The following is a 57,671-nucleotide window of genomic DNA, read 5'->3' on the forward strand; positions in this document are numbered from 1 at the left end:
TCTGGATATCTAGACATTAATGCCATATTATTTTCTCTTGTGACTGTAATCATAGTATGTATTAATTTTTAGTTGCAAATCTTGCAATTGTTAAATCAGAAATATTTTTGCTAATGTCCTTACCTAAATTGTTTACAATAATATTATCAAAATCTTGATAATCAATTTCTCTAATATCATTTTCAATACAATTGTATAAGTATTCAGAAAATGTACTAGCTCTAATTATAACAATTGGACTTGTTTTTATGTCTTGTAATACTGCAGGAACATATCTTGGAGTTATGACGATTGTATATATACCGCCAATTTTTTCGCGATGTCCATCTAAACGTCCTGAATTTATTCCTGACAGTTTGTTTTTAGTTGATTTTGCATCTACCGCAAATTTCTTTTTCTGTGTTAAATATAAACATTCAACATCGGTGTTTCCTGCACCTCCAATTTTTTCAGCTTCAATATTATAAAACATATTAAAACCAGCAACTAAAGCATCTTCAAATAAGTATGCTTCCGAACCATCATTATTATTAGAACATTGTTCTATTAATTTTGGTAGGTTTAGTAATTCTAATTTTTTGTCATTTATTATTTCGCCAATATCTTCTAAAAGGAAACGAGGATAAAAACTATAAATTTCTTTTGTTATATCAATTTTTAACCTTTCAGGATCATTTAAAATCAAAGGTTTTTCTAAAATTGTGTTTTCTTTTTCAAGTTTAATAACTAGATCTAAAACATTTTTTGAAATGCTAACTTCATTTCTGGTAACTTTTCTAAAAGTTTTACCTTTTCCGTGCTGTAATTTACAAATAATATTCCCAATTTTTTTGTCTAAAACACCTGCTCCATTAAATAATGTACTAACATAATAATCCCATTCATAGGCTGAATTTACATAAGCGTGTCTATCGCTTTTGAATTTAGTCTCTAGCTCTTTATCTGATAATTTTCTGTTTTTCAATAATTCAATTACCAAGTTTTCGTAGATTTTTGGAGAAACTTTATTTATAAAAACAATAGTGTATGCAACTTCATATGCATAAAGTTTATAAGAAAGTCTTTTATCTAACAAAAGTCTAAATATTAGCCTAAATGGGAAAAGCTGAAATTCACTATTTGTGCCACTATGAGGATGTTGAAATTGAACAGCCCAGAGCATCGTCATAAATATTTTTGCAGAATTTACCTTGCTATCAATGTGTTTCAAAAATAGATTTCCTAATGGACTAAATAAAAACCTATCTTCTCCATCAACTTTTGCTTGATAACCAAACATATAGTATGATAACTGATTGATTTTATGATTAATCGCATCTAATGGAAATTCAGAATTTCGTTCTTTATAAAGCCCAACTTCTTTAAGCTTAAGATTTAACTTTGTTTTCTCTTCTTTTGTAATTGTTGTCTTTGAAAAAGATTTTAAAAATTCTGCAACTGAACACAATAATTTAAAATCATTAATATGACGATACAATATCCATTTTTTGTTTTCTATTCTTAATGTCATATTAATTGTCTATTTGTTCAACAATTTTTTTAATTAATAAGGGAGGAATACATTCCCCAATACATTTTCTAATTAATAATTCAGAAGTGTCATTTGGAATATTCCAATCTTTAGGGAGTGAGGATAACAACATTAATTCCAATGGTGTTAAAACTCTTGCGTCAGAATAAGTTCCATCTTTTTTGAGTCTTCCAGGATGTACATTTAATTGTGAACTTATAGCATCATTTCGCATTGTTATTGTTGGAGCTGGTTCATCCCATTTAATTCTTCTATAAGTTGTGTCGTAACTTTTTATCTTTTCCCCATTTGGTTTTTGCGGATAAAAAATTTCGTTTTCAAAAGCTGTTTTGCCTGTAGGTGTATTTTTCATCCACTCTATATGATTTTTAGAATGTTTACGTGCAAAGTGCCATTTTATTTTAGATTTTTCTCCAGCCTCAATACTTGGCAAATTACCAATAGCTTGCTCAACGGATATATTTTCTGAATGAATAGGAGAACCCCATTTTAGACCTTTCTTGTATAATTTAATTATTGCCCTAGTTCTTTTTTGTGCAACACCAAAATTCGAAGCATCATATACTTCTGCTTCTATATTGTATTCATCTTTAAACAAAATTGATAAAATATCTATTATTTTTAACTGTTGATTTTGAAAAGGAAGCTCTATTTTAAAAAAAGTAGGTACATTTTCTATTAAAACAAACTTTGGAGATTTTATTTTGATAAAATCTATAATTCTAAAAACCAAATAATTACGTTCATCATTTAGCATTTGTTGAACATTCCTGTTTTTTCCAGCAACACTCATACCCTGACAAGGTGGAGAAGCTAATAAAAAATCGAGATTATCTGAACTATTATCCAATATGGATTTAAAAATTGTATCATCTAAAATATTTCCTGCAATCATATTTGATTTTGGGTAAATAGCTTGATATAGATTAGCTCTTTCAAATAACAATTCATTTGCTACAGTAATATTCAACCCAATATCTTCTAGATAAGTTTCTGATATACCGGCACTTGAGAATAAAGAAGTTCCAGTCATCTTTTAAAATTTAATAGTTCCTTGAGTTGTTTTTCGGGCTCTAAAATATTTGGCTTTCTCTTCTGCTAAGAGGAATAAACTTTTAGTGTCTTCTTCTTTATATATTAATTCAGCAATTTTTTCACTAAAATATTCTTTTTCAAGAAATTTTATATCAAGGTTAAATACACAAGAAATTTTTGGCAATAGTTCCTCGTTAACATTTCTTTTACCATTTTCAATTTTAGATAATGTTGATTGGTCAATATCTAATGAAGCAGCAAGTTTTGTTAAGGTAAGATTATTTTCCAACCTCAATTTATGAATATATTCTCCAATAGTTTCTTTCATCTTCTTGACGTTTTTGTCTTGACATTTTTGTCAAAAATAAAATAAAAAATGCCAATTAACAAAGAATTTGCTAATCATTTTTAGGTGGTTTTATGATTTGTCTTGTATACAACTTCTAAATTGCTCTAAGAAAATTATCAAAATCCGATAATGTTTGTTGTACTTTGTTCAACAAACATTGAGTTTAAACAAACAACGCCTTCAATTCCGTAGCATCGTGAGGATTCATTTTTCCGGCCAAGACCAAGCTCAATTGTTTTCTTCTCAAGGCGGCGTCATAACGCTGTATTTCGAGTTCGGTTTCGGGAATAATGTGCGGTACTTCAACAGGTTTTCCCATTTCGTCGACGGCCACAAAAGTGTAAATGGCCTCGTTGGCTTTAGTCCTAATTCCGGATTTTCGGTCTTCGACCCAAACGTCGATGTATATTTCCATCGAGGTTTTGAAGGCTCTGGACACTTTCGCCTCCACGATGACCACACTTCCCAGCGGAATTGCTTTGTTGAAAGCCACGTGATTTACCGATGCCGTTACAGCAATTCTGCGAGAATGTCTTCCGGCTGCAATGCTGGCGGCACGATCCATTCGAGCCAATAATTCGCCACCAAAAAGGTTGTTCAACGGATTTGTTTCGCTTGGCAAAACCAAATCAGTCAATACGGTCAAAGATTCAGAAGGATGTTTTGAAGTCATTTTTTATGTTGTTTTTCAATTTGAAAAATTTTACCGCAAAGGCAGCAAAGTTTTCTCATTTAGTTTTTAAATATTTAAGAATGCTAAGATGAAAATTTTCGATTTTAAAGGAGGTATTTACTTTTAAAAGTTTCTGTTTCTGTTATAGAAAATCGAAGATTTTCACCTTTGCGAACTTTTAAAAACCATCAAAAAATATTACTTTGCGTCTTTTACTTCGTCAGTTCGCTATCGCTCGTGTGTGGTAAACCTTTTTAAAACTAAATTAGTTATTAACTCAATAATAAAACAGTCATCACAGCTGGAATAAAGTAAATGACAATGGTTCTTGCACCGTCATAATCTTTGGCCAATCGTTGTCCAAAAAGCAACATTAACAAAGTGATACTCGAAAAAACGGCACCATACAAACCAAAGGTTCTTCCATTGCTAACGAATAATTCAATGCCGCCAACCACGCACAAAACACCTGAAATTAATTCTAAAACCAAGATATTCAGCAAGGCTAAATGAACCAGATTTTTCAATTGGGTTTTGGCAAAATGTTCTTTTAACCAATCGAGGTTGTCTTTCCAATAAAATAGTTTGTCATAACCAGATTGTATAAAAGTGATGGCCAAAAAAGCCAAAAGCAAAATGGAGGCAGCGTTGTTCATAAGCTTATTTTTTATGTATTAAACGAGTGAGTTTTATGGATAAATCGGTCAGGATAATTTTAGCATTTCCGTTGCGCTCGATGTGGTAAATCGCATCGGACAATTCCTGAAATATTTCGTGAATGTTGTTGCCGTTTACAAAAGGCGCAAATTTTGCAATTGTAAAATTTTCGACAGCGGGTTCAAAATAAACTAAACTTGGCGTTTCATAATTATGCAGCAACGCCTGACGAAAAATATCAATGCAATATTGCAGAAACTTCTTTTGGGTTTCTCTTCCCAAAGCTGCAATTTGTTCGCTCCAATGAATTAAATCCGCAATAATGGCAGGATTTCCTTTGGCTTTAAAAGCCGCACGAACCCAAACAACAAACCACTGTTCGAATGGAAATTCTTCGCTGTTATCTTTTAATAAATGTAAGGCTTTGTTGTAATTTCCTTGTGCCTGATGCGCGATTTTTGTGGCTAGTTTTGGTTCTATTTGTTCACGAGAAACCAGCGCTTCAGAAATTACGTGTTCGCTCAATCCATTAAAATGCAAAACTTGGCAACGAGAACGAATCGTTTGAATAATATCTTCCTCGTTTTCGGAAATCAGAATAAAAACTGTTTTTTCTGGTGGTTCTTCGAGTAATTTTAGCAATTTATTGGAAGCAGCAATATTCATTTTATCGGCCATCCAAACGATCATAATTTTATATCCGCCTTCGTAGGATTTTAAAGCCAATGATTTTAAAATTTCCTGTGCATCATCAACCCGAATTTCTCCTTGTTTGTTTTGAACACCCAAAATTGAATACCAATCGAACAAACCTCCGTAGGGATTTTGGCTAATAAATTGTCTCCAATCTGCAATGAAATCTATGCTTTTCGGTTTTGTTTTTACATCTTCGGTGCTTACCGTTGGATAAACAAAATGTAAATCTGGATGTGAAATTTTTTGGAATTTAAGATTGCAACTTTCATTGGCACCAAAATTTTCTCCGTTTTGATTGCCGCATAAAATGTATTGCGCATAAGCAATCGCCATTGGTAAAGTACCACTTCCCTCGGGTCCGACAAATAATTGTGCGTGAGGAATTCTGCCCAAATCGGCACTTCGTGTCAAGTGATTTTTGATGTGATCCTGCCCTAAAATATCTGAAAACTGCATAGGGCAAATATAGCAGAAAATGCACTATTTTCGCAATTTCAGTTATAAAGTTTGAGAAATATAGATTCTAAAATTATTCATAAAACTAATTTTTAGTAGATGTAAAAAACCAAAATACGCATTTAATTATTAAATTACATCGTTTTCGTTACCAGATTGCTATAATTTTCAAGCTATTCTTATTTTTAAATTCCTTAAAAGTTCTATATTTGTTTTTCTTTCAAAAAAACTAAAAAACATATCCAATGAAAACCATAAACGATTTCGATTTCAAAAATAAAAAAGCCTTAATCCGAGTTGATTTTAACGTGCCTTTAGACGAAAATTTTAATGTAACCGATGCCACTCGAATCGAAGCGGCAAAACCAACAATCGACAAAATTCTTGCCGATGGAGGAAGTGTGATTTTGATGTCACATCTTGGAAGACCAAAAGGTATTGATAGAAAATATTCATTAGGACATATTGTAAAAAAAGCTTCGGAAATTCTTGGGCAAACCGTTTATTTTTCGCCAGATTGCATTGGAGCTGAAGCCGAGAAAGCCGTAAACAATATACAACCAGGTCAAATTTTATTATTGGAAAATTTACGTTTTTATGCTGAAGAAGAAGCTGGAGATGTTGATTTTGCAAAAAAACTGGCTTCTCTTGGAGATATTTATGTAAACGATGCTTTTGGAACTGCACACAGAGCACACGCATCAACTACAATAATTGCACAGTTTTTTCCAAAAGACAAATGTTTTGGATTATTATTGGCAAAAGAAATCGAAAGTTTAAACAAAGTTTTGAAAGATTCTCAAAAACCAGTAACAGCTGTTCTTGGAGGTTCAAAAGTGTCTTCTAAAATTACGGTTATCGAAAATATTCTGGACAAAGTTGACCATATGATTATAGGTGGTGGAATGACTTTTACTTTCGTGAAAGCTTTGGGTGGGAAAATAGGAGATTCTATTTGTGAAGATGACAAACAAGAATTGGCATTGGAAATTCTGCGTTTAGCTAGAGAAAAAGGAGTACAAATTCACATTCCTGTTGATGTTATTGCTGCGAACGCTTTTTCAAAAGACGCCGATACTCAGGTTGTTGATGTTCGAAAAATTCCTGATGGTTGGCAAGGACTTGATGCCGGACCAAAATCTTTGGAGAACTTCAAAAAAGTAATTTTAGAATCAAAAACCATACTTTGGAACGGACCTTTAGGTGTTTTCGAAATGGATAAATTCGCTAACGGAACCATTGAATTAGGGAACTTTATTGCAGAAGCAACCGAAAACGGAGCATTCTCACTTGTAGGTGGAGGAGATTCTGTTGCAGCAGTAAAACAATTTGGTTTTGAAGACAAAGTGAGTTATGTTTCAACCGGTGGAGGAGCAATGCTAGAAATGCTAGAAGGTAAGATTTTACCCGGAATCGCGGCTATTTTGGACTAAAAAACGCATTTTTAACAATATTTACTGAAATTTTTAGTTTCAACGTATTATGTTTGCAAAAGACGATTAGGTTTTAATCGTTTGAAATATAGTCTGTTGATTAAAAAATTATGAATATAAAAAACACAGCCCTATCGTTTTTTCTATTATTGTCAATTTCTATGTTTTCGCAAAAAATTGTTGAAAACAAAGGATTTGCAAAAACTGAAATAAAAAATTCCTATTTAGATTCTATCAAAAAAACTTTCGTAAAAGACAAAATGGCTTCTTGCGTGGACAGTTTGTGGCTTAAGGAATTAGCTAATTTAGATATATATAATGATATTTCTGATGATATAAAAAACATCAATATTGACGAAAAAGTTGATTTTGAATTGCCAACAGAGTTGTTGAAGGAAAGACTGGCGGCAATGGATGCAAAATCTCCGTTCAATATTGAATACAACCAAGGTCTGGAAAACATCATCAAGTCATTTCTTAAGAACAGGAAAAAATCTTTTGGAAGATTAATGGCTATTTCGGAATATTATTTTCCATTGTTTGAAGAGGCTTTGGCCAAACAAAATGTGCCTTTGGAGATAAAATACTTGGCGGTTGTAGAATCAGCTTTGAACCCCAAAGCAGTTTCAAAAATGGGCGCTACCGGACTTTGGCAGTTTATGTATCAAACGGGAAAACTCTATAATCTAAAGATCGATTCCTATGTTGATGAACGAAGCGATCCCTTGAAATCAAGCGAAGCCGCTGCACAATATATGACTAATATGTATGCAATTTTTGGCGATTGGGATTTGGTTTTGGCATCCTATAATTCGGGTCCTGGAAATGTTACTAAAGCGATTCGACGTTCTGGCGGACAGCAAAATTATTGGAACATCAGAAAAAATTTGCCAAAAGAAACTCAAGGATATGTTCCCGCTTTTCTGGCCACGATGTATATTTACGAATACCACAAAGAACACGGAATTATAGCGGACAGAGCCTTGGTAAAACAATTTGCCACTGACACCATAATGATTAAAAAACAAATGTCGTTCAAGCAAATTTCAGACTTGCTCGATGTTCCTGTGACGCAATTGCAACTTTTGAACCCGTCATATAAACTGAATGTGATTCCGTTTTATCAAGATCAAGCCCATTTTTTAAGATTGCCAAAGGAAAAAATATCCGTTTTTGCATCAAACGAAGACAAAATTTATGCTTATGTTCAACGTGAATTAGACTTTCGTGAAAGACCATTTCAGGTTACAAAAGAAATTGTGCTGAACGATACAATGAATTACTCAATTCAACGAATTACACTTCCCAAAACAAAATATTACATCGTAAGACGTGGAGATAATCTGGGTGAAATAGCTGATAAATATAATATTAGCATTTCTGATTTGAAAAAGTGGAACAGAATAAAAGGCAATACAGTAGCTCGGGGCAAAAGCCTGAAAATCATTACCAATGAAAGTGTTGTTAAAACCGTTAGAAATGAACCAAAAACGGATAGAATTCCTTCAGAAATTAAAGCGGACAATCAACAGTTAGCCGTTTCAGAAACCAAAGCAAATAAAGAAGACAAAACGAAAAAACCCATAAGAACTGATACTTTATCATCTAATGTTGCTGCTAATTATGTAGTTCAAAAAGGAGATAATCTTGGGAATATTGCCAAAAAATATAATGTTACCGTTGAAGAAATTAAAGAATGGAATCATCTTTCGAGCATTAATATTCAGCTTGGTGAATCGTTGCAAGTTGCAAAAACCGATGTGAATTCTAATGAAAATATGGCTGCAACCACTAAAACTGAAAATGTTGAATATGTTGTTAAAAAAGGAGACAATCTTGGAAATATTGCCAAAAAATTTGGTAGTTCTGTTGACGATTTGAAACAATGGAATAATCTTCAAGAAAATAAAATTGCTTTGGGAAGTAGTTTAATTGTTGCCAAAAGTGAAGTGGCAATTGAAAGTAAATCTGTCGCAGCAACATTCAGAAAAAGAGATAATTTAGCTTCAGCTTCAAAAAGCAACACCATCAATTATTATGTTAAAAAAGGCGATTCCTTATACAGTATTGCCAAAAAATATCCAGGGGTAACCATTTCAGATATTAAAAAATGGAATGACATAAGCGGTGAAGACCTTAAACCGGGAATGAAGCTAAAAATTAACGGATAAGACAATAATCTTCTATAAATTTGGGTTTTATTTCATAATTAATTTCATAATGAATAAAACCCATTTTTTATTTCTTCTATTTGCCTTCCTCTTTTTTTCTTGTAATAAGAAAAGTGATAATTTGCCCCGAAAAGCAACAGGAAAAATCAATACTATTTCGGTAATTATTGACGACCAATTATGGAACGGAGAAATTGGCGACAGCATTCGAAACAAGTTTGCATCACCAGTGATTGGATTGCCACAAGAGGAACCTTTGTTTACCATAAATCAATATCCAGTCAAACTTATGGAAGGATTTATGACTGACAGCAGAACGATTATCGTTGTAAAAAAGGACGACAAAAATAAATTCGAAATCAAGAAAAACCAATATGCATCACCCCAAAACGTATTTCATATTTCAGGAAAAACAAACGCCGATATTTTGGAAATCATTGAAAAACACACACCCAAAATAATCCAAATCATAAAGGATACTGAAATCGCCGAAAACCAAAGGATTAGTAGTCAATCGCTAATAAATACTCAAAGAATTACTAATGCATTCAATATTTCTCTGGATGTTCCTTCCGGTTATTTGTACGTGCTCCAAAAAAATAAATTTATTTGGCTCAAAAAAGAAATTGTTAGTGGCAATACCAGTATTTTAATTTATCAAGTTCCAATAAGTTCCATTAAAAAAGACTCGAATAGCATTGCTAGTATCATTAAAATGCGTGATTCCATTGGGGATTTGTATATTCGCGGAACAGAATCCGAGACGAAAATGATTACCGAAGAAGGCTATGCGCCCTATCTTTTCAAAATTAAATTAGATGGTAAAGAAACCTATGAAACTAAGGGAACTTGGGAGCTAAAAAATGAATTTATGTCAGGCCCGTTCATCAATTATGCAATTGTGGATGAACAACACGACAGAATTTTGGTTCTAGAAGGATTCTGTTATTCTCCATCTAAAGAAGAGCGTGATCTGATGCACGAATTAGAATCAATTATTAAATCAATCAGTATTTTAAAATAAAATTATGCAGATGGCACTACAATGGGAAATCAAGACTTTTGAAAATCTTTCGGTAAATGAACTATATGATATTATGAGGTTAAGAAGCGAAATATTTGTTGTCGAACAAAACTGCGTTTATCTTGATCTTGACGGAAAAGATAAAGTGGCATTACACCTTTTTGGCGAATTCGAAGGCAAAATTGTGGCATATTCCAGACTTTTTAAAGCAGGTATTTCATTTGATAACGCTTCTATTGGGAGAGTTACTGTTGATGCTAAATTTCGCGACAGAAAATGGGGTCACGACTTAATTCGAGAAGCTATTATAGGAATTAAGACTCATTTTGGCGAATGCAAGATCACTATTGGAGCACAATTATATCTGCAAAAATTCTATGAAAGTCACGGATTTGTTAAAACCAGCGAAATGTATCTCGAGGATGATATTCCGCATATTGAGATGAAAAAGGAGTAATTATAATTTGGTTATAAAAAGTTCCACCCGCCGATCTTGAGCATCCTCTTTGCCAAGCGGAAAACGGTTTCCATATCCTTTATACGACATTCGATACGGGCTTATTCCTTTCGAATGAAGATACACAAACACATTTTTGGCCCTGTTTGTGGAAAGATTTCTGTCTTGGGTTTCCTTGTCAATAGCATCAGTATATTTGCTTGAAGTGCAACACACATGACCTTTAATTTCAAATCGAAGCGTCTTGTGTTTTTCCAATAAAACAACAATTCTGTCCAATTCTTTTTTTGCTTTTAAAGAAAGGACGCTCGAACCCATTTCAAATGAAACTCGTTCTAAAATAATGAGATCTCCCGCTTTTGGATTTTCCGGAAAGGAAGTATACACTGTTTTTTTGATAAAAATTAAATCTACACGTCTGTTTTGATCGCGTGTTTTTTGTAAATTTTTTATAGAATCCTTAACCAAAACTACACGTCCCCTGCCTTCGCAAATAAAAATTTTATTTTGCAGAACACCGTTAGAAAGCAGTGTTTTCTGGACGGTTGCCACTCTTTTATTAGACAATTTATCGTTATAATCCTCACTTCCTCTGTCATCACAATAACCATAAAGCTGAATGGCTTCAAATTGTGAAAAATCAGGCGAGTTTATAAGACCAATAATTGTATTTATTTGGGTTTTATTCAAAGAGAATTTATCAAAGTCAAAATATACGGATTGAACTGAGTCTTCTTGTGCAGAGAGATAGCCATAAAATAAAAGAAATAGTATTTTTAAGCCTCTATTCATCACATTTTCAGGATGCTTTTATACTCATCACTATTGCTCAGAACGCTTGTTGCTTTCTTGATTTCGGAGTTGTTTTTGAGATAATATTGATATAAGCCTTCTTGATATTGATAACGTTTAATGATTTCGTCAAGGATTAAATTTTTGATTTCCTTTTGGTTTTTATCTAATGAAGTTTCTTCACTTTTTTGAAGGGCAGTCAGTAATTGCTGATATTCAGAGCTAATGCTTTCGTCCACTTTTTCTTTTTTGGCTACAGCGAAAGTGTTTTTCAAAGCGAGTTCCGTTTCAGTGTCGAAAGAAAATTTCTGGATTTTTAAATACTGTTTAAAATCTTGGAAATCAGCATCAGAAAATGTTGGAATTTGATAGCCTAAATTTGGATTTTTGTAATAATAGGCAGTTGCATAATTGAAAATTCCGTCGTTTTTAAGCAAGGCTTCCGTAATTGGACTTGTTTTCGTTTCTTCGAGTTCAATGTCAGGTTGAATGCCGCCTCCATCATAAACCGTTCTTCCTTTTCGGGTTTTGAAAGCGTTATAATTCTTGGCTTCGGTTTTTGTGGCGACACCGTTTTTGTCTTTATGTGTATAATCCAAAGCCTGAATGCATCTTCCTGAAGGTGTGTAATAGCGAGAAATCGTAACTTTTAATTGCGTTCCATAAGTCAGATCTACCGGTCTTTGAACCAATCCTTTTCCGAAACTTCGGCTACCAATGACCACGGCACGATCCAAATCCTGCAAAGCTCCCGAAACAATTTCTGATGCCGAAGCACTTTTTCCATTCACCAAAATAACTAATGGAATTTCAGTATCTATAGGCTCTCGTGAGGTTTTATAAGTATTGTTGTGCTTCTCAATTTTTGATTTTGTGGTTACGATTGTTTCATTTTTTGGAACAAATAAATTACAAATATTCACAGCTTCATTCAAAAGCCCACCAGGATTTCCTCTTAAATCCAGAATAATTTTATCAGCGCCTTCTCTTTTTAATTGTTCTAAAGCTTCCTTAGTTTCCAATGAAGCTTTTTGGTTAAAATGGGATAAAACGATATATCCGGTTTTGTCGTCAATTTTTCCAAAAAACGGCACCGATTTTATGGCAACTTCATCAAGTACAATTTGGGCCGAGTTTGTTTTGCCTTGGCGGATGTATTTGACATCGATTTTAGTGTTTTTTGCGCCTCTAAAAAGCTGTGAAGCGTCGCCTTTGAAATCGGACAAAACAATATCGCCAATTTGAATAATTTCGTCACCAGCTTTAAGCCCGGCTTTATCCGCAGGGAAGTTTTTATAGGGTTCGCGAATGATTAATTTGTCTTCTTTTCGAGTAACCGAAGCGCCAATTCCGGTATATTCGCCAGTATTGTTTATCTTGAATTTCACAACATCCTGCTCATTAAAATATACGGTATATGGATCAAGACTGGCCAACATTCCTTTGATGGCTTTGTCCATTAAATCGCCAGGATTTGTTTCGTCGACATAGTTTTTATTTAACTCTTTAAAAAGCGTTGTAAATATTTCTACCTGTTTGGCAATTTCAAAAAAATCGTCTTTGAAACTAACGCCAACAAACAAAAATGCTGAAGCTATGGCCGGAAGAATGAACTTTTTTTTGAATGGAGAAGTCATAATCAGTATTGGCTAAATTTTAGACCACTAAAATAAGAATAAAACACCAATAATAACAAAGCAGCTATATACAAAGTCGCTATTCTTCGTTTTTTAATTGGTGAACAAACTTTTCAAACAATTGAATGGTTTTAATGTTGATTTCTTCGTAAGATAATCGGTCTTTGGTTTGATAAAAAAACATAAAAGCATATTTTTTGTCCAAATTATCAATCAGAATGTTTTTGTTTAAACGATAGGTTTCGCGAAGAATGCGCTTGAAATAATTACGATCCACGGCGTGTTTGAAGTATTTCTTGGAAACCGAAACCCCCATTTTTAGTTTTTGTTCCGAAGTTTCGGGAATGCCATAATCACTTTCCACATAAACCAGTCTCAAAGGATATTTTGACACAGATTTGCCTTTGGAAAAAAGTAAATCTATCGTGATTTTACTTTTTAGCTTTTCGTTTTTTGGATAAGTGAAGTTCATTTTTTATATAAAAACAGTAAATATTTTCGAATGCAAAGGTACAATTAAACCCTAAACGGTTTTATTTTTTTAGAATGTAGTTTTTTTTTGTTTGATTGAATTTGTGGGGACGCAATGCAATTTTGTGCTAGCCGTTCAGGAGAAAATTTAGTTCATTTCTGAGCAATCGGGTTTTGCAATGGTGTTATTACTTAATTGAACGTTCACTTTTTTTGTTTTAAACTGCATTAGCAGATTTGTTATTATTGCTAATATTATTGAAACTATAATTAAGATTAGCCACCAATAAGGAATTACCCAAAAGGTAAAATATTTTGTTGATTGAATATAATCATAATGCTTTATTCCTAAATTTTGGATCCCTTCAGCAATACAGGCAAAGTATAAAATTAACATCAATACTATCAGGTAAACTAGTAAGTATTTAATTATGTTTTTCACCTTATTTTGGGCTTGTATTTCCGAAATCTTTGTTTTACTCCCGTTCACACTGATATACAAATTATCCTTGTTACGGATGACGTAGAATTGCATTCTGAGCACAATCCTACAAGCAACTAAAACAAATTTAATCAAATAATTCGTAATTAATAACCAAAACAACATTATTGTTTGGTATTAAAAACCCACTAAAAATATATTTCTTATTTTTGCAAACTAAAACCACTAAATGCAAAAAATTATATCTTATCCAATATCCTTTATTGCAATTCTGTTATTCCTTTTAATATTAATTATTTTTCATCCCATCCAGTGGATTTGTTTTAATGTTTTTGGTTACCAAGCTCATAAAAAAAGTGTAGATTACCTGAACTTTTTCTTATTAAGAATCGGTCACGTTTTAGGCACAACCTATAAAATTGAAGGCAGGGAAACCATTCCGACTGGAGTTCCCATTATTTTTGTGGCAAACCATCAGGGGATGTATGATATCATTGGAATGATTTGGTTTTTGAGAAAATTTCATCCAAAATTTGTAAGCAAAGTTGAATTAGGAAAAGGAATTCCTAGTGTTTCTTATAATTTACGACACGGAGGCTCGGTTCTTATTGACAGAAAAGATCCAAAACAAGCTATTCCGATGATTAAAGGATTGTCAGAATATATAGAAAAGTATAAAAGATCAGCGGTAATTTTTCCAGAAGGGACAAGAAGTAAAACAGGAAATCCGAAGGAATTTGCACAAAGCGGCTTGAAAATATTGTGTAAATATGCGCCGTCTGCTTATGTTGTGCCTATAAGTATCAATAATTCCTGGAAGTTTTTTAAATTTGGACTTTTTCCGTATGGTTTAGGAAATCACATTACCTTTACCATTCATAAGGCTTTAGCAGTAGAAAACTTTACCTTTGAAGAAATAATAAAAAAAACAGAAAGCACTATTGTTGAAGGAATAAAAATTTAAAATAGTAATAAATTGTGTATGTTTGGGATAAATACAAAATCCCGATATTCAAAATAAAACAAATATGTCATTAAAAAATATTCGATTAGAAGTAATGCAACTATTAGAAAAAAACGTTAGCAGTTATGTTGACCAATATCTAATTCCGGTGGAGAAAATCTGGCAACCATCCGACTTTTTACCTAATTCAGAAAGCGATAATTTCCTAGAAGAAGTAAAAGAATTGAGAGAAATTTCAAAAGATTTGCCTTATGATTTTTGGGTTGCAATGGTAGGCGATATGATTACCGAAGAAGCTTTGCCAACTTACGAAAACTGGTTAATGGAAGTTGAAGGCGTAGATAATCTGGAAAGAAATGGTTGGGCAAAATGGGTTCGTCAATGGACCGGTGAAGAAAACCGTCACGGCGATTTGCTTAATAAATATCTTTATTTGTCCGGTCGAGTGAATATGCGCGAAATCGAAATGACCACGCAACACCTTATCAATGACGGTTTCGACATTGGAACCGGAAGAGATCCCTATAAAAACTTTGTATATACTAGTTTTCAGGAATTAGCAACTTATGTTTCTCACAATAGAGTTTCGCAATTAGCAAAGAGTTATGGCGACACTAAATTAGCCAAAATGTGTAAAATGGTTGCCGGTGACGAAATGCGCCATCATCTTGCTTATAGCGAATTTGTCAATCAGATTTTCAAAATTGATCCAAGCGAAATGATGCTTGCTTTTCAATATATGATGAAGGCCAAAATTGTGATGCCAGCGCATTTCTTGAGAGAATCAGGACAAAAAATAAGCTCTGCTTTCGAACATTTTTCAGATTCAGCACAACGGATTGGAGTTTATACAGCTAGCGATTATGTTGATATTATGCAAAAATTAATCGAAAAATGGCAAATCGACAAGATTTCAGGTTTGACCGATGAAGCCGAAAAAGCAAGGGATTATTTGATGAAATTACCAGCTAGAATGGCACGGATTTCAGAGAGATTAGTGATACCTCAAGAGTCGTTTCAATTTAAATGGGTTGAACCTGCTAGATTGTAAATTTTTGAATGCAGATTGGTTGGATTGGAGAGATGATTTAGATTGACTTTTTTGAAATTGTCTTTGAAATTGTCTTTGAAATTGATATGAAATATTGAATTGCTGATTTTTGAATTTAACCTTTAAAAATCAGCTTTTTTTAATTCTTAATTGCTATGAGTAACGAAAATATAATCAATAAAACAATTCTTTTTGTAAAGCAAAAATTGGAAAATGCCGAAGGTGGACACGACTGGTTTCATATAGAAAGAGTGTTTAAAAATTCAGTATCAATCTCTTACAACGAAGTTTGTGACATTACTGTTGTAAAACTTGGAGCATTGCTTCATGATATTGCCGACAGTAAATTTTACAATGGTGACGAAACGGTTGGACCAAAAATAGCGCGCGAATTTCTTGAAAGCGAAAATCTTGATGAAGCCACAATCCAGCACGTTGTTGATATAATCGAAAACATCTCTTTTAAGGGTGGAAATACTAAAAAGCTATTCTCTTCCATCGAGTTGGATATCGTTCAAGACGCAGATCGATTGGACGCCATTGGAGCCATTGGCATTGCTAGAACGTTCAATTATGGTGGATTCAAAAACAGGCCTTTATATAATCCAAAAATTGCTCCAAATCTTAGAATGAGCAAAGAAGAATACAAAAATAGTGAAGCACCAACCTTGAATCATTTTTACGAAAAACTATTGCTTTTAAAGGACAAAATGAATACCGAAACTGGTAAAAAAATCGCCCAAGAAAGACACCGGTTTATGATGACATTTCTATCGCAATTTTATGCAGAATGGGATGGGGAAAAGTAGTTTTCAGTTTGCAGTATTCAGTCGTAGTTTATAGTCTAGTAACTGATTACTTTTATTTATTTCAACTGAGTACTGAAAACTGCAAACTTTTTTAAATTCCCTTTTCCTTCATTTCTAAAATCACATCCGAAGCATTTTTAAAAGTAGGAGCTTGCTCAATAATGCTTCCCACACGCTTTTTATTGAGTTTAAATGTTATATCGTTCTCTGTTGTAAACAACAAAGCAGTTAAAAAAGGATTGTTCATATATGGCGCCAAAACAAAAAAAGCTTCTTCCAATGAATGAAAACTTTCAACTTCTTCAGTTTTGTAACGAGCCGTAATCGAAAGGCTGAAAACGCCATCATTCAAAACGGGACGCACATAAATATTTTTCAATTCGGTGTCGCCAATGGTTTTGGCCAACGTTAATTTAGCATACGTTTTATTATCGATACTTTCTTTTACTTTTTCCCAGAATTGGGCAAATACAGGTTGGAAGGACATAGTTTTATTTTTTATAAGTTGTAAATAATTGGTTTTCAGAACAAACCTTTGAGGTTTTGATTTATATCAAATAATTCCAAAAATTTTCCTTGTGAATGACTTGAGTTGTTTTTGGATGATACTTTTCTGTAAACGATTTGGTAAATTTCACTTTTACATTTGGACTGTATTTGATTTCAAAAGCTTCAATTTCGTTATTTTTTATTTCTAAATAATCAATTTCGGCTTGTTGTGTATTTCTCCAAAAATAAGTGTCTTTAAACTGATTTTCATAAGACAATTTTTTCTTGCGCTCGCTGATAACAAAGTTTTCCCACAACGCACCAATATCGTCGCGAAGCTCTATTGGATTAAAATTTTTGATGATTCGATTGCGCAAACCATTGTCCCAAAAATAAACTTTTCTGCCTTTTTTGAGTTCGTTATCCTGATTTTTGCTAAAAGCATTCAAGCTAAAAACAATAAAGTTTTTTTCAAGAATATCAATGTATTTCTCAACGGTTAATCGACTTATTCCTAAATCATTCGCTAGAGAATTATAACTAATTTCGCTGCCAATTCGATACGCTAACATTTGAACCAATCGCTGTAAAGTCGCTGATTTTTTGATGCCTTCGAGATTCAAAATGTCTTTATACAGAAAACCTTCGACCAAATCATTCAGGATTTTTTCTTCTTTGCCAACATTGGTAACCACTTCTGGATAATATCCAAAAACCAAACGATGAGGAACCAAACGAGTTTCTTCAATAAAATTGCTGTGTTTGACCATTTCGCCGTAACTCAACGGAAAAAGTTGTAATTCTTCTTTTCTGCCAACCATTGATTCCTTGGTTTTGTCAGCCAATTCAAATGCACTACTTCCCGAAGCAATCACTTGAATTTCAGGATAATTATCGACCATTCGTTTGATCAATAAACCAATATTGTGAATCATTTGCGCTTCGTCAATGACCAATATTTTGTTGTCTCCGATTAAGGCTTTTAGCCTATCGGTGGTGATGTTTTCTAACAAAAGTTGGGTGTCTGGTTCATCTCCATTGAGCCATAAAAAAGATTGATTGCTAACAGTATTTTTTATCAAAGAGGTTTTGCCTACTTGTCTTGCGCCAAATACTAATATGGCTTTACCTTTGAAAAGATAACTGTCAATTTCGGGTTGTGAGGTTCTATTAATCATTTTTGCATACAATTACAATGCAAATATATAATAAAATGATATTACAATATCAAAAAAGTATGATAATTTGATATTAGAATATCAAAAAAGTATAATAATTTGATATTTAAAATTAGAAATCCAGTTCAACAAGGCACTGGTTACTAAATTTCTGACCACCGATTATTTAAACTCCGCTTTTCTTTTCTCTAAAAACGCCGTTGTTCCTTCTTTAAAATCATCAGTTGCAAAACAATCGCCAAAATTTTTGATTTCGACATCAAATCCATTTACACCTGAAATATAGTTGGCGTTTACGGCTTCAATGGCTTTGGCAATTGCAACGGGAGAATTTTTTATAATTCTGGTGGCAATCGTCGTATAAGTCGAAAACAAATCGGTTTGTGGCACCACATGATTGACTAATCCGTAAATTTTTGCAGTTTCAGCATCAATCATTCCCGCGGTCATAATCATTTCCATAGCACGACCTTTTCCAATAATCTGAGGCAAACGTTGCGTTCCTCCATAACCGGGAATGACACCAAGAGAAGTTTCAGGCAAACCCATTTTCGCATTCTCCGAAGCGATTCTAAAATGGCAAGCCATAGCTAATTCAAGTCCGCCTCCAAGGGCAAAACCATTGATAGCTGCAATTACAGGAGTTTTCATGTTTTCTATAAAATCGAATAATAATTGCTGTCCTTGTGCGGCCAATTGTGAACCTTCAACGGATGTGAAATGGGCAAATTCAGAAATATCGGCGCCAGCCACAAAAGCTTTTTCTCCGCTTCCGGTAATGATAATTACTCGAACTTCGGGATTTTCATCGACTAATTTTAAAGTTTCGTGCAACTCTTGAATTGTTGCTCTGTTTAAGGCATTTAACTTTTCCGGACGATTGATAAAAATAGTTGCAATGCCTTTTTCGTGTTCCAAGATGATGTTTTCGAGTGCCATAATTCAGTTTTTATGTATTGATTATTGGAAGAGAAACAATAAATGTTGTTCCTTTTCCTTTTTGTGATTCGAATGTAATTGTTCCTTTATAATTTTCGATAATGTTTTTGATGATGCCAAGACCCAACCCCATTCCGCTGGATTTTGTGGTGAATTTTGGTTCAAAAATCCGATGGAAATCTTCGGCTGCTATTCCTATTCCGTTGTCGGCAACAGTGATTAGCACATTATCATTTTCTTTTTTTATGGTAACCAATATCGATTTGTTTTCTTGATTTTCCGGAATGGATTGAATGGCATTTTTGACCAAATTGGTAATGATTCGGATGAGTTGCGTTCGGTCAATTTTCGAAATAATCTCTTCTTCTTCCGCTTTAAAAACAATGTATTCTTCATTGAAAATATCCATTGTTAATTCTACAACATCAACCACGTTAAGCGTTTCATTTTGTTGCGCCGGCATTGATGCAAAGTTAGAAAATGCCGAAGCTACTGAACTCATCGTGTCGATTTGTTGTATCAAAGTTTCTGAATAATCATTAATTTTCTGTTTCAGATTGGGGTCGTTTGGCTCAAATTTTCTTTGAAAACTTTGCACCGTCAATCGCATTGGCGTAAGCGGATTTTTGATCTCGTGCGCCACTTGTTTTGCCATTTCCTGCCAGGCTTCTTCCCGCTCACTTTGGGCTAATTTCAAGGCACTTTTTTCGAGTTCGTCCACCATTGCATTATAAGCATTAATCAAAAGGTTTATTTCTTTGCTGCTGGCTTCTAAAACAATTTTCTCATTTTTCTGGTTCAAACTCGTTTCGCTTAATTTATCCGAAATGGTCTTCAACGATTTTGTAATATAAGACGAAAGAAAATAAGCGACGGCAAATGCGACCAAAAGCATAAAAGAATAAACTTGCGCCAATCGAATCAAGAAATTCTGTAATTCAGTTTGATAATAACTGTCATCTTCGACATAAGGTAAATTCAAAATTCCCAACGGCTTAAATTTGTCGTCTTTTATCAAACTATACGAAGAACGTTTCTTTTGTCCGTCAATGTTTTTAATGTCAACATATCTTTTTTCGATAGAAGACTGAACGAGTTTTATAATGTATTTTGGAATTGGCGGAGCAACAGGATCAATTGAAAAATTTGATTTTGAAGATTTTAAAAGCTTACCGTCTAAACTGTAAATATTGATTTCAAGATTATGAATGTCAGATAATTCGTGAATTTTATCCTTAAAAATTAGCGATAAATTATTTGGCGTAAGCGGATAAGTAGTATTCGAAAGCACATAATTGATATTCTCTTTTATGGCGTCTTCCTTGCGATCCAGCCTTTCCTGATGGTACTGTTTTGCTTCGTTTTTGAATTGAAAAATAGAAATTGTGGCTAGCAATATCGAAGCAACAATAATCAATACAATCATCGAAAGGAAAATCCTGATTTGTAAGGAAAGCATCGATATCTTGTAGCCTTTAAACATATTTAGGAGTTGTTTTTTTCTCGAATTCTTTTGTAAAACTTAAAACCAAGCATAATAAAAACCGAAAAAAGCATAATTGCGACAACTCCATAAATCCAGTTCACGGCGTTTTTCAGAATGACCAAAAACACTACGGCAAATAAGATAATTGTAGCCCCTTCGTTCCACAAACGCATATAATTTGTCGAGTATTTTACTTCGTCGTTTTGCAATTCTTTGAATATTCTATGGCATTTATAATGGTATAAATACAGCGCAAAAACGAAGCCAAGTTTCACGTGCATCCAAGGCATTTGCAACCAAGCGTTACCAATATCGGTAAACAGCAACATCCAAAACGCAAAAATACTGGCCAAAACTGCGCTTGGCCAAGTGATGATATACCATAATCGATAGGTCATTATTTTATATTGTTTTTGCAAAATTTCCTTTTCTGGTGAAGGTTTGTCGTTGGCTTCTATTTGGTAAACAAACAAGCGAACAATATAAAAAAGTCCGGAAAACCAAGTGATTACAAAGATGAGGTGAAGAGATTTCAGGTAATTATAATATTCCATCGTTGGTATTTATTAAATGCGAATTCATTTCTTTTTTTAGAAAAAAACCTGTTAATATGGTTGACAAAACATCAGCAATTGGGAAAGAAATCCACACGCCGAAGATGCCCATAAAATTAGGTAAAATAAGGACTAAAGGGATTAAGAAAAATCCTTGTTTGCTTAAAGTTAGTAACAATGCTTTTTTTGCTTTTCCCGCAGCCTGAAAATAGGCAGCGCCAATTAATTGTATGGCAATAATCGGCGAGGCGGCAAAAACCCAACGCAACGCTTCGGGTGTATCTGCAATAACTTTCGGGTTTGTTGTGAAAATGGTAACTATTGGTTTTGCAAAAACAAAAATTACAATAAAAGTTAGTGTTGCCAGAATAGCTGCATATTTAATAGAAATTGTTACACTTTTATTTACACGTTCGTAATTTCCTGCACCATAATTAAAACCGGCAATCGGCAAAAATCCCTGTGTAATTCCCAGAATTGGGAATAAAGCAAACATTAACATTCTGCTGATAATTCCGTACACAACAATAGCGTTTTCACCTCCATGAGCATATAAATTGTGATTTATAATTATCGCTAAGATGCTCACAACACCTTGTCTGGAGAAAGTTACAATGCTCAGTTTAGTGATTTCTTTTATAATAGGGAAATTAAATTCGAAATGATGTATTTTGAGGTTTAATTCACTTCTAAAAATAAAAAACCAAAGGACAAACAAAAAGCACATAAAGTAGGAAATGGCTGTCGCCAATGCTGCGCCAAAGATTCCTAAATTCATATATTTAATAAAAATAATATCAAAGATTATATTAAAAAATGCAGGAACAATCATTGCTATCATTGCAAATTTAGCCTTTCCTTCTGCTCTAATGATGTTATTGCCCATCATGCAAAGAGCTAAAAATGGTACACTGATAATAATTGGAATAAAAAATTCTTTTGCAGGCACCATAATAGCTCCTTTTGCGCCAAAAAGCAGCAGCATTTTATCACTAAAGAAAAGACCAACTAAAACAAAAAACACAGCTAAGAGCAACGTCATCATAATTTGATTGCCAAAGGTTGACAATGCTTTTTCTCTATTATTAGCCCCCAAAGCTCTTGAAAGAACAGAACCTCCTCCTACACCAATTGCCATTCCCAAAGAAGAAATCAGAAAGGTAATTGGTAAAACTACAGTTAATGCGGCTATGGCTATTGAACCAATCCATTGACCTACAAAAATGGTGTCTATTAAAACATTTACCGACATAAATAAAATCCCAATAGAAGCAGGAACTGCCTGATTTATCAAGAGTTTTTTTATATCAAGCGTTCCTAATTCTTCAGCAGTAACCGCCATTAAAGTAAAAATTATTTATTTTTAGCTTCTTATTATGATTTGGGGTTTGACCATTCTTCAATCCAATTTGCTACCGTTTTACACCATTCGTCATCATCATTTAAACAAGGAATTGCCATAAAATTTTCTCCTCCGTGTTCCTTGAATTGGTGATTGGCTTCCATTGCAATTTCTTCCAATGTTTCTAAACAATCCGAAACAAAAGCTGGTGTAACAACCGCTAGGTTTTTGATTCCTTTCTCCGGCATTTTGTTTATTTCAACATCCGTGTAAGGCGTAAGCCATTTGTCTCCTGCCAAGCGAGATTGGAAAGTTTGGCTGTATTTCCCCTCTGGGATTCCCAAAAGTTTCACTACTTGTTTTGTAGTTTCATAACATTGGTGACGGTAACAAAATTCGTGTGCTGGTGAAGGCGTGTTGCAACAAGAACCATCAATTTTGCAATGTGAATTAGTGATATCAGTTTTGCGAATATGACGCTCCGGGATTCCGTGATACGAGAATAATAAATGATCATATTCAAAGCCTTCAAGATGGGATTTAATGGAATCGGCAAGATTTTTTAAATAATCGGGCTTGTTATAAAAAGCAGGAACTATTGTAAATTTCATTTCCGGAAAATGTTTTTTACGCAAGTCTTCCGCTAATTCTAAAATGGTCGTAGTTGAAGCCATCGCGTGTTGCGGATACAATGGAAAAAGCAATACTTCGTCTATTCCTTTGTCATGTAATTCCTGTAATCCAGATAAAAGGGATGGTTTTCCATAACGCATAGCCAATGAAACGGGAATCTTAGCCAATTTTTTGACTTTTTCATGCATTCTTTTAGAAATCACCACTAAAGGAGAACCTTCATCCCACCATATTTTAGCATAAGCAGCAGCTGATTTTTTAGGTCTTGTTTGAAGAATTATTCCACGAACTAATAACGCTCGCAACAAATACGGAACGTCAATCACGTATTTGTCCATTAAAAATTCGTCTAAATATGGTTTTACATCTTTTGCTGTTGGGCTTTCCGGCGAACCTAAATTTACTAATAATACTCCTTTCATTATTTCTTTCTTATTTATATAACAATTTATTTTTTATTACTGAATTGACTTCGTCAGAATCTAGTTCTACGTGATATCCATGATATTGATTTTCATGTTCAACATTTTCATACTTAAACACTATGAACATTTTTTTATTAGAGTCATAACCAAAAAGCTCTTTTTTAGTTAGCCCAATTGCTGTTTTTAAAATATCTTGAGGGTTGATACTACTTCTATATAACGGATAACGCCATTCACCATTTCTAAAAAGAGGTTTTCTTATGTCGTGCTTTTGAATGGCTTGAAATTTTCTTTGTGGAATTCTGTTTTCGGTAAACCAATTTATTAATTGTGATTCATCGGAGAGTATTTCAAAAGTGTTGCTGTGTTCTTGATTTATTGTAATTTCAATGTGATTATTATTTATAAAAATGTGATTTAATAAAGCAAAATTTTCATCTGAAACATTATGTTTTCTTTGTGAAATTTCACAGAGAGTATGGTTTTCTATATTTTGATTAAAAATCTGATAAATATTTTCACTAATTTGTTTTTTATTTCCTCTCCAATCAGAGAAATCCTGATAAAGAGAAATCAGCTTTCTTTTTAATTTATTCGGGTAAAAATAATCATCTAAAATTTCAAAATGATTTACTAATTCTAAAAAAGAATTTTCATCATAGTATCCATTATAGTTTTCAAGATTTATAGATTTTTTATAAAGTTCTAAATTCTTCAAATATGTAATTGCATTTGTCTCATCTATTAATATGTCTAGATTACAAATCCAATTAAATTTCGGATTAGATTCAGGAATTAGAATAAATAAATTTACTTTATTATTCATATTTAATTCCCATTAAAGAGTTCATATCTTTATCTAATTGATCAAAAAAACCTTTTGGAGGTCGTTGTATTTTACCTCCATTTAAAACTGGTAAATAATTAACTAATGTTTTATGTTCTTTTTCATCTCTATCTAAATAATACATTTTTAGATTATTCTTGTTTATTCCTTTTGTCTCTTTTGAAGTTTCAAATTTTTTACATTGAACTAAAGCTCCATTGATTATGTGGTCAGAATGTGTTTCCACAATAATTTGTATTCCTGCTTGTGAGGCTAAACAAATCAATTCGGTTAATTTAGATATTCCGTATGGATGGATATGCGCTTCTGGATTTTCAACTATAATTAAAGAATCTATAGAAGCAGATAAAACAGCAACAATTATAGGTAAAGCATATGACAATCCAAATCCAACATTATCTTTTGAAAACTCATCGGTTTCACCATATTCACTTTTGGTATTAAAACTATATTTAATGTCATAAATACCTCCATTTTCTTTAACATTTATATTAACACCGGTGCTTATTTCTCTTTCCCAAGCTGAGACTTGTGCTAATAAAAAAGGATCTTCTTCATCTTCATGCATCAATTCGGGTAAAACTTTTAATCTTTTTCCATATTCAAATAAAAATTGAGCAACTAATTCTCCTTTTCCTAATTCATATGAAATTTGATTTAATTCTTTTACCTCATAATCTCTATTTCGATAATCTGTATTTCTTAATGCACTTATGTATTGAAAAGAATTTTGAAATAAATTTAAATTTTCATAACCATCAGAATCTGATATATCACCAGTTCTAGCTAAATAGTCATTTTGTTCCTTTGCATCGAAACTGAAAGGATATTCTTGTTTTTCATTTTTAAGAACAAAGTGAATTTCATTTTCATATTCTTCATTAGGTAATAAATAAATTGCATCTTTAGTTTTTCCAATTTTACATAAAGGTTCGTTTAAATCTAAAATTTTATCTAATCTGTTTTTTTGATTAGTTTGTCTTAACAACAATAATGATTGCAGTACAGAAGATTTACCAACTCCATTTTGACCAGAAAGGATAGTTAAGTTGCCTAAACCTAAATCTGTGTCTTTGTGCGATTTGAAATTTATAATTCTAATTTGATTAATCATCTTTCTAATGTTTCTTTAATTATTCTTTCAATTTCTGTAAATCTTCTAAAAACATTTTCTTTTTGAGCTGTACCTGTAGATATTGACCTCAAAAAGTTAATGTTTTTGTGTAATTCGATAAATTTTCTTTTAAAAACATCTTTCTTATTTTTAAGTTCAAGTATTTGATTATTATTCAGTTTTGCAAAAGAAACCGTTAAAACTTCAAAAAGTGCTTTATTTATGGGCTTTCTACTGTCATTTTTATTAAATCTTTTTCTGAAGGCATCATTTTTAAAAATATCAAATGACAAGTTCAAGCCTTTAATATAATCCTCTTTTAATTTTATAATTTCTGATTCTGATTTTTCTTTAATTTTAGACATTCCAGTATTTAAAAAGGTGTCTAAATCAGGTTTGTAATTTTCATAAGAATTAAGATAAAAAGCAACAAATCTATTTGCAAAATCCCTATCTTCCATTCTTTTACTTTCAGACATTTTACCATCTGTCGCTCGATGAAAACTTTTTCCTTCAATAGAATTTTTATATACTAATTCAGCAATTAATTTTGATGGTCTTCCTTGATTTATCGCGTGTCTAATCTCTTGAGGAGTTAAAGATAGACCTCCAGTATTTACTCTCTTAAAAATATTATATTTAACTTCATCAGGAGTTCCTTTTTCGATAACATAAGTTGTAATCTGAAAAGTTTTAATTCTTCTTTGGTAAATTGAAGGTAATTCGTTAAAAGTTAGTCCTTCTAATTCATGAAGAAACTCTAAATTAACCAGTTTAAATTTATTTTTTAAAACAATGAATTCCTTAATTGTACTTATTCTTTGCAGACCATCAACAACTTCGAGGTCGTTTTCTTCCATTTCATTGAAATAAAATGCTGGAATTGGTAGCTTTAAAATTAGTGACTCTATAAGCCTACTCTTTTTCCCAATATCCCATAAACCTGCCAATCTTTGAAACTCAGTATTCATATTAATAACTCCAGCTTCCAAATCTTCAATTATTTGCCCTATTGATGAACTATCTGTTCGTACTTTTATTTTATTTGGATCAAAGGGTATTTTAATTTCTTTTGTTGTTTCTTCAAATTCATTTCCTAATTCTTCCTCGATTTCTATAATGTCTTCAGATACTGGAATTAATCTCTCATATTCAGAATCAATTATTAAGTTTTCATCCAATTCTTCATATATATTCACTTCAACTCCATTTAAGAACAAACAGAAAAAATAATTAATGTTTTCCGTTATAGTATTTTTAAGTTTATATATATTTAAATGAGTGATAATAGGTAAAGGTAGTTTTCTTAATAATAAATAATTATTCTCTACTAAATTACTATTAGTTGAATTAATGTATAATCTTGGGCCATCAATTTGATTTTGATCTTTAGCGATAAAATGAATAAATACCTCTTTAGAAATAACTTCAGCTTTCCTTTCTTCCCATTTTAAAGGTAATTTTTCTTTTAATCTATAAGCTTGGTTTGGCTCTAAATATTCACTGTAAACACTGTTTAAGTATCTTAATAAGTTTGTTTTAGATAGGAAGCAATTTATTTCAAAGCCTCTTTCTCCAAAAAAAGATTTCAACTTATCTCCAACTTGACCAACATATAGTTTTGCTTCACCACTACCACTTCCTATTTTATTTGAAGGTAAAACAAAGGAATCGGCTATAGATATTTTTTCTAAAACATCTAAAATTTCGTAATCATTACCATTAATATTTACCTTATTCATTTCTCTGCGAATTTTGTTATATCCATTTGTTTTAATAAAGCAATTAGTACATCAACAACAATACTATTTCCTGCTTGTCGATACATTTGAGTGTCGCTCACAACCTGTTTGAAATCATCTCTAAAACCCATTAAACGCAGACATTCTTTAGGGGTTAATTTTCTTATTCTGCCAGTATGAGTCACATAATTATCTACCCCAGAACGATGCATTTTGTGCATACTTTGTAATAATGGTCTAGCTATTTCAAGGTCAGTTTTTACAGAAGTTTTAAATGTTTTGGTTCCTGAACTCAAAACATAGTCTTTTGTTTTTTCTGAAAGATAATATTTTTCCTCCACTTCATTAACATCAAATATAAATTCATTGAAAGCACTTTCATTTTGCTCCTCAAAAACAAAATCACCATGCCAATTAAACTGTTGGTTTGCTTTTTGACAAAGAGCGATATTTCCATTTATTTGAGTGTAACGTTTACTTCTGTTTTTTGAACTTGTAACAAATTTTACCCCTTTTTCCTTTAAATAATACTTGCTCTCGGAATAATCTTCTAAAAAATCTTGCATTTTATGTTCCAAAGGGATGGTTTCAGGAAATTTAAACTGAACGGAATTCCCTTTAAATCCAATAATAAATACTCTTTCACGATGTTGAGGGATTCCATAATTTTTAGCATTTAATATTTGGACATAATACTTATATCCTAATTCCTCGAAGGTTGCCTTGATTGTTTCAAAAGTATTTCCTTTGTCGTGGTTGAGTAAACCTTTTACGTTTTCAAAAATAAAAACTTTAGGTTGACTTTCTTTTACAACTCTTGCAAATTCGTAAAAAAGTGTTCCTCTCGTGTCTTCAAACCCTTTCCTTTTTCCGACCATTGAAAAGGATTGGCATGGGCTTCCGCCTACCAATAAATCTATTTTGTTTCTATATTTTGTTCCGTCTATATCTTTGACATCATTATACCATTTGTCTTCAGTAATATTATAATTGGCAAAATAACTTTGCTTAGCAAAATTATCAATATCGCTTGCAAATAAAATATCCGTTTTTAAATTTAATCTTTTAAATGCATATTCGATTCCTCCAATTCCTGAAAACATTGTTCCAATTTTAACTACCGCATTCGGATTTGAAAATTGTTTCTGTCTCCAATCTTTTTCTTCTTGGTCTGAGAATTGATGTGAAAGATAAGATTTGATTTGAGTTTTAACAATTTTTAAAACTTCTTCGTAATTTGCATATCCTTTTAAATCATCAACAATTTTGTTAGAATAGTGATAATTTAGAAGAGTTGTTTTGTCAGTTTGTAAGATTGAAGATAAATTATCTATTTGATCTATATTAAAGGGTCTTTCGTCTTTTTCAATTTTACTAAGAACGGATTGATCAATATCAATATGAGAAGCGACTTTTCTTAAAGGATATCCTAACTCACTTCTTCTTTGTCTAATGTATTCACCAAAAGTAAATTCCATATATTTAACTTTTATATTTTGGACTATTTTTGCCCAAAAATACGGAATTATTTAATAAAGTTGAATTTTAAAAAGTGTTATTTTTTACGTATTCGGATTAATGGCCATCAAGTATTTTTTCGGTGTGGTTCCAAATTTCTTCTTGAAAGCAGCAATAAAGTGACTTCCGGTGCTGTAGCCAATTTTTAAACCTACTTCGTTTACATTATAAGATCCACTGTTCAATAATTTTCGGGCAGAATCCATTTTGTAATCAAATAGGAATCCATAAACGGTATCACCGTAAATTTGTTTAAAGCCCATTTTTAGTTTTTTCAAAGTCAGACCTATTTCATCTGCTAACTCTTGTAATCCTGGAGGTTCAGCCATATTGGCAAGAATAATTTCCTTGGCTTTTTTAATTTTCAATACATTTTCTTCATCAATCAAAAACGGACATTGTTCCGCATTTGAATCTTCGGTTCGATTGAAATAAAGACTCAATAATTCATAACCTTTTCCTTTGTAATACAGGTTTTTTATTGATGGGTGCAAATTATAATTAAACAATTGACTTAAAACAATTGCCATTGAAGGACTGATATCCCCTTCTTTATAATATTTTTTGTCTTTGTTGTCCTCGCTCAAAAAAGTAATGTAATTGGCTTCGGTAGAAAATAAATTATGAAATTTTTGGATGGAAATAATAACGGAAATCACCCAAGAATTTGGCTCTATTTCCAAGTTTAACGGTAGTTCTTTTTGCGGATTGTATAATAACAAAGATTTCTCTTCTCTTAAGTCCAATGCATAATTTCCCTGGTTGAAAATAAATTTGGCTTTTCCCTTCAACCCAAAATGAAATTGGATTAATCCACTTTTAACTTCACGCTGGGTATAAAAAACTTCATCACTGTCGTTTTCGAAACGAAGTAGGGTAAAGTCATCTTCAATTGTTATAATATCTCGAGAACTCATTGCGACATTTTTTATTAGTAAATATGATAATTATCAGGTTTTTGTTTATAATAAACTAGTACATTTGTTTTATAAAAGCCTAATTTCATTACAAAAATAGTGTTTTTTACGAGAGAAATTATATTTATCAACAAAAAATCATTCAGCGATACAAATAGTACTTTCAGCGTTACTTTAATAGAAACCTTAGTTCTAAATTTGTCAAGCATATCAGAAAAAGATTATTTATGGAAAATCTAAATTTATCAAAACATAAAACTTTCTACTCCATTGGGTTGAGTTACAAGAAAGCTGATGCGGAAGTTAGAGGGAAATTCAGTTTGGATGCCAATGCAAAAACCAACGCATTACTTCAAGCCAAAGCAAGTGGAATAGAGAGTTTAGTCATAATATCTACCTGCAACCGCACCGAAATATATGGATATGCAGAACATCCTTTCCAGTTAATAAAATTGATTTTAGAAAACAGCAACGGTACCGTTGAAGAATTTCAAAGAGTAGGATTTGTTTATAAAAACCAAGAAGCCATCAATCATTTGTTTCGTGTTGGAACAGGTTTAGACAGTCAGATTCTTGGAGATTTCGAAATTATTGGCCAAATAAAATCAAATTTTGAAGAGTCTAGATCTTTGGGTTTAGTCAATGCTTTTTTAGATAGATTAGTCAATACGGTTATTCAAACCAGCAAAAGAATCAAAAACGAAACTGAAATTAGCTCAGGAGCAACTTCAGTTTCTTTCGCAGCCGTTCAATATATAATGAAAAACGTTGAGGATATTGGAAATAAAAACATTCTGCTTTTTGGAACAGGAGAAATAGGCAGAAACACTTGCGAAAACTTGGTAAAACACACCAAAAACGAAAAAATAACTTTAATAAACAGAACTAAAAGTACCGCCGAAATATTGGCTGGAAAACTTAATTTAGTTGTAAAAGATTATTCGGATTTACATTTAGAATTACAAAAAGCTGACGTTTTAGTCGTGGCAACCGGAGCTCACAATCCAACGATTGACAAAGCTATTCTGAATCTAAAAAAACCAATGTTGATTTTGGATTTGTCCATTCCAAAAAATGTTCACCTTAATGTCCAAGATTTAAAAGAGGTAACTTTAATTCATATGGATCATTTGTCTCAAATGACCGATGAAACTCTCGAAAGAAGAAAACAGCATATTCCTGCTGCCGAAGCCATTATCGAGGATATGAAATTAGAGCTTAATATTTGGATGAATGGCCGAAAATTTGCGCCAACAATTCAAGCATTGAAAGCAAAACTGAGTGATATTGTAGCCGGAGAATTGACTTTTCAACGTAAAAAATTATCTGATTTTGATGAAGAACAAGCCGAATTAATTGGTTCCAGAATCATTCAAAAAATCACCAATCATTTTGCCAGTCACTTAAAAGACGAAAATACTTCGGTTGATGAAAGCATAGAATTTATTGAAAAAGTATTTCAAATTGGCTTTTCAACTCCCAAAAAAGAAATCTCAATCGCCGAAGAAAAATACAAAATTACCTTATCATAGTAAAAATCTGAACGAACCTTAATATCTTTACGGTTTATAAAAAAGAAAAGGTTTAATGGATTCAAACAAAACAATTCGAATTGGAACGCGCGATAGCGAATTAGCACTTTGGCAAGCGCATACAGTCCAAAAAAAATTAAACGATTTAGGCTATAAAACCGAAATTATTGCCGTAAAATCCCAAGGCGACATCATTCTCGACAAACCTCTTTACGAACTCGGAATCACAGGAATTTTTACAAAAACGCTCGACATTGCTATGATAAATGGTCAAGTTGACATTGCTGTGCATTCGATGAAAGATGTGCCAACGGCTTTGCCAATTGGGATTATTCAAGCGGCGGTTCTCGAAAGAGCCAATACTTTGGACATTTTAGTTCACAAAGGGAACCTCGATTTTCTTGAAGGAAACGGAACAATTGCCACCGGAAGTTTGCGTCGTCAAGCGCAATGGTTTCATAAATATCCCAATCATAAAGTGGTGGATTTACGCGGAAACGTGAATACTCGAATGCAAAAATTGAACGATAGCGATTGGAACGGAGCTGTTTTTGCCGCTGCCGGACTTGAACGCATCAACTTAAAACCAACTGATTTTATCGATTTAGATTGGATGATTCCTGCTCCTGCTCAAGGCGCAATGGTAATTGTTGCGATGCAAAATGATGATTTTTGCAAAGAGGCTGTCGCCAAATTAAATCACAAGGAAACCGAAATTTGCACCCAAATCGAAAGACAATTTCTAAAAACCCTCGAAGGTGGTTGTACGGCTCCAATTGGAGCTTTGGCAAAAATAAACAACAACGAAATTCATTTTGTTGGGAATTTATTCTCCATCGACGGAAAAGAAAAACTGGAGATAGAGAGAACTGTTTCATTAGACAATTGGACAGATTTTGGAAAAAACTGTGCTGACGAAATTTTAAAAAAAGGCGGAGAAGAGTTGATGAAAAGTATTAAGGAAAGTTTGAAGAAGTAATGCAAAATTCCATCACCATTCTATCCACAAAAATACTTTTGAATTCTCAAAAGCAAGCTTTATTGGATGCAGGTTTTTCAGTAACTGAAGCCAATTTTATCAAAACCGAAAACTCGGATTTTGATTTAAAAGGAATTAATGACAATTTGATTTTTACCAGTCTAAATGCAGCTCAAAGTATATTGCTTCATCCAAAATGCTCAGCATTAAAAACTGCAACTGTGTTTTGTGTTGGTATAAAAACCAAAGCATTGTTGGAAGAAAATGGTTTTAATGTTGATGTTTACGTTGATTATGCTTCTGATTTGGCAGAAATCATCACTTTGATTTATTCCAATGAAAGTTTTACTTTTTTCAGTGGAAATTTGCGAAAGGAAACTTTGCCAAAAGCATTGAAAGCTGCAAAAGTCAATTTCAATGAAATTCAAGTATATGAAACGACTTTAACACCACAAAAAATAAAAACTCCAGTCGATGGAATTCTGTTTTTTAGTCCATCGGGAGTGGAAAGTTATTTGAAGGATAACAAAATAAAAAACGAAATTTGCTTTTGCATTGGCGAAACCACGGCAAGCTCATTAGAAACAATAACAAGAAATATAATAGTCGCAGATCAGCCTTCGGTTGAAAATGTGATTGAGGATGTAATCGAAGAATTTAAATAATTGATTTTTACCTGACAGGTTTCAAAAACCTGTCAGGTATTTAAATAAAAAACTAAAATGATAAAGAACGATTTATTTTTAAAAGCATTACGAGGAGAAACAGTTGAGCGTCCACCCGTTTGGATGATGCGTCAAGCCGGAAGATATTTACCAGAATTCAGAGCACTGCGTGATAAATATGATTTTTTCACCCGTTGTGAAACGCCAGAATTGGCTGCAGAAATCACGGTGCAACCCATTCGTAGAATTGGACCTGATGTGGCAATTTTATTCTCGGATATTTTAGTTGTGCCAAGAGCGATGGGAATTCACGTGGAATTGAAAGACAATTTGGGCCCAATTATCCCAAATCCAATTCGCACGATGGAACAAGTAAACCAGGTTTTTGTTCCAGATGTAAATGAAACTTTAGGCTATGTTTTTGAGGCTATAAAATTGACCAAGGAGATGCTGAATGATGAGGTGCCGTTGATCGGTTTTGCAGGTTCGCCTTGGACGATTTTCTGTTATGCAGTAGAAGGAAAAGGATCAAAAAGTTTTGACACAGCCAAAGGATTTTGTTTCTCAAACCCAGTTGCAGCACATACTTTATTGCAAAAAATTACCGACACAACCATTTTATATTTAAAGGAAAAAGTAAAATCAGGATGCGATGCCATTCAGATTTTTGATTCTTGGGGAGGAATGCTTTCACCAGTGGATTATCAGGAATTCTCTTGGAAATACATCAACCAAATCGTGGAAGCTTTGGCAGACGAAACGCAAGTTATTGTTTTCGGAAAAGGATGTTGGTTTGCGCTTGGCGAAATGGGAAAAAGTAGAGCTGCTGCACTTGGAGTAGATTGGACTTGTACGCCAAGAAATGCACGTTATTTGTCAGGTGGAAACATCACTTTGCAAGGAAATTTCGACCCATCAAGATTGCTTTCTCCAATTCCTGTCATCAAGAAAATGGTACACGAAATGATTGACGAATTCGGAAAAGATAAATATATAGCCAATTTAGGCCACGGAATTTTACCAAATATTCCTGTAGATCACGCAAAAGCATTTATCGATGCGGTGAAGGAGTATAGACAAAAGTAGGTAGTTTACTGAATGTCCTGCAAGTTTTTTTTGAAACCTTGTAGGTATGTTGGTGGAATATCATCTTAAAAGGAATACCTACAAGGTTTAAAAAAAACCTTGTAGGAGAAAGTAGCTAATTGTTAGAACTATGAAATTAGAAGTTTTAGAAAAAGACGGTTATTATCATATTTACAACAGAGGAATAAATGGCTGTTTGATTTTTGAAAACGATGAAAACAAAAGTTTCTTTTTAAAACAATTTTCAAAATATCTATTAGGTAAAATTTCAATATTTGGGTATTGCTTGATGGGTAATCATTTTCATTTGGTTGTTAGATTAAATGAAGAAGAAAAAACAGTAACACAGGCATTTTCTAATTTTTTTAATTCCTATGTAAAAGCTTTTAATAAGGATATTGATAGGACAGGTAGTCTTTTTGAAAAACATTTCAAGAGAATAAAACTCAACGATGAAGAGTATTTAAAACAATTAATACTTTATGTTCATTTGAATCCGAAGCATCATTTAGACTTAAAATTTGAGGATTATAAGTATTCATCTTATCAGGCTTTAATTTCAAATAAGGAAACAAAAATTGAAAGAGAAGAAGTTTTAAGATTGTTTGGAGGTTTAGAAAACTTCATATTTTGCCACAATCAGAAAAATGATGTTTTAACTGAAAAGTATACTTTTGAATAGGTTACTTTTCATCCTGCAAGGTCTTTTTTTGACCTTGTAGGTATATTTGAAAATATCGACCTATAAGGAACACCTACAAGGTTTGGAAAAAAACCTTGCAGGATGATACACAAAATAATAAAATGCTCAACAAAGGCTTACGAGATCAGGAAAGTATTCGAATTGACAACATTTTAAAAGTGTTGCATTCACTTACTTTTGTGCCTAAATTTTGGAATTTAGAAGATTTACTTTCTCTTGAAAATGAGTTAAAAGATTTGGGGATGAATATTGAAACGTTGAATGATTTTGATGAAAAGCAATTGATTTCCCATTTGGATCGTCTTCATTTTGACTGGAATCATTTCGAAATATTTGCTGATTTTTTAATGGCACTTTCAAAAGAAAGTCAATACGATTTTTCAAAAAAAGCCATTGCAATTTATAATTATATTCAATTGGAAAGTAAGACTTTTTCGTTTGAAATATTTAATAAAATAGCTGCTGCAAAAGCAAATTTATAGGATTTGAAAATTTGACTGAATTGAAAACTAAATTTGCTTTTCTATATTTGTAATTACAATTACACCAAAACAATGACTGAAAAAGAATTACACGATTATTTAAAGACAAACTATCCCATCGAAAATGAAAAATGCGAGTGGAAAGAATTTAAGTCTTTAAAAAATTCTGTTTCAGGAAGTGCCGGTAATGATATAATTTCCTATGTTTCTGCTATAGCAAATATGCAAGGCGGAAATTTGGTAATTGGAATTCAAGACAAAACGTTGAATATTGTTGGGATTCAAGATTTCTATGGTTATACAATTGAGAATATCAGATTTAGAATTAATGGGAATCTTACGAATCTAAATGTTGAAGCATTTAGTGTTCAAGAATTCATTACATCTGACACAAAAAAAACGGTTTGGATATTCCATATCCCAAAACATCAATTCAGGTTACCGGTTTATGCTCATAAAAAAACTTGGCAACGAATAGATGATAATTTGGTTGAGATGACCAAAGCAAGATTGGATGCAATTCTTGAACAAGTTCAGATTAATGATGATTGGTCTAAAGTAATTATTCAAGAAGCAACTTTAGAAGATTTAGATTTAGAGGCCTTAAAAAAAGCTAGAGTTGAATTTAAAAAACGAAATCCTAAATATTCAGACGATGTTGACAATTGGAATGATGCGGATTTTTTAAATAAAGCCAAACTTACGATTAAAGGAAAGATAACTAGAACAGCTCTAATTCTTTTAGGGAAAGATGAATCAGAACATTATTTAGGTTCTTCTGTGAAAATTCGATGGAATCTAAAAACGATTGATAATCAAGATAAAGATTTTGAGATATTTTCTATTCCTTTTTTATTATCTGTAGATGAAGTTTATAAAAAGATTAGAAATTTAAAATACCGCTATTTACGTGACGGCACATTGTTTCCGGATGAAGTTTTAAGGTATGAGCCATTTATAATAAGGGAGTCTTTAAACAATGCTATTGCACATCAGGACTATGCTAAAGGTGCAAGAATCAATGTTGTTGAATTTGAAGATGATCATTTAGTGTTTTCTAATTACGGTTCTTTTTTGCCAAAGTCAGTTGAGGATGTGGTTTTAAACGACACCCCTGAAGAAGTGTATCGGAATCCTTTTTTAGTTGAAGCAATGAAAAATTTGGATATGATTGAAACCCAAGGAGGAGGTATTCGAAAAATCTTTAACTTTCAGAAGCAACGTTTTTTTCCACTTCCGGATTATAATTTTGAGGATAGTAAGGTAAAAGTGACTATAACCGGTAAAATTTTAGATGAAAATTTTGCTAAAATTATTATCAAAAACTCAAATTTAGGTTTAGACGAAATCATTCTGTTAGATAAAGTTCAAAAACACAAAGAAATTTCGGAAAATGAATTTAAACATCTAAAAAAATTAAAGTGTGTTGAAGGCAGAAGACCTAATATTTATTTGTCATATAATATTATTGAGTCTACAAATGATGAAGGCTTAAAAGTTGAATATTTAGCCAATCGAAGTTTTGATGATTCACACTTTAAAGATATGATATTAGAGTATCTTAGAAAATTCGGAAGAACAAAACGTGATAAAATAGACAATTTAATTATTCCAAAACTTTCCGCTGTACTTACAGAAGAGAAAAAGAAAAAGAAGGTAGCTAATTTTCTTTTTTCCTTAGGGAAGGAGGGAAAAATAAAGTGTACACCTGGATATTATTGGGAATTAATTTAAATACTTTTAGTCACTTTTTAGTCATTTTTTAGTCACTTTTTAGTCACTTTTATTTTTAAATCATTGTTTTATAGCGTTTTAGAAACAATTGTTAAAAAATAATTTAAACGCTTTTAACTTAAAATGAAAAACAAATTCTACCAATACATACAAAACCTTCAAGACCAAATCTGCAAAGGATTGGAAGATACTGATGAGACAGCTAAATTTCGTGAGGATATTTGGGAACGACCAGAAGGCGGAGGCGGACGAACACGTGTGATAGAAAACGGAGCTGTTTTCGAAAAAGGTGGCGTCAATATTTCGGCAGTTCACGGGAAATTACCGGACAGTATGCAAAAACTAGTCAACGTTGGAGAGGCTGATTTTTTTGCCTGTGGATTGAGTTTGGTTTTGCATCCAAAAAGTCCAATGGTGCCAACGGTTCATGCTAATTGGCGCTATTTCGAAATGTACGATGATGATGGAAAAGTGATTCAGCAATGGTTTGGTGGCGGACAAGATTTAACGCCTTACTATTTGTTTGAGGAAGATGCAAAACATTTTCACCAAACCTGTAAAACTGCTTGCGACAAACACAATCTTGAGTTTTATCCAAAATATAAAAAACAATGTGATGCTTATTTTTGGAATGCGCATCGCAATGAAGGGCGAGGAATTGGCGGTCTGTTTTTTGATTATTGCAAAGCAAATGAGCAAATGTCAATGGAAAATTGGTTCAACTTTGTAACCGAAGTCGGTAACAGTTTTCTGGAAGCATATGTTCCAATTGTCGAAAAAAGAAAAAAATTATTATATTCGGAAGCTAATAGAACTTGGCAGGAAATCCGTCGCGGTCGTTATGTGGAGTTTAATTTGGTGCACGACAAAGGCACCTTGTTTGGCTTAAAAACCAACGGCAGAATCGAAAGTATCTTAATGAGTTTGCCGCCACACGTTCAGTGGGTTTATGACCATCATCCTAAAAAAGGAAGTGAAGAAGAAAAATTAGTAGAAGTATTAGAGAATCCCAAAAATTGGATTGCAGATTGATGATTAACAATTTCTGATTTCAGATTTTCTGTAATCACTCATTTGTTTTTAAATCAAAAATCGACAATCGTTAATCTTAAATCAAAAATCATTATGTTCCCACTACAAAGAGGCAGAAGATTACGCCAAAACGAATCCATTAGAAGTTTAGTTCGCGAAACTACATTAAGTCCAAGTGATTTTATGTTCCCGATGTTTATTGCAGAAGGAGAAAATGTAAAAATAGAAATTCCATCCATGGTTGGGATTTACCGTCGTTCGATTGATTTAACCGTTGAAGAAGTCAAAGAACTTTTTGCTTTAGGAATTTGCGCCGTAAATATTTATGTAAAAGTGGATGAATCCCTAAAAGACAATACAGGAAAAGAGGCTTGGAATCCTGATGGATTAATGCAGCGAGCCATCAAGGCCATCAAAACAGCCTGTCCAGAAATGATTGTAATGCCTGATGTAGCTCTCGATCCTTATTCCATTTATGGTCACGACGGAATCATTGAAAACGGTGATGTTGCCAACGATGCCACCAATGAAGCTTTGGTAAAAATGGCTGTTTCCCACGCCCAGGCTGGTGCTGATTTTGTAGCTCCTTCGGATATGATGGACGGGCGCGTTTTGCGTTTGCGCCAAGGATTGGATGCGGCAGGATTTCAAAATGTGGGTATCATGAGTTATTCGGCCAAATATGCTTCGGCATTTTATGGTCCATTTCGTGATGCTTTAGGTAGTGCACCAAAAGATGCAGATATAGTCGTTCCAAAAGACAAAAAAACCTACCAAATGGATTATGCCAACCGCATCGAAGCCATCAAAGAAGCCTTGATGGATGTTGAAGAAGGTGCCGATATGGTAATGGTAAAACCTGGAATTGCGTATCTTGACATCGTTCGCGAAGTTAAAAATGCTGTAAATGTTCCTGTAACTGTTTTCCACGTTTCTGGCGAATATGCCATGATTAAAGCCGCAGCTGAAAGAGGTTGGCTCGATCATGACAAGATTATGATGGAACAATTAATGTGTATAAAAAGGGCTGGAGCAAGTTTAATTTCGACTTATTTTGCTAAAGAAGCATCAATTATATTAAATAAATAAATATGAGAAAAGTTCTATTTCTATTTGCTGTTTTAACATTTATATCTTGTAAAAAAGAGAGCGAAGAATCCTTTGGAAAACCCGAAACCACAACCGAAGTTCAAAAACCCGAAGAGTTAGGGAAGGCAATTTTTGAAGGAAAAGGCGCTTGCGTTGCATGTCACAAGCCAGATGTAAAACTCGTTGGGCCAAGTTTGCAAGACATTGCCAAAATCTACAAAGACAAAAACGGCGATATGGTTACATTCCTTAAAGGCGAAGGCGAACCCATAGTTGATCCAACGCAATATGAAGTGATGAAAGTTAATTTTGCTGTAACAAAGACTTTTTCGGATGAAGAATTAAAAGCCTTGGAAGCCTATGTTTATTCACATTTAAAATAATTGTTTTCCAGAGTTTGTCGAAGGATTAGGAGCTATTCCTGCTATCCGCTTTATCTTTGCGGTTGAACTCCGGCCACAAAGGATGTCGCTTCCATCAGGACTAAAAAACACAAAACCACTCGCTTTCCCGAATGGTTTTGTGTTTTGTAGAAACCAATATCTTGACGTTCTTAGTTTTTTATTTTATACCACCAAAAGCACCAAAGCAACTGTTTTTATGTAAAATTTCCGTTGTCGAAAAGCCTATCTTTTTCATTAAATCTAATTGATAATTCATTGACCTTGGAGTATCTTCTTTTTCAATATAATCAAAAACTTTCTGTTGGTATTTTTCGCCTCCTTGTTGCTTTAAATAACTGCCATACATTTTCCAAACCAATTCATTGACAGATGAATTTTCTTGAAAAATTAAATCAGAAATCATCAAACAACCACCTGGTTTTAGACAGTCAAATAATTTTTTAAAAACAAATTCCCAATCTGAATCTTCTCTCAAATGATGTAAAACTGCACCTGCCAAAATAATATCAAAATGATTTTTTGGTAACTGCACGTCTCGAATGTCGCCTTGTATTGCTTTTATATTTCCAGAAGTAACTTCTGCAACTCGTTGTTGTGCTTTATCCAACATATTTTGACTTAAATCTATCAAAGTGCAATTTAAGTTTGTCAATTTTGATAACATTTTTAAGCTGTAATTTCCAGCTCCGCATCCCAAATCCAAAAGGGACGTTGCATTTGGATTTATTGCTTTTGCAGCGGAAGTTAATAGTTCCAAAGAAAGTGTTGCGTCTATCGTAGCGACCTGACCAGTTTCTATGTTCGAAAAACGTTCTACCTCATTATCGAAGCGTTCTCTAATTTCTGTAACTGTTGATTTTTTCATGATGCTTATTTTTTACAAACCTATAATTTTTATATATGACTTAAAAATGCTTATTTTGTCATTGTTTAATACTAAAAAAGTATTTATGGAATTGCGACATTTAAAATATTTCTTGAAACTTGCCGAAGAGTTGAGCTTTATTCGTGCTGCAGAAAAATTATTTATTTCGCAACCACCACTGAGTCGCCAAATCAAAGAATTAGAAATCGAGATTGGAGCGCAACTTTTTGAGCGCAATAACAAACGTGTTGCTCTTACCGAAGCTGGAAAATTTTATGAAAAAGAAATGCGAGAAGTATTTAGAAACATAGAACGCATCAATATAAAAACCAAACAAATAAGTGAAAATCAAAGTGGAGAATTTCGAATTGCTTACGTAAGTTCAACATTTTCAGGAGACATTTCGACTTTAATTCAATTTTTGTCAAAGGAATATCCCTTTGTAAATTTTCGATTATATGAAGTGCCCACTGTAAAACAAATCAAAGCGTTAGAAGAATTTAAAATTGATTTAGGTATTATTCGTGCGCCTTTAAATTCGCACAAAATAGCTGCCCAACTTTGGTTCAAAGATAGTTTTTCATTGGTGTTCAACAAAAATCTATATCCAATCCAATCTGAACAGGAAATCAAAAATTTAGATGAAACAACATTTGTCTTTTTTAACAAAGATTATTCTCCTCAGTATTATAATAACTTATTAGAAATCTGTGCTCATTTTGGTTTTGTACCAAAAGTTGTACATGAGTCGAATAACATTTCTTCGATTATACAATTAGTCAAAAACGGGTTAGGAGTTTCGATTGTTCCAACTAATATTTTAAAAAGTCACAATTATCCCGAAATAGGATATATTGAAATAAAATCAGTAAATCTTTTTACGGACATTTTGTTAGTTACACCAAGAGAACATCAGTCTGAAATTGCTCAAAAAGCGATTGATTTTTTAATTAAAAAACAGCAATAGCTGCTTTACAATTTATTTTAGTATATTTATCTAATGAAAAATTGTCAGATAAAAACACCTTTAGGAATCGCTAAAATTGTTGGCGATGAAAATGGCATTTCCTTAATTTCTGTTACCGATGAAGGAGAAACTTCAGCAACAATTCCAATTATTCTACAAGAAGCCGTTTCCCAACTCAACGAGTATTTTGATGGAAAAAGAATCAATTTCACCTTTAAATTAAATCCTGCCGGAACTGAATTTCAGCAAAAAGTTTGGAAAGGGTTACTAGAAATTCCTTTTGGAAAAACAATGTCGTATTTGCAATTGTCCAAGAAATTGGGAGATGTCAAAGCGATTCGTGCCGTGGCTTCGGCCAATGGAGAAAACCCATTATGGATTGTAATTCCGTGTCACAGAGTTATTGGAACTGATGGTTCGCTCACGGGTTATGCTGGAGGTTTATGGCGAAAAAAATGGTTGTTGGAACAAGAAAATCCTACGACACAACAAAGTTTGTTTTAAAAAAGTTGCCACTAATTAGCACGAATTTCTTTATATTCGTAAATAATTACTTTCAATTTACAAAGACTAACATTTTTTTGTGTAAATTCGTGTTATTCGTAACAAATGAAAATCCGCTTCATCAGGGTCCCAATATTTAACTTATGATAGAAAAAATCAACCTCAACAACATTCTATTTCTTGATATCGAAACCGTTCCGGAAGTAGCCGATTTCAATTCTTTGGATGATGAAATGAAGGGACTATGGGAGCACAAAACCCAATACCAACGCAAAGACGAATACACTCCCGAGGATTTTTATGAACGAGCCGGAATTTGGGCCGAATTTGGAAAAATTGTTTGTATTTCTGTTGGTTATTTTACCATTAAAGGAGATATTCGGAATTTTCGTGTGACTTCTTTTTTTGGTGACGAAAAGAAAATTCTGCACGATTTCATCAATCTTTTGAACAATTATTTCAACCAGCCACAAAACGTTTTGTGCGGACATAATGCCAAAGAATTCGACATTCCTTTTATCGCCCGTCGAATGATTATCAACAACATTGCCATTCCCAATAAACTCAATTTATTTGGAAAAAAGCCTTGGGAAATTCCACATTTAGACACTTTAGAATTGTGGAAATTTGGCGATTATAAACATTATACTTCCTTAAAATTAATGTGCAAAGTACTCGGAATCCCTTCTCCTAAAGGCGATATTGACGGTAGTCAAGTAGGTCACGTTTTTTATGTGGAAAAAGATATTGACAGAATCGTAACCTATTGTGAGAAAGACACCATTGCCGTGGCACAGATTTTCCTTAGACTTCGACGGGAAGATTTGTTGATTGAGGAAGAGATTATTCACGTTTAAGATTCTTTATTGACAGTGCAATTGCCATTTGAGATTGCAATTCATTTATTACATTTACAAAAATTATAGATTATGGTATTGAGTAGATTTTGGTTGGTAATTTTCATTTCTTCAATTGTATTTGTGATTTTCAGTTTGTTTTCTGGTAGCAGTTATACAATTGACCATGTTTTAAACGGAAAAAAAGACGATCCTATTTTAATTTCTGAAAAATATATCGATCAGATTCCTGCTTTTATAAAAGACAGCATCAATAAATCTCAAGAAAAAACCTTTGTTATCAATAGAGACACGCTAAATGCCGATACAACCTATGTCTATAAAAATAAAACCGTCAAAATTTTTAGTGGTGTTCAAAAATCTGATGGTTTATTGCCCACTTGCAAAAGCACTTTACTTGATTTAATCTTGCCGCTTATGGCATATTTGGCTTTTTTCTGTGGCTTGATGGAGCTTTTAATCATTTCTGGAGCCTCTGAAAAATTAGCAAAAGGATTGAGTCCGGTATTCGTAAAAGTGTTTCCAAGTATTCCCAAAAATCACCCGTCGATTTCCTATATGACCTTGAATTTTGCTGCAAACTTCTTGGGATTGGATTCTGCCGCGACACCTTTCGGATTAAAAGCTATGGAAAGTTTGCAGGAACTGAATACCGACAAAGATCGAGCGAGCGATGCCCAAATTATGTTCCTTTGTTTACACGCATCAGGCTTAACTTTAATAGCAACTTCTATAATTGGTTACCGTGCCGCAGCCAATGCAAGCAACCCTGCCGATGTGATGTTGCCATGTATTATCACCTCTTTTATTGGTACAATTGCTGCTTTTCTTATCGTTGGAATTAAACAAAAAATTAATTTCAAAAGTGCTTCTTTAGTAATAACATTAATGGTGTTAATTGCTGCAATTGTTGGTTTGTTAATGTATGTAAACCATCTGGATTTAATAGGTAAAAACTATTTTACGGCTAATCTTTCAGCGTTAATATTAGTAGGAATTATTGTTTTTACTTTGATATTTTCGTTTATCAAGGAGAAAAAATTCACAGAAGCCAATACAACTGTTTATGAATCTTTTGTAGCAGGAGCCAATAATGGTGTTAAAACAGGTGTAACTATTTTTCCATATGTTTTAGGAATGTTAGTGGCAATTTCTTTGTTCAGAAACAGTGGGTTGTTTGAAATTATCAGCAACTGGGTTGCTTTTGCTTTCTCTAATATGGGAGTAAGTAAAGAAATCACCGATGCTTTGCCGGTCGCATTACTAAGACCTTTTAGTTCTGCGGGATCAAGAGGGTTTTTGATAGATTCGATGAATACATTTGGCGCCGATTCAATGACTGGAAGACTAAGCAGTATTTTTCAATGCAGTGCCGAAAGCACTTTTTATGTGATTGCGGTTTATTTTGGTTCAGTTAATATAAAAAACACCCGATACGCTTTAGGAACGATGCTTATAGTTGACTTGATTTGTGTAATTACGGCAATTTTTGTGGCGAGTTGGTTTTTTTAGAACAGAAAAATATGAATCATTTATTAAGAAAGTTAATTTTTTTATAGGTCGGTAACATTTGTATGTGGATTTATTATGGAGGTGATAAGAAGATTGAGGATGTTGCTAAAGAAGATAATGAGATTTTGGGATTAATAGTAACAGTAATTTTAGTCGTTTTAATTTATTTTCTTTTAAATAATTTATAACAATTCTAAACCATAAGTTCATATAAATCGCAACAAATTTCTTCTACTATTCTTATATTTGGCATTCTAAAAATAATCTCAAATTATGGACTTCATATACCAGGATCCTTATCCAATTTTAAAAGACGACACCCAATACCGCAAAATCACTTCCGATTTTGTAAAAACCGAAAAACTAGGTGACAGAGAAATTTTGACCATCGACCCAAAAGGCTTGGAATTGTTGGCACAAGAAGCATTGAAAGATGTTTCTTTTATGTTGCGAACAGCACATTTAGAAAAACTAAGAGCCATTCTTGATGATCCTGAAGCTACTGATAACGACCGTTTTGTTGCTTATAATTTATTGCAAAATGCAGTTGTGGCCATTGAAGGAGAATTGCCTTCTTGCCAAGACACCGGAACTGCGATTGTAATGGCTAAAAAAGGTGAAAATGTATACACGGGAGTCGATGATGCCGAATGGCTTTCAAAAGGGATTTTTAACACCTACCAAGAAAGAAATCTTCGTTATTCCCAAATTGTACCCATCAGTATGTTCGAAGAAAAAAATTCAGGTTCGAATCTTCCGGCGCAAATAGATATTTATGCCAAAAAAGGAGCTTCTTACGAGTTTTTGTTCTTGGCAAAAGGCGGTGGATCTGCCAATAAAACCTATTTATACCAACAAACGAAATCGTTATTGAATGATAAATCAATGGATGCTTTCGTTCGAGCCAAAATAATGGATTTGGGAACCTCAGCTTGTCCACCATATCACTTGGCTTTAGTGATCGGAGGAACTTCCGCAGAAGCGAATTTAGCTACGGTTAAAAAAGCGTCTGCAGGGTATTTTGACCATTTGCCAACATCTGGAAATATGGCTGGTCAGGCTTTTCGTGATTTAGAATGGGAAAAAAGAGTACAGTTAATTTGCCAAGAAAGTCAAATTGGAGCACAATTTGGCGGTAAATATTTCACGCACGATGTTCGTGTGATTCGTTTGCCGCGTCATGCTGCTTCTTGTCCAGTTGGATTGGGAGTTTCATGTTCAGCCGATAGAAATATCAAGGGAAAAATTACCAAAGATGGTATTTTTGTAGAACAATTGGAAGTGAATCCCAAACGTTTGTTGCCGGAAACAGCACCACATTTAGAACCTGCTGTCGAAATTGATTTGAACCAACCAATGGCCGACATTCTTAAAAAATTATCACAATATCCAATCAAAACACGTTTGAAACTAAACGGAACTTTGATTGTAGCTCGTGATATTGCCCACGCCAAAATCAAGGAATTATTGGATGCGGGTAAACCAATGCCGGAATACTTTAAAAACCACCCCATTTATTATGCAGGACCTGCAAAAACACCGGAAGGAATGGCTTCGGGAAGTTTTGGGCCTACAACAGCGGGAAGAATGGACGTTTATGTAGATGAATTCCAAAAAAATGGTGGAAGTATGGTAATGCTTGCCAAAGGAAACAGAACCAAAGAAGTAAAAGAGGCTTGCCAAAAATATGGTGGATTCTATTTGGGTTCCATTGGAGGGCCAGCAGCTATCTTGGCTAAGGAAAATATTCTTTCCGTTGAGATTGTTGATTTTGAAGAATTAGGGATGGAAGCCGTTCGAAAAATTACAATTAAAGATTTTCCTGCTTTTATTATTACGGATGATAAAGGCAATGATTTCTTTGAAAATTTATAAAGTTTAGACGCAAATTTTTATTGAGCCACTGATTCACGGATTTTAAAAATTTAAAATAATCTGTGAATCTGTGGCTATTTTTTTTAAAGTCTAATCAATGACCATTTCCGGAATTTCGCCTTCAATAATTAAAGTGGCTTCTGTGGAAGAAATGATGTGTTCTACAGAAACGCCTGGTGCGCGCTCTAAGAGTTTAAAGCCTTTAGGAGTTACTTCTAAAACGGCTAGTTCAGTAACTACTTTTTTCACGCAACCAACGCCAGTTAAAGGCAAAGTGCATTTTTTAAGAATTTTTGATTCTCCGGCTTTGTTAACATGCATCATAGCCACGATAATGTTCTCAGCTGAAGCGACTAAATCCATCGCACCGCCCATTCCTTTTACCATTTTTCCGGGGATTTTCCAGTTGGCAATATCTCCGTTTTCGGCAACTTCCATTGCACCAAGAATCGTCAAATCGACGTGTTGTCCACGAATCATTCCGAAACTCATCGCCGAATCAAAGAAAGAAGCTCCTTTCAAAGTAGTGATGGTTTGCTTTCCGGCGTTGATTAAATCAGCGTCTTCTTCGCCTTCAAAAGGGAAAGGCCCCATTCCCAGAACGCCGTTTTCGCTTTGAAATTCGACGTCAATTCCTTTTGGGATGTAGTTTGCCACTAGAGTTGGAATGCCAATTCCGAGATTTACAAAGTATTTGTCTTTGACTTCTTGGGCGATGCGTTTTGCAATTTGATTTTTATCTAAAGCCATGATTTTATATTTTGAACCATTAAGAATCATTAAGTTATTAAACATATAAGGAATATAAGGTCATTTAAGTCTTTTCGAACTGAATACTAAAAAACTGATTACTGAACACTATTTTTTCCTAACTGTTCTCTGCTCAATTCTTTTTTCATAATTCTCGCCTTGAAAAATCCGTTGCACGAAGATTCCGGGAATGTGAATTTGGTTAGGATCTAATGTTCCGGCTTCGACTAATTCTTCGACTTCGGCGACGGTAATTTTGGCGGAGCCAGCCATACAAGGATTGAAATTTCGGGCTGTTCCTTTGAAGATGAGGTTTCCTGCCGTGTCGCCTTTCCAAGCTTTTATAATGGAAAAATCAGCTCTGAAAGCCAATTCCATCACGTGCATTTTTCCGTTGAATTCTCTGGTTTCTTTGCCAATGGCCACTTCGGTTCCGAAACCGGCTGGTGTGAAAAAAGCAGGAATTCCAGATTGGGCGGCACGGCAACGTTCGGCCAGAGTTCCTTGCGGAATAAGTTCTACTTCGAGTTCGCCGGAAAGCATTTGGCGCTCGAATTCAGCATTTTCTCCCACGTAGGAAGAAATCATTTTTTTTATTTGATGTTTTTGCAAAAGCAATCCAAGACCAAAATCATCGACTCCGGCATTGTTAGAAATACAGGTGAGATTGTTGGTTCCTTTTTTGACGAGTTCGGCAATGGAGTTCTCGGGAATGCCACACAATCCGAAACCACCCAGCATTAAGGTCATTCCGTTTTCGATTCCTTGGAGTGCTTCTTGTACGTTGTTAACTTTTTTGTTGATCATATTGGGTTTTTTAACCCTGATGGGAACGGCATCCTTTTGTGGCGGGGTTCGCCACAAATGATACAGTGTACAGCAGGAAATACCTGCCTGCCGGCAGGCAGGACTCCAAAAGAAATTTTTATAATTCGAATTCTTGGGTATCTTGTTGAATATCGGTGGTGTCTTTTACTTTTGGAGCGGTGTAACAATCCACTTTTATGGAAAGATTTGGCGGTCTGTCAAAATCTTCTTTGGAAACTTTAAGGTTTTCGTCAGCGTAGCAAAGTTTCATAAAATAGGCCCAAACCGGTAATGCAGCGGTTGCTCCCTGACCATAAGTCAGGCTTTTGAATCGAGCCGAACGGTCTTCGCAACCTACCCAAACTCCGGTTACGAGATTTGGAACCATACCCATAAACCAACCGTCAGACTGGTTTTGAGTTGTTCCGGTTTTTCCTGCAATAGGGTTTGTGAACATATATGGATAACCTGTCCAGCGATTGTCACCGCTTCCGCCGCCTTGTGTACGTAATCTTGCTCCTGAGCCACCTTCGGTAACGCCTTCAAGCAATTTGATAACCGCAAAAGCAATATCTTTGTTAAGAACGTCGTGAGATTCTGGAATTGGTTCGTAAATCACCACGCCACTTTTGTCTTCTATTCGAGTGATGAATTGTGGTTTAATGTAAACGCCTTGGTTGGCAAAAGTGCCATAAGCGGCCACCATATCTTCCACAGTAATATCAACTGCACCAAGTGCAATGGAAGGTTGTGCCGGAATTTCGGATTTTACCCCTAATTTATGAGCCAATTCGACAACAGCTTCGGGACCAGTTTTATCAATCAATTTAGCTGAAATAATATTGATGGAATTTGCCAATCCTTGTTTTAGAGTTACCATTCCGCGGTATTTGTTGTCGGAATTCCGCGGTTCCCAATCCTCGGTTACGTGATGACGGCCTTTACGAATCATAAACGGACCATCTAGAATGGTATCGCAGGGCGACATTCCTAATTGTTCGATAGCGGTTGCATACACGAACGGTTTGAATGTAGAACCTACTTGTCTTGCGCCTTGACCTACGTGATCGTATTGAAAATATTTGTAATTGATGCCACCAACCCATGCTTTTATGCTGCCAGTTTGTGGTTCCATAGCCATTAAACCTGATTGTAAAAAGTGCTTGTAATACCGAATGGAATCCAAAGGCGTCATAATAGTATCTTTTTCTCCTTTCCAGGTGAAGACAGTCATTTTTACTTTTTCGCTGAATGTTTTTATGATTTCTTCTTCGCTTTTGTCTTGTTCTGCCAACACAGTCCATCTATAAGAAGATTTCATAGCTTGCTTCATGATTCGGTCAGTTTCAGCTTGCGAAATGTTTACGAAAGGAGCATTTTTATTGGTTTTAGCCTCGATAAAAAATTGTTCCTGAAGATTTGCCATGTGTTTAGCAACGGCTTCTTCGGCATGCAATTGCATTCTTGAATCGATGGTGGTGTAGATTTTCAAACCGTCTTTGTAGATGTTGTAATCAGAACCATCTGCTTTTTTGTTTTCGTCTACCCATTTTTTCATATAATCTCGCAAATATTCTCTGAAATATGTGGCAGTTCCTTCGCGGTGACTTTCTAATTTGAAGTCTAATTTTATTGGCAAAGCTTGTAATTTTAGCTTTTGGTCTTCGGTAATTATGCCGCCTTTTTCCATTTGCAAAAGCACAACATTTCTACGGTTTTTAACTCCTTGTGGATTTTTTACGGGATTGTATAATCCGGAATTTTTAAACATTCCAACTAATATTGCCGATTCGTCAATTGTCAAATCCTTTGGTTCTTTCGAAAAATATGTTTTTGCCGCAGAGCTTACACCAACAGAATAATTCCCAAAATCATAGACATTGCAATACATGGCGATGATTTCGCTTTTTGTATATTGTCTTTCCAATCGGATTGCTATTATCCATTCCTTTACTTTTTGTACGATTCTAAAAGGCAAAAATTTCGAGCCTTCTCCGTGAAATAATTGTTTGGCTAATTGTTGTGTTAACGTACTTGCGCCGCCACTTGTCCCTAAGCTCACTATTGCTCTCAAAGTTCCTCTGCCATCAATTCCTGAATGTTCGTAAAAACGCTCGTCTTCGGTTGCGACAAGAGCTTGAACAAGGCTTTTTGGCAAATCGGAATATTTTAATTGTGATCTGTTTTTTTCGAAATATTTCCCTAAAACCACTCCGTCAGACGAAATGACTTCTGTTGCTAAATTAGAATCCGGATTTTCTAAATCTTCGAAAGAAGGCATTGAACCAAAAAGTCCCCACGAAGCAAACAAGAAAAAAAGTAGTAATCCTCCCAAACCATAAAAGAAAATTTTCCAAAATTTCTTTTTATAGTAAGTGATTTCTTTTTCGGTATTTTTTGTCTGAATATTATTTTTTTGAGTAGCCATAATTACTTCTTAATCTATTTTTTCTATTCTAAAACCAACGTCTGTTATTCCTTCTAAGGCTGTTACTCCGGGAACTTTACCGTTTTCCCTAACTGCTTGTTTGATGTGAACTTTATATTTTCCTCTAAATCGTACTTTCTCTTTATAAAACAGTTTGCTTTCTTTTATGTCTGAAAAGCCATCGCCCATTAGCGAACCGTCTGGATTTGCCATTTGGTATTCAAGCGTATCCACTTTTGTAAACCCATTAGGTCTTTCTATTGACACGATCAAAAAGAGATTGTTGAACGGGTAGTCGTTGTTATCTCTCAAAGTTACAAATAAATTGTACCTTTTTGTCGAATCTAATTCAGGCAAATTAAAAGATACAATACTGTCTTTGTGCCAAGTATTCCCCACGGATTTATATTCGTCGAAAACCCTTTTTTTATCACACGAAAAAAAGAGAATTGCAACTAAAAGCAGTAATGCACTATTGCTTATTCTCATTTTTAGTAATAATTATAGGTTTTCTGGCAATTACAGGTTTTTTATCGTTTGCAACATTAGGTTTAGCATTATTATTTGGCTTGTTGTTACTGTTGCTATTGTTATTTGCAACAATTAAATTCTCACCGCCTTTGCGTTTTTTATTTGGCTTTTTCTTTTTCTTTGGTTGGTCAAAACGGGTTAGACTTTCCTGACCCATTGCATTATTAAAGTGTTGTTCCGGTTCCTGAACAATAACTATTGCATAATCCTCGAGTGAAGCTACTTTGTTTTTTAGCTTGTTTTCAGCAACAATTTCTCTGACTTGTTCAATTTTTAAAACGTGCCAATTGGCAAAATCATTAGTATAAGCAAACCACATCAAACCTTTGAAAATATCCTGTTTTTGGCAAATTGCGTCGCCTTTTTCAGTTACTAATTTGGTGTCAAAATCAGGAAATCCTTTTAAGGCGTCCATATAAGTATCAAGCTCATAATTCAGACAGCATTTTAATTTCCCGCATTGTCCCGCCAGTTTTTGTGGGTTTAAAGATAGTTGTTGGTAACGTGCTGCTGAGGTGTTTACGCTTCTGAAATCAGTTAGCCAAGTGGAACAACACAACTCTCTGCCGCAAGATCCAATTCCGCCCAAACGAGCTGCTTCTTGACGAAGACCCACTTGTTTCATCTCGACTCTGGTACTGAATTCTTTAGCAAAATCTTTGATTAACAGCCTAAAATCGACCCTGTCATTTGCAGTGTAGTAAAAGGTTGCTTTTGAGCCATCTCCTTGAAATTCGATGTCAGAAATTTTCATTTCCAGTTTTTGGGAAATTGCTAATTCACGTGCTCGAACCTTCATTGGTTCTTCCTTATCTCTTGCCGCAGACCAAATATCAATATCTCTTTGAGAAGCTTTTCTGTACACTTTAGGAACATCTGCACTGGTGTGATTTACTCCTTTTTTCTTCATTTGGATTTTTACCAATTCGCCTGTCAGTGTCACAATTCCTATGTCATGTCCAGGTGAAGCTTCGGTAGCGACGATGTCTCCAATGCTTAGGGTAAGTTTTTCAGTATTTCGATAAAATTCTTTTCTTCCATTTTTGAAACGTATTTCAACACAGTCAAATGGAGTTTCACCATTAGGTAAACTCATATTTGAAAGCCAGTCAAAAACCGTTAATTTATTGCAGCTATCGGTGCCGCAAGTCCCATTATTTTTACAACCCTTTGGCGCACCGCCATCAGAAGTTGAACAACTTGTACATGCCATAATTATATATGTAGTGTTGTGACGGGCACAACTTAAGTTCTTAAAACGTTTATTTTGTAAAGATAGTATTTTTTAGTTTTAAGTTACAAGGTTTGAAAATGCCAAAAAATCATAAAAATATACTAAAAAAAGGCGTTAAATTGAATTTTTGGGTAGATAATAAAAAGTTTGGATTGAGTAAATTTCTACGTTTCCTTAACCGAAATTATCTTCACCGGGCAGGCTTTTGCCGCCAATTCACATTTTTCAACAATGGTATGGTCGTATGATTTTAAAGTAAAAAAACCTTTGGCGTTTACACTTTTAATCAAAACTGATTTTCCGTCTTTCTTGGACATTTGAAATTGAACTGGTGCCATTTCAACACAATAATTGCAGCCGATGCATTTGGCTCTTTGAAGGGTTACAATGATCATTAGGCTTCCACAATTTTATATAATTTGTCGGACATTCGAATGCGGAAAGGCAATTTAAAAGTGCAATTATCGCCTTTTGTAGCTTTATCTGAAACCACATCGTTGACGTACATTTCCTCTATAATCATTTCCTGTGCGCCAGTACTTGGTCCCGTAATCAGGACTTTATCACCCGTTTTTATGTCGTAAGCTTCAATCTTGAATTCTCCAACGGTCGCTTTTGGGAAATAATGAGTTGCTTTCCCCACATATACTTTTTTCTGCGTCGCCATCGAACCCGAAACATCACTCCATTCGCCCAATTCTTGTCCCAAATAATATCCTGACCAAAAACCACGGTTGTAAACCGTACCCAGCGCCTCCATCCAATTCACAATTTTTTCTTTCGAAAACGTGCCTTCATAATAACTGTCAATTGCATCACGATAAGTTTTAATTACCGTTGCCACATATTCCGGAGCGCGACCACGTCCTTCGATTTTTAAAACTTGAATTCCGGAATCAATCACTTGGTCAAGGAAATCTAAAGTGCATAAATCTTTTGGTGACAACAAATATTCATTGTCAACTTCAATTTCGAAACCTGTTTCCTGGTCGGTTAGCGTGTATTTCTTGCGGCAATTTTGCTTGCAGGCTCCACGGTTAGCCGATGAATTATCAGAATGCAAACTCAAATAGCATTTTCCTGAAACTGCCATACATAAAGCTCCGTGGCCAAAAATTTCAATTTCCACCAATTTCCCATTTGGACCTTTAATATCTTCTTTGATGATTTGCTCTGTAATATTTTTTACTTGGCGCAAACTCAATTCCCGACTCAAAACCATTGTGTCGGCAAATAAGCTATAGAATTTTATGGTTTCGATATTGGTGATATTCAATTGGGTCGAAATGTGGACTTCCATCCCAATGGCTCTCGCCATCGCAATCACGGCTTGGTCTGAAGCAATGACTGCGGTTATATTTGCTTCCTTGGCTTTGGCCAATAATGTTTTTACGACCGATAAATCGTGATCGTAAATGATAGTATTTAAAGTAAGGTATGTTCTTATTTTTTTGGCTTCACATCGACGGGCAATTTCTTTTAAATCATCCATCGTGAAATTTACGGTTGCTCTGGCTCGCATATTCAATTGTTCTACACCAAAGTAAACCGAATCAGCATTATTGTCAATTGCTGCCTGTAGCGACTCGAAGTTTCCGGCCGGAGCCATTAATTCAATTTTTTGAATCATTTTATCTTTTTTAGCAGCCTCTGTCAAAGTTTTGGGATTTGACGAAGATTCATTTTCGGAAACTGTTTTTTTAAAAGTCAGAGCATCTGATTTTCCTTTTTTGAAAATTTTATTTCCATTTTTAATGCCTCTGCGAATGTCTTTTTGTTCCTCTTCCGAAAGATGAATGACCTCCATACATTCTGGTGAACAACAACCTTCCATAGCTGTTTTGCATTCCTCGCATTGGATAAAAAGCAAGTGGCAACCCTCGTTCACACAATTCGTATGCACGTCGCAAGGTTTTCCGCATTGATGGCATTGGGATACAATATCATCCGTGATTCTTTCGCCCAAGCGATGGTCAAACACAAAGTTTTTTCCAATGAATTTGCTTTCCAATCCTTCGGCTTTGACTTGTCGCGTGTATTCTATGATTCCGCCTTCGAGTTGATAGACGTTTTCGAAACCTTTGTGTTTGAAATAGGCGCTGGCTTTTTCGCATCGAATGCCGCCGGTACAATACATCAAAAGGTTTTTGTCTTGTTTGTGTTCAGAAAGTTGGTTTTCAATAATAGGTAAACTTTCTCTGAAAGTGTCTACATCGGGTTTTATGGCACTGGTAAAATGCCCAATTTCACTTTCGTAATGATTGCGCATATCGACCACAATTGTGTTGGGATCTTCAAGTAAATCGTTGAATTCCTTGGCTTTGAGATGAATTCCAATGTTGGTTACATCGAAAGTTTCGTCTTCAAGCCCGTCAGCAACAATCTTGTCACGGACTTTTATGGTAAGTTTCAAAAAGGAATAATCATCATGTTCGACGGCAATATTCAACCGAATGCCTTTCATAAAAGCGTATTTTTCGATAGTGTCTTTGAAAGCATAGAAATTATCTGCCGGAAGCGATAACTGGGCGTTAATTCCTTCATTGGCAACATAAATTCTTCCTAAAACATCGAGAGGATTCCAAGCAAGAAATAATTCATTCCTGAATTGAGTAGGGTTTTGTAAATGCGCATAAGCATAGAAAGACAGCGTGAGTCGTTGTTTTCCTGCATCATCAATCATGATGGCTCGCTCTTCTGCGCTTAATGTGTTGTACAGTTGCATGCTATAAACAGTTAAGTTGAGAAAAATAGTTGCACAAAGGTAGAATGTTTACCGCAAAGGCGCAAGGTTTTTATAAAGTTCACAGATTTATTAAAAGCAAAAAGCACTAAATTAATAGTGCTTTTTGTAAAATGTGATCTAAAAATATTAGCAATACTCGTTGAAAGCGTCTTTCAAGTTATCAGCAATTAATTCAGCAGCACGACCTTCAATATGGTGACGCTCTAGCATATGAACTAGTTCGCCATCTTTGAACAAGGCAATACTTGGTGAAGAAGGAGGAAAAGGAAACATAAATCCTCTTGCAGCATCAACAGCTTCTTTGTCAACTCCTGCAAAAACGGTCACTAAATGATCTGGTTTTTTAGCATTGTCCAAACTCATTTTTGATCCCGGACGTGCATTTCTGGCAGCACAACCACAAACGGAGTTGACAACCACAAGTGTTGTCCCTGTTGCTTTCATTGCGTTTTCAACTTCTTCGGCAGTGTATAATTCTTGAAAACCTACAGATGTTAATTCTTCCTGCATTGGTTTTACCATTTCTTCTGGATACATATTTTTTTATTTAAGGATTAATGTTTGAAAGTTACAAAGTTACGAAGTTTAAAACCAACAAGTTTATTTAAGGATAAAGTTTTTTTATAGTTTCATAATCACAAATAATCAGCAAAGTTTAAAATATTTAGGTTAGTCTAAAAATATTATTTGGTTAACAAAAAATCAGTACATTTGTTTCAAATACTGTTTTTATGAGCAAATCATTAGAAGAAGTTAACCAATCGGTTGCTACGCAAAATAAGACATCAACTTTTAGAAAAATCCTAGCTTTTTTCGGACCGGCTTATTTGATTAGTGTGGGATATATGGATCCGGGAAACTGGGCGACTGATATTGCCGGCGGAAGCCAGTTTGGTTATGCCTTGCTTTGGGTTTTATTGATGAGCAACTTGATGGCGTTGCTCTTGCAAAGTTTGAGTGCTCGCCTGGGAATTGTCACACAACGTGACCTAGCACAAGCTTCTCGTGAAACTTATTCGCCTTTTATTAATTACATTCTTTATTTTCTTGCTGAAATTGCCATCGCTGCCTGCGACCTCGCCGAAGTATTGGGAATGGCAATCGGAATTAATTTGTTGTTTGGAATCCCGTTGATTGAAGCGGTGATGATTACAGTTTTGGACACTTTTTTATTACTGTTTCTCATCAATAAAGGAATCCGAAAAATGGAAGCTTTTATCATTGCATTGGTCTTGATAATTGGGATTTCTTTTGTTTTCGAAATGTTTTTCGCCCAACCCGAAATGGGAAAAGTGATTTATGGTTTAATTCCTTCAATGCCTAATTCTGCAGCTTTATACATTGCCATTGGGATTATTGGGGCCACGGTTATGCCACACAATTTATACCTGCATTCTTCACTTGTTCAAACCCGAAAATTCGACCGAAGCGTTGCAGGAATCAAGCAAGCATTAAAATATAATTTAATCGATAGTACGATTGCCCTGAATCTGGCATTCTTTGTAAATGCAGCAATTTTAATATTGGCAGCAGCTACGTTTTACAAAAACGGAATGTTTGAGGTTGCTGAAATTCAAGATGCCTACAAATTTATGGAGCCTATGTTGGGTTCTAAATGGGCGCCAATATTGTTCGCCGTTGCCTTGATTGCCGCAGGTCAAAGTTCTACAATCACCGGAACTTTAGCAGGACAAATTGTTATGGAAGGCTATTTAAATTTAAGAATTCAACCATGGGTTCGAAGAATAATCACCCGATTAATTGCCATCATTCCGGCAGTAATTGTAATCACGATTTTTGGCGAAAGCGTGACAGGAAAACTCTTGATTTTAAGCCAAGTGATTTTGAGTTTGCAATTAGGATTTGCCATAATTCCGTTGATTCATTTTGTAAGTGACAAGTCTAAAATGAAAGGTTTTCATATTAGCAAAACTACCCAAATTATTTCCTGGATTGTTGCCTTGATTATTGTTTCGCTTAATGTTAAACTTGTTTTTGATGAAATTTTAGGCTGGCTAGAAACTTCTGAAAGTCCAATTTTATTATGGATGACGGTTGTTCCGCTGGCAATTGGATTTTTGATTTTGCTTTTGTATATTGTCTTCAAACCTTTTATTACCAAAGCAAAACAGGAAATTCAAAATCATTCGCCACACAATCTAAACCTGCAATTTTTCAAAAGAGGAACTTACAATAAAAAGAGAATTGCTGTTTCGGTCGATTTCTCTTCGGCAGATGAGGTTGCCATAAATCACGCCTTTGAATTGGGTGGAATGGAAGCAAAATACACCTTGATTCACGTTGTAGAAACCGTTGGAGCGATGGTTTATGGGAAGAACATTGAAGACCACGAAACCTTAATTGATGCAAAATTATTGGCAGAATACAAGGAAATGCTTTCGAAAAAAGGATTTAAGATAAAAACTAAATTAGGTTTTGGCAAACCAAACAATGTTATTCCAGAAATTATCAATAAAGGGAAATTTGATGTATTGGTAATGGGAACTCACGGTCACACAGGCTTCAAGGACTTGATTTTTGGAACTACCGTCGACAAGTTGAGACATAAAATTTCGATTCCGTTGTTTATTGTAAAAATTTAAAATTTAACCGCAAAGGAAACTAAGAAATCTCAAAGGACACAAAGTTTTTGTGAAAAGTTAAGTCAATTATTTTCAAAGTAACAGAGATTTTATTGCACTCTAAAAAGCCGAAGGTTTTTAACTTTGCGAACTTAAATTTATAAACAAAAGAAAAGGACTTTGCGTCTTTGCGGTAAAACTTTCATTATAAATACTTTCCAAAATTTTTAATCTTCAATCAAAAATTCTATGACTTTTTCAGAAGAAAATTATCTCAAGACCATCTATCATCTTACAAATCTTTCCGATTCAGAAGTTAGCACGAATGCGATTGCCGAAATGATAGAAACCAAAGCCTCTTCTGTAACGGATATGCTAAGGAAATTATCCGAAAAGGATTTAGTGAATTACAAAAAATACCAAGGTGTTTCGCTAACCGAAAAAGGAAATTTAATTGCCAAAATGATTGTAAGAA

The 57,671-nt window shown here is 34.0% G+C and carries 55 protein-coding genes and 1 pseudogene (2 of these 56 running past the window's edge); 24 read left to right on the forward strand and 32 right to left on the reverse strand.

The features are described from left to right. The 7 genes from IR213_RS01555 to IR213_RS01585 form a co-directional block, all read right to left on the reverse strand. A protein-coding gene (locus IR213_RS01555) for a DNA methyltransferase (RefSeq protein WP_194310548.1) crosses the window boundary here: on the reverse strand, positions 1-53 show its 5' end (the start). Its footprint begins 742 nt before the window's first position; 53 of the gene's 795 nt are visible here — the first part of the coding sequence; the start codon lies at positions 51-53; the stop codon falls past the left edge of the window. Between the two features lie 8 nt (positions 54-61). Further along, positions 62-1,510 carry a restriction endonuclease gene (locus IR213_RS01560; protein WP_194310549.1) on the reverse strand — a complete coding sequence of 483 codons (1,449 nt, stop codon included), beginning with the start codon at positions 1,508-1,510 and terminating at the stop codon, positions 62-64. Position 1,511: 1 nt separating this feature from the next. Then, positions 1,512-2,564 (reverse strand): DNA (cytosine-5-)-methyltransferase, encoded by a 1,053-nt coding sequence (gene dcm, locus IR213_RS01565; RefSeq protein ID WP_194310550.1) that lies wholly within the window; start codon positions 2,562-2,564, stop codon positions 1,512-1,514. A gap of 3 nt (positions 2,565-2,567) precedes the next feature. Continuing rightward, positions 2,568-2,894, reverse strand: a complete 327-nt coding sequence (locus IR213_RS01570; RefSeq protein WP_194310551.1) for a helix-turn-helix domain-containing protein — start codon at positions 2,892-2,894, stop codon at positions 2,568-2,570. Between the two features lie 184 nt (positions 2,895-3,078). Beyond that, the gene (locus IR213_RS01575) at positions 3,079-3,588 is read right to left on the reverse strand and encodes an acyl-CoA thioesterase (protein WP_194310552.1); all 510 of its coding nucleotides are present in this window, start codon (positions 3,586-3,588) and stop codon (positions 3,079-3,081) included. 272 nt (positions 3,589-3,860) lie between these two features. Beyond that, the gene (locus IR213_RS01580; RefSeq protein WP_194310553.1) at positions 3,861-4,244 is read right to left on the reverse strand and encodes a DoxX family membrane protein; all 384 of its coding nucleotides are present in this window, start codon (positions 4,242-4,244) and stop codon (positions 3,861-3,863) included. Between the two features lie 4 nt (positions 4,245-4,248). Beyond that, on the reverse strand, positions 4,249-5,397 hold the full coding sequence (locus IR213_RS01585; protein ID WP_194310554.1) for a DNA polymerase III subunit: 1,149 nt from the start codon (positions 5,395-5,397) through the stop codon (positions 4,249-4,251). 245 nt (positions 5,398-5,642) lie between these two features. Between IR213_RS01585 and IR213_RS01590 the strand changes: the two genes are divergently transcribed. From IR213_RS01590 to IR213_RS01605, 4 genes are all read left to right on the forward strand, one after another. Continuing rightward, on the forward strand, positions 5,643-6,830 hold the full coding sequence (locus IR213_RS01590) for a phosphoglycerate kinase (protein ID WP_194310555.1): 1,188 nt from the start codon (positions 5,643-5,645) through the stop codon (positions 6,828-6,830). A 110-nt stretch (positions 6,831-6,940) separates the two neighbouring features. Further along, positions 6,941-9,001 carry a LysM peptidoglycan-binding domain-containing protein gene (locus IR213_RS01595; protein ID WP_194310556.1) on the forward strand — a complete coding sequence of 687 codons (2,061 nt, stop codon included), beginning with the start codon at positions 6,941-6,943 and terminating at the stop codon, positions 8,999-9,001. A 49-nt stretch (positions 9,002-9,050) separates the two neighbouring features. Beyond that, positions 9,051-10,025 carry a DUF4837 family protein gene (locus tag IR213_RS01600; RefSeq protein WP_194310557.1) on the forward strand — a complete coding sequence of 325 codons (975 nt, stop codon included), beginning with the start codon at positions 9,051-9,053 and terminating at the stop codon, positions 10,023-10,025. 10 nt (positions 10,026-10,035) lie between these two features. Continuing rightward, on the forward strand, positions 10,036-10,482 hold the full coding sequence (locus IR213_RS01605) for a GNAT family N-acetyltransferase (protein ID WP_194310558.1): 447 nt from the start codon (positions 10,036-10,038) through the stop codon (positions 10,480-10,482). Here the strand turns inward: IR213_RS01605 and IR213_RS01610 are convergent, their stop codons facing one another. From IR213_RS01610 to rnpA, 3 genes are all read right to left on the reverse strand, one after another. Continuing rightward, positions 10,483-11,274 carry an OmpA family protein gene (locus IR213_RS01610; protein WP_194310559.1) on the reverse strand — a complete coding sequence of 264 codons (792 nt, stop codon included), beginning with the start codon at positions 11,272-11,274 and terminating at the stop codon, positions 10,483-10,485. After that, positions 11,274-12,911 (reverse strand): S41 family peptidase, encoded by a 1,638-nt coding sequence (locus IR213_RS01615; protein ID WP_194310560.1) that lies wholly within the window; start codon positions 12,909-12,911, stop codon positions 11,274-11,276. Before IR213_RS01615 ends, IR213_RS01610 begins: the two co-directional genes overlap by 1 nt. A gap of 79 nt (positions 12,912-12,990) precedes the next feature. After that, positions 12,991-13,383: a ribonuclease P protein component gene (gene rnpA, locus IR213_RS01620; RefSeq protein WP_194310561.1), complete on the reverse strand. Its 393-nt coding sequence runs from the start codon at positions 13,381-13,383 to the stop codon at positions 12,991-12,993. A 670-nt stretch (positions 13,384-14,053) separates the two neighbouring features. Between rnpA and IR213_RS01625 the strand changes: the two genes are divergently transcribed. The 3 genes from IR213_RS01625 to IR213_RS01635 all read left to right on the forward strand — a co-directional run bounded on the left by IR213_RS01625 (position 14,054) and on the right by IR213_RS01635 (position 16,648). Beyond that, positions 14,054-14,788 carry a lysophospholipid acyltransferase family protein gene (locus IR213_RS01625; protein WP_194310562.1) on the forward strand — a complete coding sequence of 245 codons (735 nt, stop codon included), beginning with the start codon at positions 14,054-14,056 and terminating at the stop codon, positions 14,786-14,788. 64 nt (positions 14,789-14,852) lie between these two features. Beyond that, entirely contained in the window at positions 14,853-15,839 is a 987-nt protein-coding gene (locus tag IR213_RS01630) for an acyl-ACP desaturase (protein WP_194310563.1), read from the forward strand. Between the two features lie 155 nt (positions 15,840-15,994). Beyond that, entirely contained in the window at positions 15,995-16,648 is a 654-nt protein-coding gene (locus IR213_RS01635) for an HD domain-containing protein (protein WP_194310564.1), read from the forward strand. A gap of 91 nt (positions 16,649-16,739) precedes the next feature. Here the strand turns inward: IR213_RS01635 and IR213_RS01640 are convergent, their stop codons facing one another. The 12 genes from IR213_RS01640 to IR213_RS01695 all read right to left on the reverse strand — a co-directional run bounded on the left by IR213_RS01640 (position 16,740) and on the right by IR213_RS01695 (position 29,832). Then, positions 16,740-17,135: a hypothetical protein gene (locus tag IR213_RS01640; protein WP_194310565.1), complete on the reverse strand. Its 396-nt coding sequence runs from the start codon at positions 17,133-17,135 to the stop codon at positions 16,740-16,742. 61 nt (positions 17,136-17,196) lie between these two features. Continuing rightward, positions 17,197-18,315, reverse strand: a complete 1,119-nt coding sequence (locus tag IR213_RS01645; protein WP_194310566.1) for an ATP-binding protein — start codon at positions 18,313-18,315, stop codon at positions 17,197-17,199. Between the two features lie 162 nt (positions 18,316-18,477). Next, positions 18,478-19,254, reverse strand: a complete 777-nt coding sequence (locus IR213_RS01650; RefSeq protein ID WP_194310567.1) for an enoyl-CoA hydratase/isomerase family protein — start codon at positions 19,252-19,254, stop codon at positions 18,478-18,480. 10 nt (positions 19,255-19,264) lie between these two features. Continuing rightward, positions 19,265-20,680 (reverse strand): sensor histidine kinase, encoded by a 1,416-nt coding sequence (locus IR213_RS01655; RefSeq protein ID WP_194310614.1) that lies wholly within the window; start codon positions 20,678-20,680, stop codon positions 19,265-19,267. Positions 20,681-20,739: 59 nt separating this feature from the next. Next, positions 20,740-21,294, reverse strand: a complete 555-nt coding sequence (locus IR213_RS01660) for a CopD family protein (protein ID WP_194310568.1) — start codon at positions 21,292-21,294, stop codon at positions 20,740-20,742. Further along, positions 21,281-22,636 carry an MATE family efflux transporter gene (locus tag IR213_RS01665; protein ID WP_194310569.1) on the reverse strand — a complete coding sequence of 452 codons (1,356 nt, stop codon included), beginning with the start codon at positions 22,634-22,636 and terminating at the stop codon, positions 21,281-21,283. The genes IR213_RS01660 and IR213_RS01665 overlap by 14 nt, the downstream gene beginning before the upstream one ends. Before the next feature lie 32 nt (positions 22,637-22,668). Then, positions 22,669-23,691, reverse strand: a complete 1,023-nt coding sequence (hemH, locus tag IR213_RS01670; RefSeq protein WP_194310570.1) for a ferrochelatase — start codon at positions 23,689-23,691, stop codon at positions 22,669-22,671. Between the two features lie 10 nt (positions 23,692-23,701). Continuing rightward, positions 23,702-24,520, reverse strand: coding sequence for a hypothetical protein (locus IR213_RS01675; protein WP_194310571.1), 819 nt, complete (start codon positions 24,518-24,520; stop codon positions 23,702-23,704). Continuing rightward, entirely contained in the window at positions 24,513-25,655 is a 1,143-nt protein-coding gene (locus IR213_RS01680) for an AAA family ATPase (protein ID WP_194310572.1), read from the reverse strand. The genes IR213_RS01675 and IR213_RS01680 overlap by 8 nt, the downstream gene beginning before the upstream one ends. Beyond that, a complete protein-coding gene (locus tag IR213_RS01685) occupies positions 25,652-27,397 on the reverse strand; it encodes a DUF262 domain-containing protein (RefSeq protein ID WP_194310573.1) in 1,746 nt (581 codons plus the stop codon). The genes IR213_RS01680 and IR213_RS01685 overlap by 4 nt, the downstream gene beginning before the upstream one ends. Next, positions 27,394-28,875 (reverse strand): DNA (cytosine-5-)-methyltransferase, encoded by a 1,482-nt coding sequence (gene dcm, locus IR213_RS01690; RefSeq protein WP_194310574.1) that lies wholly within the window; start codon positions 28,873-28,875, stop codon positions 27,394-27,396. Before dcm (IR213_RS01690) ends, IR213_RS01685 begins: the two co-directional genes overlap by 4 nt. Positions 28,876-28,959: 84 nt before the next feature. Then, positions 28,960-29,832, reverse strand: a complete 873-nt coding sequence (locus IR213_RS01695; protein WP_194310575.1) for a helix-turn-helix domain-containing protein — start codon at positions 29,830-29,832, stop codon at positions 28,960-28,962. 227 nt (positions 29,833-30,059) lie between these two features. Between IR213_RS01695 and hemA the strand changes: the two genes are divergently transcribed. The 10 genes from hemA to IR213_RS01745 all read left to right on the forward strand — a co-directional run bounded on the left by hemA (position 30,060) and on the right by IR213_RS01745 (position 39,517). Continuing rightward, positions 30,060-31,364 carry a glutamyl-tRNA reductase gene (hemA, locus tag IR213_RS01700; protein ID WP_194310576.1) on the forward strand — a complete coding sequence of 435 codons (1,305 nt, stop codon included), beginning with the start codon at positions 30,060-30,062 and terminating at the stop codon, positions 31,362-31,364. Positions 31,365-31,419: 55 nt separating this feature from the next. Beyond that, a complete protein-coding gene (hemC, locus tag IR213_RS01705; RefSeq protein WP_194310577.1) occupies positions 31,420-32,343 on the forward strand; it encodes a hydroxymethylbilane synthase in 924 nt (307 codons plus the stop codon). Then, positions 32,343-33,008 (forward strand): uroporphyrinogen-III synthase, encoded by a 666-nt coding sequence (locus tag IR213_RS01710; RefSeq protein ID WP_194310578.1) that lies wholly within the window; start codon positions 32,343-32,345, stop codon positions 33,006-33,008. Before hemC ends, IR213_RS01710 begins: the two co-directional genes overlap by 1 nt. Before the next feature lie 57 nt (positions 33,009-33,065). Further along, complete coding sequence (hemE, locus tag IR213_RS01715; RefSeq protein WP_194310579.1) at positions 33,066-34,094, forward strand: uroporphyrinogen decarboxylase; 1,029 nt, start codon at positions 33,066-33,068, stop codon at positions 34,092-34,094. Between the two features lie 130 nt (positions 34,095-34,224). Continuing rightward, complete coding sequence (locus tag IR213_RS01720; protein WP_194310580.1) at positions 34,225-34,776, forward strand: hypothetical protein; 552 nt, start codon at positions 34,225-34,227, stop codon at positions 34,774-34,776. Between the two features lie 122 nt (positions 34,777-34,898). Further along, the gene (locus tag IR213_RS01725; protein ID WP_194310581.1) at positions 34,899-35,279 is read left to right on the forward strand and encodes a hypothetical protein; all 381 of its coding nucleotides are present in this window, start codon (positions 34,899-34,901) and stop codon (positions 35,277-35,279) included. A gap of 72 nt (positions 35,280-35,351) precedes the next feature. After that, positions 35,352-37,013, forward strand: a complete 1,662-nt coding sequence (locus IR213_RS01730) for an ATP-binding protein (RefSeq protein ID WP_194310582.1) — start codon at positions 35,352-35,354, stop codon at positions 37,011-37,013. Positions 37,014-37,136: 123 nt separating this feature from the next. Next, positions 37,137-38,045, forward strand: coding sequence for an oxygen-dependent coproporphyrinogen oxidase (hemF, locus tag IR213_RS01735; RefSeq protein WP_194310583.1), 909 nt, complete (start codon positions 37,137-37,139; stop codon positions 38,043-38,045). A 93-nt stretch (positions 38,046-38,138) separates the two neighbouring features. Further along, on the forward strand, positions 38,139-39,134 hold the full coding sequence (gene hemB / locus IR213_RS01740) for a porphobilinogen synthase (RefSeq protein WP_194310584.1): 996 nt from the start codon (positions 38,139-38,141) through the stop codon (positions 39,132-39,134). Positions 39,135-39,136: 2 nt separating this feature from the next. Beyond that, positions 39,137-39,517: a c-type cytochrome gene (locus tag IR213_RS01745; RefSeq protein WP_194310585.1), complete on the forward strand. Its 381-nt coding sequence runs from the start codon at positions 39,137-39,139 to the stop codon at positions 39,515-39,517. A gap of 178 nt (positions 39,518-39,695) precedes the next feature. Here the strand turns inward: IR213_RS01745 and IR213_RS01750 are convergent, their stop codons facing one another. Continuing rightward, complete coding sequence (locus IR213_RS01750; RefSeq protein WP_194310586.1) at positions 39,696-40,403, reverse strand: class I SAM-dependent methyltransferase; 708 nt, start codon at positions 40,401-40,403, stop codon at positions 39,696-39,698. A gap of 85 nt (positions 40,404-40,488) precedes the next feature. Here IR213_RS01750 and IR213_RS01755 point away from each other — a divergent pair, with 85 nt between their 5' ends. The 5 genes from IR213_RS01755 to IR213_RS01775 all read left to right on the forward strand — a co-directional run bounded on the left by IR213_RS01755 (position 40,489) and on the right by IR213_RS01775 (position 46,118). Next, on the forward strand, positions 40,489-41,370 hold the full coding sequence (locus IR213_RS01755) for a LysR family transcriptional regulator (protein WP_194310587.1): 882 nt from the start codon (positions 40,489-40,491) through the stop codon (positions 41,368-41,370). Between the two features lie 33 nt (positions 41,371-41,403). After that, on the forward strand, positions 41,404-41,874 hold the full coding sequence (locus IR213_RS01760) for a methylated-DNA--[protein]-cysteine S-methyltransferase (protein WP_194310588.1): 471 nt from the start codon (positions 41,404-41,406) through the stop codon (positions 41,872-41,874). A 143-nt stretch (positions 41,875-42,017) separates the two neighbouring features. Beyond that, on the forward strand, positions 42,018-42,731 hold the full coding sequence (locus IR213_RS01765; RefSeq protein ID WP_194310589.1) for a 3'-5' exonuclease: 714 nt from the start codon (positions 42,018-42,020) through the stop codon (positions 42,729-42,731). A gap of 72 nt (positions 42,732-42,803) precedes the next feature. After that, positions 42,804-44,243 carry a nucleoside recognition domain-containing protein gene (locus tag IR213_RS01770; protein ID WP_194310590.1) on the forward strand — a complete coding sequence of 480 codons (1,440 nt, stop codon included), beginning with the start codon at positions 42,804-42,806 and terminating at the stop codon, positions 44,241-44,243. 273 nt (positions 44,244-44,516) lie between these two features. Continuing rightward, positions 44,517-46,118, forward strand: a complete 1,602-nt coding sequence (locus tag IR213_RS01775) for a fumarate hydratase (protein WP_194310591.1) — start codon at positions 44,517-44,519, stop codon at positions 46,116-46,118. A 90-nt stretch (positions 46,119-46,208) separates the two neighbouring features. Here IR213_RS01775 and IR213_RS01780 read toward each other — a convergent pair whose 3' ends face one another. The 9 genes and pseudogenes from IR213_RS01780 to IR213_RS01820 all read right to left on the reverse strand — a co-directional run bounded on the left by IR213_RS01780 (position 46,209) and on the right by IR213_RS01820 (position 55,151). After that, on the reverse strand, positions 46,209-46,868 hold the full coding sequence (locus IR213_RS01780) for a CoA transferase subunit B (protein ID WP_194310592.1): 660 nt from the start codon (positions 46,866-46,868) through the stop codon (positions 46,209-46,211). Positions 46,869-46,976: 108 nt separating this feature from the next. Continuing rightward, entirely contained in the window at positions 46,977-47,675 is a 699-nt protein-coding gene (locus tag IR213_RS01785; protein ID WP_194310593.1) for a CoA transferase subunit A, read from the reverse strand. A gap of 118 nt (positions 47,676-47,793) precedes the next feature. Further along, positions 47,794-50,103, reverse strand: coding sequence for a penicillin-binding protein 1A (locus IR213_RS01790; RefSeq protein ID WP_194310594.1), 2,310 nt, complete (start codon positions 50,101-50,103; stop codon positions 47,794-47,796). A 9-nt stretch (positions 50,104-50,112) separates the two neighbouring features. Then, complete coding sequence (locus IR213_RS01795) at positions 50,113-50,592, reverse strand: gliding motility lipoprotein GldH (RefSeq protein WP_194310595.1); 480 nt, start codon at positions 50,590-50,592, stop codon at positions 50,113-50,115. Then, positions 50,576-51,847, reverse strand: coding sequence for a PSP1 domain-containing protein (locus IR213_RS01800; RefSeq protein ID WP_194310596.1), 1,272 nt, complete (start codon positions 51,845-51,847; stop codon positions 50,576-50,578). Before IR213_RS01800 ends, IR213_RS01795 begins: the two co-directional genes overlap by 17 nt. Before the next feature lie 185 nt (positions 51,848-52,032). Beyond that, positions 52,033-52,263 (reverse strand): ferredoxin, encoded by a 231-nt coding sequence (locus IR213_RS01805; RefSeq protein ID WP_194310597.1) that lies wholly within the window; start codon positions 52,261-52,263, stop codon positions 52,033-52,035. Then, positions 52,263-53,498, reverse strand: a complete 1,236-nt coding sequence (locus IR213_RS01810; protein WP_194310615.1) for a peptidase U32 family protein — start codon at positions 53,496-53,498, stop codon at positions 52,263-52,265. The genes IR213_RS01805 and IR213_RS01810 overlap by 1 nt, the downstream gene beginning before the upstream one ends. 68 nt (positions 53,499-53,566) lie before the next feature. Further along, positions 53,567-54,593, reverse strand: a pseudogene (gene trhO / locus IR213_RS01815) (oxygen-dependent tRNA uridine(34) hydroxylase TrhO); the annotation flags it as partial. Between the two features lie 147 nt (positions 54,594-54,740). Continuing rightward, on the reverse strand, positions 54,741-55,151 hold the full coding sequence (locus IR213_RS01820) for a BrxA/BrxB family bacilliredoxin (RefSeq protein ID WP_194310598.1): 411 nt from the start codon (positions 55,149-55,151) through the stop codon (positions 54,741-54,743). Between the two features lie 194 nt (positions 55,152-55,345). Between IR213_RS01820 and IR213_RS01825 the strand changes: the two genes are divergently transcribed. Together IR213_RS01825 and IR213_RS01830 are read left to right on the forward strand one after the other, a co-directional pair. Beyond that, entirely contained in the window at positions 55,346-57,217 is a 1,872-nt protein-coding gene (locus IR213_RS01825) for an Nramp family divalent metal transporter (protein ID WP_194310599.1), read from the forward strand. A 228-nt stretch (positions 57,218-57,445) separates the two neighbouring features. Next, positions 57,446-57,671, forward strand: the 5' portion of a protein-coding gene (locus tag IR213_RS01830) for a metal-dependent transcriptional regulator (RefSeq protein WP_194310600.1). It continues 431 nt past the right edge of the window; 226 of the gene's 657 nt are visible here — the first part of the coding sequence; the start codon lies at positions 57,446-57,448; its stop codon lies off the right edge, out of view.

Origin of the sequence: Flavobacterium soyangense, assembly GCF_015277675.1 — a bacterium.
In the GTDB taxonomy this organism is placed as follows: Bacteria; Bacteroidota; Bacteroidia; order Flavobacteriales; family Flavobacteriaceae; genus Flavobacterium; species Flavobacterium soyangense.

What these genes read in the sequence shown, in the direction of transcription:
- IR213_RS01630 (WP_194310563.1), top strand. Translation starts at nt 14,853, where the DNA reads ATGTCATTAAAAAATATTCGATTAGAAGTAATGCAACTATTAGAAAAA.
- IR213_RS01805 (WP_194310597.1), bottom strand. Translation starts at nt 52,263, where the DNA reads ATGATCATTGTAACCCTTCAAAGAGCCAAATGCATCGGCTGCAATTAT.
- IR213_RS01665 (WP_194310569.1), bottom strand. Translation starts at nt 22,636, where the DNA reads ATGGCGGTTACTGCTGAAGAATTAGGAACGCTTGATATAAAAAAACTC.
- IR213_RS01780 (WP_194310592.1), bottom strand. Translation starts at nt 46,868, where the DNA reads ATGGCTTTAGATAAAAATCAAATTGCAAAACGCATCGCCCAAGAAGTC.
- hemH (WP_194310570.1), bottom strand. Translation starts at nt 23,691, where the DNA reads ATGAAAGGAGTATTATTAGTAAATTTAGGTTCGCCGGAAAGCCCAACA.
- hemC (WP_194310577.1), top strand. Translation starts at nt 31,420, where the DNA reads ATGGATTCAAACAAAACAATTCGAATTGGAACGCGCGATAGCGAATTA.
- IR213_RS01760 (WP_194310588.1), top strand. Translation starts at nt 41,404, where the DNA reads ATGAAAAATTGTCAGATAAAAACACCTTTAGGAATCGCTAAAATTGTT.
- hemF (WP_194310583.1), top strand. Translation starts at nt 37,137, where the DNA reads ATGAAAAACAAATTCTACCAATACATACAAAACCTTCAAGACCAAATC.
- IR213_RS01755 (WP_194310587.1), top strand. Translation starts at nt 40,489, where the DNA reads ATGGAATTGCGACATTTAAAATATTTCTTGAAACTTGCCGAAGAGTTG.
- IR213_RS01625 (WP_194310562.1), top strand. Translation starts at nt 14,054, where the DNA reads ATGCAAAAAATTATATCTTATCCAATATCCTTTATTGCAATTCTGTTA.
- IR213_RS01635 (WP_194310564.1), top strand. Translation starts at nt 15,995, where the DNA reads ATGAGTAACGAAAATATAATCAATAAAACAATTCTTTTTGTAAAGCAA.
- IR213_RS01770 (WP_194310590.1), top strand. Translation starts at nt 42,804, where the DNA reads ATGGTATTGAGTAGATTTTGGTTGGTAATTTTCATTTCTTCAATTGTA.
- dcm (WP_194310550.1), bottom strand. Translation starts at nt 2,564, where the DNA reads ATGACTGGAACTTCTTTATTCTCAAGTGCCGGTATATCAGAAACTTAT.
- IR213_RS01725 (WP_194310581.1), top strand. Translation starts at nt 34,899, where the DNA reads ATGCTCAACAAAGGCTTACGAGATCAGGAAAGTATTCGAATTGACAAC.
- IR213_RS01785 (WP_194310593.1), bottom strand. Translation starts at nt 47,675, where the DNA reads ATGATCAACAAAAAAGTTAACAACGTACAAGAAGCACTCCAAGGAATC.
- IR213_RS01795 (WP_194310595.1), bottom strand. Translation starts at nt 50,592, where the DNA reads ATGAGAATAAGCAATAGTGCATTACTGCTTTTAGTTGCAATTCTCTTT.
- IR213_RS01605 (WP_194310558.1), top strand. Translation starts at nt 10,036, where the DNA reads ATGGCACTACAATGGGAAATCAAGACTTTTGAAAATCTTTCGGTAAAT.
- IR213_RS01560 (WP_194310549.1), bottom strand. Translation starts at nt 1,510, where the DNA reads ATGACATTAAGAATAGAAAACAAAAAATGGATATTGTATCGTCATATT.
- hemE (WP_194310579.1), top strand. Translation starts at nt 33,066, where the DNA reads ATGATAAAGAACGATTTATTTTTAAAAGCATTACGAGGAGAAACAGTT.
- IR213_RS01710 (WP_194310578.1), top strand. Translation starts at nt 32,343, where the DNA reads ATGCAAAATTCCATCACCATTCTATCCACAAAAATACTTTTGAATTCT.
- IR213_RS01800 (WP_194310596.1), bottom strand. Translation starts at nt 51,847, where the DNA reads ATGGCATGTACAAGTTGTTCAACTTCTGATGGCGGTGCGCCAAAGGGT.
- IR213_RS01660 (WP_194310568.1), bottom strand. Translation starts at nt 21,294, where the DNA reads ATGGAATATTATAATTACCTGAAATCTCTTCACCTCATCTTTGTAATC.
- IR213_RS01610 (WP_194310559.1), bottom strand. Translation starts at nt 11,274, where the DNA reads ATGAATAGAGGCTTAAAAATACTATTTCTTTTATTTTATGGCTATCTC.
- IR213_RS01615 (WP_194310560.1), bottom strand. Translation starts at nt 12,911, where the DNA reads ATGACTTCTCCATTCAAAAAAAAGTTCATTCTTCCGGCCATAGCTTCA.
- IR213_RS01730 (WP_194310582.1), top strand. Translation starts at nt 35,352, where the DNA reads ATGACTGAAAAAGAATTACACGATTATTTAAAGACAAACTATCCCATC.
- IR213_RS01585 (WP_194310554.1), bottom strand. Translation starts at nt 5,397, where the DNA reads ATGCAGTTTTCAGATATTTTAGGGCAGGATCACATCAAAAATCACTTG.
- IR213_RS01750 (WP_194310586.1), bottom strand. Translation starts at nt 40,403, where the DNA reads ATGAAAAAATCAACAGTTACAGAAATTAGAGAACGCTTCGATAATGAG.
- IR213_RS01590 (WP_194310555.1), top strand. Translation starts at nt 5,643, where the DNA reads ATGAAAACCATAAACGATTTCGATTTCAAAAATAAAAAAGCCTTAATC.
- dcm (WP_194310574.1), bottom strand. Translation starts at nt 28,875, where the DNA reads ATGGAATTTACTTTTGGTGAATACATTAGACAAAGAAGAAGTGAGTTA.
- IR213_RS01640 (WP_194310565.1), bottom strand. Translation starts at nt 17,135, where the DNA reads ATGTCCTTCCAACCTGTATTTGCCCAATTCTGGGAAAAAGTAAAAGAA.
- IR213_RS01600 (WP_194310557.1), top strand. Translation starts at nt 9,051, where the DNA reads ATGAATAAAACCCATTTTTTATTTCTTCTATTTGCCTTCCTCTTTTTT.
- IR213_RS01575 (WP_194310552.1), bottom strand. Translation starts at nt 3,588, where the DNA reads ATGACTTCAAAACATCCTTCTGAATCTTTGACCGTATTGACTGATTTG.
- IR213_RS01790 (WP_194310594.1), bottom strand. Translation starts at nt 50,103, where the DNA reads ATGGCTACTCAAAAAAATAATATTCAGACAAAAAATACCGAAAAAGAA.
- IR213_RS01695 (WP_194310575.1), bottom strand. Translation starts at nt 29,832, where the DNA reads ATGAGTTCTCGAGATATTATAACAATTGAAGATGACTTTACCCTACTT.
- IR213_RS01645 (WP_194310566.1), bottom strand. Translation starts at nt 18,315, where the DNA reads ATGATTAATAGAACCTCACAACCCGAAATTGACAGTTATCTTTTCAAA.
- IR213_RS01650 (WP_194310567.1), bottom strand. Translation starts at nt 19,254, where the DNA reads ATGGCACTCGAAAACATCATCTTGGAACACGAAAAAGGCATTGCAACT.
- IR213_RS01685 (WP_194310573.1), bottom strand. Translation starts at nt 27,397, where the DNA reads ATGAATAAGGTAAATATTAATGGTAATGATTACGAAATTTTAGATGTT.
- IR213_RS01820 (WP_194310598.1), bottom strand. Translation starts at nt 55,151, where the DNA reads ATGTATCCAGAAGAAATGGTAAAACCAATGCAGGAAGAATTAACATCT.
- IR213_RS01680 (WP_194310572.1), bottom strand. Translation starts at nt 25,655, where the DNA reads ATGATTAATCAAATTAGAATTATAAATTTCAAATCGCACAAAGACACA.
- IR213_RS01810 (WP_194310615.1), bottom strand. Translation starts at nt 53,498, where the DNA reads ATGATTCAAAAAATTGAATTAATGGCTCCGGCCGGAAACTTCGAGTCG.
- hemB (WP_194310584.1), top strand. Translation starts at nt 38,139, where the DNA reads ATGTTCCCACTACAAAGAGGCAGAAGATTACGCCAAAACGAATCCATT.
- rnpA (WP_194310561.1), bottom strand. Translation starts at nt 13,383, where the DNA reads ATGAACTTCACTTATCCAAAAAACGAAAAGCTAAAAAGTAAAATCACG.
- IR213_RS01775 (WP_194310591.1), top strand. Translation starts at nt 44,517, where the DNA reads ATGGACTTCATATACCAGGATCCTTATCCAATTTTAAAAGACGACACC.
- IR213_RS01570 (WP_194310551.1), bottom strand. Translation starts at nt 2,894, where the DNA reads ATGAAAGAAACTATTGGAGAATATATTCATAAATTGAGGTTGGAAAAT.
- IR213_RS01595 (WP_194310556.1), top strand. Translation starts at nt 6,941, where the DNA reads ATGAATATAAAAAACACAGCCCTATCGTTTTTTCTATTATTGTCAATT.
- IR213_RS01655 (WP_194310614.1), bottom strand. Translation starts at nt 20,680, where the DNA reads ATGATTGTATTGATTATTGTTGCTTCGATATTGCTAGCCACAATTTCT.
- IR213_RS01675 (WP_194310571.1), bottom strand. Translation starts at nt 24,520, where the DNA reads ATGAATAATAAAGTAAATTTATTTATTCTAATTCCTGAATCTAATCCG.
- IR213_RS01580 (WP_194310553.1), bottom strand. Translation starts at nt 4,244, where the DNA reads ATGAACAACGCTGCCTCCATTTTGCTTTTGGCTTTTTTGGCCATCACT.
- IR213_RS01720 (WP_194310580.1), top strand. Translation starts at nt 34,225, where the DNA reads ATGAAATTAGAAGTTTTAGAAAAAGACGGTTATTATCATATTTACAAC.
- IR213_RS01745 (WP_194310585.1), top strand. Translation starts at nt 39,137, where the DNA reads ATGAGAAAAGTTCTATTTCTATTTGCTGTTTTAACATTTATATCTTGT.
- IR213_RS01825 (WP_194310599.1), top strand. Translation starts at nt 55,346, where the DNA reads ATGAGCAAATCATTAGAAGAAGTTAACCAATCGGTTGCTACGCAAAAT.
- IR213_RS01765 (WP_194310589.1), top strand. Translation starts at nt 42,018, where the DNA reads ATGATAGAAAAAATCAACCTCAACAACATTCTATTTCTTGATATCGAA.
- hemA (WP_194310576.1), top strand. Translation starts at nt 30,060, where the DNA reads ATGGAAAATCTAAATTTATCAAAACATAAAACTTTCTACTCCATTGGG.